This window comes from Nocardiopsis sp. FR4 (assembly GCF_009830945.1).
Lineage (GTDB): Bacteria > Actinomycetota > Actinomycetes > Streptosporangiales > Streptosporangiaceae > Nocardiopsis.
In genome coordinates this window covers 56633-112765 of record NZ_VWVV01000023.1, presented here as the reverse complement: position 1 = coordinate 112765, position 56133 = coordinate 56633, and the positions used below count along the sequence as shown (strand labels likewise).

Annotated in this window: 50 protein-coding genes, 1 tRNA gene and 1 pseudogene (1 of these 52 running past the window's edge); 32 read left to right on the top strand and 20 right to left on the bottom strand. The window is 73.3% G+C overall.

What is annotated here, in order from left to right; genetic code table 11:
• Positions 1 to 94 precede the first annotated feature (94 nt).
• Entirely contained in the window at positions 95 to 1678 is a 1584-nt protein-coding gene (gene cysC, locus FYW95_RS19685; RefSeq protein WP_159941764.1) for an adenylyl-sulfate kinase, read from the top strand.
• A gap of 82 nt (positions 1679 to 1760) precedes the next feature.
• Positions 1761 to 2459, top strand: coding sequence for a nucleoside triphosphate pyrophosphohydrolase (locus tag FYW95_RS19680; protein WP_159941935.1), 699 nt, complete (start codon positions 1761 to 1763; stop codon positions 2457 to 2459).
• A 227-nt stretch (positions 2460 to 2686) separates the two neighbouring features.
• On the opposite strand, the gene FYW95_RS19675 is transcribed toward FYW95_RS19680, so the two are convergent.
• Together FYW95_RS19675 and FYW95_RS19670 are read right to left on the bottom strand one after the other, a co-directional pair.
• Positions 2687 to 4144: an FtsW/RodA/SpoVE family cell cycle protein gene (locus tag FYW95_RS19675; protein WP_159941765.1), complete on the bottom strand. Its 1458-nt coding sequence runs from the start codon at positions 4142 to 4144 to the stop codon at positions 2687 to 2689.
• Between the two features lie 150 nt (positions 4145 to 4294).
• Entirely contained in the window at positions 4295 to 5497 is a 1203-nt protein-coding gene (locus FYW95_RS19670; protein WP_159941766.1) for an FAD-dependent monooxygenase, read from the bottom strand.
• 159 nt (positions 5498 to 5656) lie between these two features.
• Here FYW95_RS19670 and FYW95_RS19665 point away from each other — a divergent pair, with 159 nt between their 5' ends.
• The 10 genes from FYW95_RS19665 to FYW95_RS19620 all read left to right on the top strand — a co-directional run bounded on the left by FYW95_RS19665 (position 5657) and on the right by FYW95_RS19620 (position 12862).
• Positions 5657 to 6223 carry a TetR/AcrR family transcriptional regulator gene (locus FYW95_RS19665; protein WP_159941767.1) on the top strand — a complete coding sequence of 189 codons (567 nt, stop codon included), beginning with the start codon at positions 5657 to 5659 and terminating at the stop codon, positions 6221 to 6223.
• 104 nt (positions 6224 to 6327) lie between these two features.
• A complete protein-coding gene (gene eno, locus FYW95_RS19660) occupies positions 6328 to 7611 on the top strand; it encodes a phosphopyruvate hydratase (protein ID WP_159941768.1) in 1284 nt (427 codons plus the stop codon).
• 144 nt (positions 7612 to 7755) lie between these two features.
• Entirely contained in the window at positions 7756 to 8127 is a 372-nt protein-coding gene (locus FYW95_RS19655; protein ID WP_160050642.1) for an FtsB family cell division protein, read from the top strand.
• 4 nt (positions 8128 to 8131) lie between these two features.
• Positions 8132 to 8581: a fluoride efflux transporter FluC gene (locus tag FYW95_RS19650; RefSeq protein WP_159941770.1), complete on the top strand. Its 450-nt coding sequence runs from the start codon at positions 8132 to 8134 to the stop codon at positions 8579 to 8581.
• The gene (locus tag FYW95_RS19645; protein WP_159941771.1) at positions 8581 to 8925 is read left to right on the top strand and encodes a DUF190 domain-containing protein; all 345 of its coding nucleotides are present in this window, start codon (positions 8581 to 8583) and stop codon (positions 8923 to 8925) included. Before FYW95_RS19650 ends, FYW95_RS19645 begins: the two co-directional genes overlap by 1 nt.
• Positions 8922 to 9311, top strand: coding sequence for a fluoride efflux transporter CrcB (gene crcB, locus FYW95_RS19640; RefSeq protein ID WP_159941772.1), 390 nt, complete (start codon positions 8922 to 8924; stop codon positions 9309 to 9311). Before FYW95_RS19645 ends, crcB begins: the two co-directional genes overlap by 4 nt.
• 81 nt (positions 9312 to 9392) lie before the next feature.
• Positions 9393 to 9974: a DUF501 domain-containing protein gene (locus FYW95_RS19635; protein ID WP_159941773.1), complete on the top strand. Its 582-nt coding sequence runs from the start codon at positions 9393 to 9395 to the stop codon at positions 9972 to 9974.
• Positions 9971 to 10951, top strand: a complete 981-nt coding sequence (locus tag FYW95_RS19630) for a Ppx/GppA phosphatase family protein (RefSeq protein WP_159941774.1) — start codon at positions 9971 to 9973, stop codon at positions 10949 to 10951. The genes FYW95_RS19635 and FYW95_RS19630 overlap by 4 nt, the downstream gene beginning before the upstream one ends.
• Before the next feature lie 343 nt (positions 10952 to 11294).
• On the top strand, positions 11295 to 12671 hold the full coding sequence (locus tag FYW95_RS19625; protein ID WP_159941775.1) for an NAD(P)/FAD-dependent oxidoreductase: 1377 nt from the start codon (positions 11295 to 11297) through the stop codon (positions 12669 to 12671).
• Between the two features lie 117 nt (positions 12672 to 12788).
• A tRNA-Leu gene (locus FYW95_RS19620) sits at positions 12789 to 12862 on the top strand.
• A 280-nt stretch (positions 12863 to 13142) separates the two neighbouring features.
• On the opposite strand, the gene FYW95_RS19615 is transcribed toward FYW95_RS19620, so the two are convergent.
• Positions 13143 to 14990, bottom strand: coding sequence for a helix-turn-helix domain-containing protein (locus FYW95_RS19615; RefSeq protein WP_159941776.1), 1848 nt, complete (start codon positions 14988 to 14990; stop codon positions 13143 to 13145).
• Between the two features lie 141 nt (positions 14991 to 15131).
• Here FYW95_RS19615 and pruA point away from each other — a divergent pair, with 141 nt between their 5' ends.
• The 3 genes from pruA to FYW95_RS19600 all read left to right on the top strand — a co-directional run bounded on the left by pruA (position 15132) and on the right by FYW95_RS19600 (position 18916).
• Positions 15132 to 16757 (top strand): L-glutamate gamma-semialdehyde dehydrogenase, encoded by a 1626-nt coding sequence (gene pruA, locus FYW95_RS19610; RefSeq protein WP_159941777.1) that lies wholly within the window; start codon positions 15132 to 15134, stop codon positions 16755 to 16757.
• Positions 16758 to 16884: 127 nt separating this feature from the next.
• On the top strand, positions 16885 to 17811 hold the full coding sequence (locus FYW95_RS19605; protein WP_159941778.1) for a proline dehydrogenase family protein: 927 nt from the start codon (positions 16885 to 16887) through the stop codon (positions 17809 to 17811).
• Between the two features lie 169 nt (positions 17812 to 17980).
• Positions 17981 to 18916, top strand: coding sequence for a Bax inhibitor-1/YccA family protein (locus FYW95_RS19600; RefSeq protein WP_159941779.1), 936 nt, complete (start codon positions 17981 to 17983; stop codon positions 18914 to 18916).
• Positions 18917 to 19042: 126 nt separating this feature from the next.
• On the opposite strand, the gene FYW95_RS19595 is transcribed toward FYW95_RS19600, so the two are convergent.
• From FYW95_RS19595 to FYW95_RS19585, 3 genes are all read right to left on the bottom strand, one after another.
• Positions 19043 to 19294: a DUF4287 domain-containing protein gene (locus FYW95_RS19595; protein WP_159941780.1), complete on the bottom strand. Its 252-nt coding sequence runs from the start codon at positions 19292 to 19294 to the stop codon at positions 19043 to 19045.
• A gap of 388 nt (positions 19295 to 19682) precedes the next feature.
• Complete coding sequence (locus FYW95_RS19590) at positions 19683 to 20903, bottom strand: acetyl-CoA C-acetyltransferase (RefSeq protein ID WP_159941781.1); 1221 nt, start codon at positions 20901 to 20903, stop codon at positions 19683 to 19685.
• Between the two features lie 146 nt (positions 20904 to 21049).
• Positions 21050 to 22102: an SGNH/GDSL hydrolase family protein gene (locus FYW95_RS19585; protein ID WP_159941782.1), complete on the bottom strand. Its 1053-nt coding sequence runs from the start codon at positions 22100 to 22102 to the stop codon at positions 21050 to 21052.
• 307 nt (positions 22103 to 22409) lie between these two features.
• Here FYW95_RS19585 and FYW95_RS19580 point away from each other — a divergent pair, with 307 nt between their 5' ends.
• From FYW95_RS19580 to FYW95_RS19570, 3 genes are all read left to right on the top strand, one after another.
• Entirely contained in the window at positions 22410 to 23786 is a 1377-nt protein-coding gene (locus FYW95_RS19580; protein ID WP_159941783.1) for a cystathionine beta-synthase, read from the top strand.
• A gap of 148 nt (positions 23787 to 23934) precedes the next feature.
• Positions 23935 to 24675: an acyltransferase gene (locus FYW95_RS19575; protein WP_159941784.1), complete on the top strand. Its 741-nt coding sequence runs from the start codon at positions 23935 to 23937 to the stop codon at positions 24673 to 24675.
• A gap of 84 nt (positions 24676 to 24759) precedes the next feature.
• Positions 24760 to 25905, top strand: coding sequence for a cystathionine gamma-synthase (locus FYW95_RS19570; protein WP_160050641.1), 1146 nt, complete (start codon positions 24760 to 24762; stop codon positions 25903 to 25905).
• 190 nt (positions 25906 to 26095) lie between these two features.
• Here the strand turns inward: FYW95_RS19570 and FYW95_RS19565 are convergent, their stop codons facing one another.
• Positions 26096 to 26326 (bottom strand): hypothetical protein, encoded by a 231-nt coding sequence (locus FYW95_RS19565; protein WP_159941786.1) that lies wholly within the window; start codon positions 26324 to 26326, stop codon positions 26096 to 26098.
• A gap of 316 nt (positions 26327 to 26642) precedes the next feature.
• Between FYW95_RS19565 and FYW95_RS19560 the strand changes: the two genes are divergently transcribed.
• Positions 26643 to 27368, top strand: coding sequence for a GntR family transcriptional regulator (locus FYW95_RS19560; protein WP_159941787.1), 726 nt, complete (start codon positions 26643 to 26645; stop codon positions 27366 to 27368).
• An 8-nt stretch (positions 27369 to 27376) separates the two neighbouring features.
• Positions 27377 to 28186, top strand: coding sequence for a GntR family transcriptional regulator (locus tag FYW95_RS19555; protein ID WP_160050640.1), 810 nt, complete (start codon positions 27377 to 27379; stop codon positions 28184 to 28186).
• A 61-nt stretch (positions 28187 to 28247) separates the two neighbouring features.
• Here the strand turns inward: FYW95_RS19555 and FYW95_RS19550 are convergent, their stop codons facing one another.
• The 3 genes from FYW95_RS19550 to FYW95_RS19540 all read right to left on the bottom strand — a co-directional run bounded on the left by FYW95_RS19550 (position 28248) and on the right by FYW95_RS19540 (position 31860).
• Positions 28248 to 29393 carry a vWA domain-containing protein gene (locus FYW95_RS19550; protein ID WP_236572252.1) on the bottom strand — a complete coding sequence of 382 codons (1146 nt, stop codon included), beginning with the start codon at positions 29391 to 29393 and terminating at the stop codon, positions 28248 to 28250.
• A gap of 70 nt (positions 29394 to 29463) precedes the next feature.
• Positions 29464 to 30891: a sigma 54-interacting transcriptional regulator gene (locus FYW95_RS19545; protein WP_160050639.1), complete on the bottom strand. Its 1428-nt coding sequence runs from the start codon at positions 30889 to 30891 to the stop codon at positions 29464 to 29466.
• A gap of 9 nt (positions 30892 to 30900) precedes the next feature.
• Complete coding sequence (locus FYW95_RS19540) at positions 30901 to 31860, bottom strand: DMT family transporter (protein ID WP_160050638.1); 960 nt, start codon at positions 31858 to 31860, stop codon at positions 30901 to 30903.
• Between FYW95_RS19540 and FYW95_RS19535 the strand changes: the two genes are divergently transcribed.
• From FYW95_RS19535 to FYW95_RS19520, 4 genes are all read left to right on the top strand, one after another.
• A complete protein-coding gene (locus FYW95_RS19535) occupies positions 31859 to 33304 on the top strand; it encodes an aminotransferase-like domain-containing protein (RefSeq protein WP_160050637.1) in 1446 nt (481 codons plus the stop codon). The genes FYW95_RS19540 and FYW95_RS19535 overlap by 2 nt on opposite strands.
• 54 nt (positions 33305 to 33358) lie before the next feature.
• Positions 33359 to 34510: an FIST signal transduction protein gene (locus FYW95_RS19530; protein ID WP_160050636.1), complete on the top strand. Its 1152-nt coding sequence runs from the start codon at positions 33359 to 33361 to the stop codon at positions 34508 to 34510.
• Positions 34511 to 34595: 85 nt separating this feature from the next.
• Entirely contained in the window at positions 34596 to 35006 is a 411-nt protein-coding gene (locus FYW95_RS28975; protein ID WP_370463007.1) for a MerR family DNA-binding transcriptional regulator, read from the top strand.
• Between the two features lie 74 nt (positions 35007 to 35080).
• Positions 35081 to 36466: a hypothetical protein gene (locus FYW95_RS19520; RefSeq protein ID WP_236567702.1), complete on the top strand. Its 1386-nt coding sequence runs from the start codon at positions 35081 to 35083 to the stop codon at positions 36464 to 36466.
• Positions 36467 to 36483: 17 nt separating this feature from the next.
• Here FYW95_RS19520 and FYW95_RS19515 read toward each other — a convergent pair whose 3' ends face one another.
• The 3 genes from FYW95_RS19515 to FYW95_RS19505 form a co-directional block, all read right to left on the bottom strand.
• Positions 36484 to 37110, bottom strand: a complete 627-nt coding sequence (locus FYW95_RS19515) for an RDD family protein (protein ID WP_159941794.1) — start codon at positions 37108 to 37110, stop codon at positions 36484 to 36486.
• Between the two features lie 231 nt (positions 37111 to 37341).
• Complete coding sequence (greA, locus tag FYW95_RS19510; protein WP_159941795.1) at positions 37342 to 37842, bottom strand: transcription elongation factor GreA; 501 nt, start codon at positions 37840 to 37842, stop codon at positions 37342 to 37344.
• A 138-nt stretch (positions 37843 to 37980) separates the two neighbouring features.
• Positions 37981 to 38433 (bottom strand): DUF4307 domain-containing protein, encoded by a 453-nt coding sequence (locus FYW95_RS19505; RefSeq protein ID WP_160050635.1) that lies wholly within the window; start codon positions 38431 to 38433, stop codon positions 37981 to 37983.
• 152 nt (positions 38434 to 38585) lie between these two features.
• Between FYW95_RS19505 and mca the strand changes: the two genes are divergently transcribed.
• The 3 genes from mca (at position 38586) to FYW95_RS19490 (ending at position 41951) form a co-directional block, all read left to right on the top strand.
• Positions 38586 to 39464 carry a mycothiol conjugate amidase Mca gene (gene mca, locus FYW95_RS19500; protein ID WP_159941797.1) on the top strand — a complete coding sequence of 293 codons (879 nt, stop codon included), beginning with the start codon at positions 38586 to 38588 and terminating at the stop codon, positions 39462 to 39464.
• Between the two features lie 5 nt (positions 39465 to 39469).
• Positions 39470 to 39805 carry a hypothetical protein gene (locus tag FYW95_RS19495; RefSeq protein ID WP_159941798.1) on the top strand — a complete coding sequence of 112 codons (336 nt, stop codon included), beginning with the start codon at positions 39470 to 39472 and terminating at the stop codon, positions 39803 to 39805.
• Between the two features lie 112 nt (positions 39806 to 39917).
• Positions 39918 to 41951: a thioredoxin domain-containing protein gene (locus FYW95_RS19490; protein WP_160050634.1), complete on the top strand. Its 2034-nt coding sequence runs from the start codon at positions 39918 to 39920 to the stop codon at positions 41949 to 41951.
• On the opposite strand, the gene FYW95_RS19485 is transcribed toward FYW95_RS19490, so the two are convergent.
• From FYW95_RS19485 to FYW95_RS19475, 3 genes and pseudogenes are all read right to left on the bottom strand, one after another.
• The gene (locus tag FYW95_RS19485; protein ID WP_370463008.1) at positions 41876 to 42262 is read right to left on the bottom strand and encodes an imine reductase family protein; all 387 of its coding nucleotides are present in this window, start codon (positions 42260 to 42262) and stop codon (positions 41876 to 41878) included. The genes FYW95_RS19490 and FYW95_RS19485 overlap by 76 nt on opposite strands.
• Positions 42263 to 42348: 86 nt before the next feature.
• Positions 42349 to 42822 (bottom strand): annotated as a pseudogene (locus FYW95_RS19480) (NAD(P)-binding domain-containing protein); the annotation flags it as partial.
• Positions 42823 to 42866: 44 nt separating this feature from the next.
• Entirely contained in the window at positions 42867 to 44234 is a 1368-nt protein-coding gene (locus FYW95_RS19475) for a serine/threonine-protein kinase (RefSeq protein ID WP_160050632.1), read from the bottom strand.
• A gap of 307 nt (positions 44235 to 44541) precedes the next feature.
• Between FYW95_RS19475 and FYW95_RS19470 the strand changes: the two genes are divergently transcribed.
• The 3 genes from FYW95_RS19470 (at position 44542) to FYW95_RS19460 (ending at position 47626) form a co-directional block, all read left to right on the top strand.
• Positions 44542 to 45153, top strand: coding sequence for an RNA polymerase sigma factor (locus tag FYW95_RS19470; protein ID WP_159941803.1), 612 nt, complete (start codon positions 44542 to 44544; stop codon positions 45151 to 45153).
• Between the two features lie 94 nt (positions 45154 to 45247).
• Positions 45248 to 46009 (top strand): isoprenyl transferase, encoded by a 762-nt coding sequence (locus FYW95_RS19465; protein ID WP_159941804.1) that lies wholly within the window; start codon positions 45248 to 45250, stop codon positions 46007 to 46009.
• Between the two features lie 267 nt (positions 46010 to 46276).
• Complete coding sequence (locus FYW95_RS19460) at positions 46277 to 47626, top strand: PhoH family protein (RefSeq protein WP_159941805.1); 1350 nt, start codon at positions 46277 to 46279, stop codon at positions 47624 to 47626.
• 61 nt (positions 47627 to 47687) lie between these two features.
• On the opposite strand, the gene FYW95_RS19455 is transcribed toward FYW95_RS19460, so the two are convergent.
• Complete coding sequence (locus FYW95_RS19455; protein ID WP_160050631.1) at positions 47688 to 51128, bottom strand: SCO7613 C-terminal domain-containing membrane protein; 3441 nt, start codon at positions 51126 to 51128, stop codon at positions 47688 to 47690.
• A 435-nt stretch (positions 51129 to 51563) separates the two neighbouring features.
• Between FYW95_RS19455 and FYW95_RS19450 the strand changes: the two genes are divergently transcribed.
• Positions 51564 to 52247 carry an aggregation-promoting factor C-terminal-like domain-containing protein gene (locus FYW95_RS19450; RefSeq protein ID WP_159941807.1) on the top strand — a complete coding sequence of 228 codons (684 nt, stop codon included), beginning with the start codon at positions 51564 to 51566 and terminating at the stop codon, positions 52245 to 52247.
• 44 nt (positions 52248 to 52291) lie between these two features.
• The gene (locus FYW95_RS19445) at positions 52292 to 52957 is read left to right on the top strand and encodes an aggregation-promoting factor C-terminal-like domain-containing protein (RefSeq protein WP_160050630.1); all 666 of its coding nucleotides are present in this window, start codon (positions 52292 to 52294) and stop codon (positions 52955 to 52957) included.
• A 222-nt stretch (positions 52958 to 53179) separates the two neighbouring features.
• Here the strand turns inward: FYW95_RS19445 and FYW95_RS19440 are convergent, their stop codons facing one another.
• The 3 genes from FYW95_RS19440 to FYW95_RS19430 form a co-directional block, all read right to left on the bottom strand.
• A complete protein-coding gene (locus FYW95_RS19440; protein WP_201294942.1) occupies positions 53180 to 53713 on the bottom strand; it encodes a DUF4097 family beta strand repeat-containing protein in 534 nt (177 codons plus the stop codon).
• Positions 53714 to 53977: 264 nt separating this feature from the next.
• Positions 53978 to 55882 (bottom strand): serine/threonine-protein kinase, encoded by a 1905-nt coding sequence (locus FYW95_RS19435; protein WP_159941809.1) that lies wholly within the window; start codon positions 55880 to 55882, stop codon positions 53978 to 53980.
• 176 nt (positions 55883 to 56058) lie between these two features.
• Positions 56059 to 56133 carry the end of a class II fumarate hydratase gene (locus FYW95_RS19430; RefSeq protein WP_159941810.1) on the bottom strand. The gene runs 1314 nt beyond the window's last position, so 75 of the gene's 1389 nt are visible here — the last part of the coding sequence; the start codon falls outside the window, past its right edge — the gene reads right to left on this strand; it ends in the stop codon at positions 56059 to 56061.

The window sequence follows — 56133 nt, the reverse complement described above, 5'->3', positions numbered from 1 at the left end:
GCCCCTATTCCGTCCCGGTCGGTGCTGGGCGAGGGCCCTTCGCGGGCCGGGCATACGCTAGGGGCGTTTCCCCGATCCGGAGGAGAGGAACCGCGTGGTAAGTGCCAACAGGCGTGGGAGCGGGACGCTCGGCGGCGTCGGGCGGCCGGAGGCCCCGGTCTTCACCCCGGGGCCGGACGGACTGGCCCACCTGGAACTGATCCTCAACGGCTCCTACCCGCTGCCCGGTTTCATGACCCGGGAGGAGGCGGAGTCCGTGGCCCGGGACGCCCGCCTGCCCGACGGGCGCCCGTGGCCGGTTCCGGTCACCCTGGAGGTGCCCGAGGAGCTCTCCGGCGCCGACCACCTGACCCTCACCGACCCCGAGGGCGCCCCGCTGGCCGGGCTGTCGGTGACCGAGAACTGGCGCGACGAGCGGGGCGGTTACCGCCTGGCCGGCGTGGTCACCCTGCTGCGCCCGCCGACCTACGGGGTGCTGCGCGAGCTGCGCCCCTCTCCGGCGGAGGTGCGCGCCCAGCGCGAGCTGGAGCCCGGCGGTCGGCCGCTGCTCGCGGTGGTCACCGACCGGCCGCTGCACCACCGGGTGCTGCACCAGATCCGCTCGGAGGCCGACGAGCTGGGCGCCAGCCACGGCGACGGGGGCCGCGCCGAGGTGCTGGTGATCATCGACACCGGCCTGGAGGACGAGGGCATGGCCACGGCGGTGCTGGCCGCCGAGCCCCTGCTGCCCGCGCGGACCTCCTTCGCGGTGTGCACGCTGCCCCGGGCGGCACACCGCTCGCGGGGCGCGCTGGGCGGAACCTGGGGGCCGCGCGAGGTGGCCCTGGCCGCGCACGTGGCCGCAGCCTACGGCGCCACCCACATGCTGGCGGTGACCGACGGCGGGGGCCCCGACGTGGAGCGGGTGATGGCCCAGAGGCCGCCGCTGACCGTGCTGGACCCCGAACCCTGGCGCTACTCCTCGGACGAGGGCCTGTGGCTGCCGCTCACCTGGGTGGACCCGGCCCGGGCCCGCGCCGAGCTCACCGACGCCCAGGTGGAGACGGAGCTGGCGCACGGGCGCGAGCTGCCCTCGTGGTTCACCCCCGCCCGGGTGGCCGCGGAGCTGGCCAGGCTGCGCCCGGCCCGGACCCGCCGGGGGCTGACCGTGTTCTTCACGGGCCTGTCGGGATCGGGCAAGTCCACGATCGCCCGGGGCGTGTGCGACGGCATCCGCCGGACGGGCCGGTCGGTGACCCTGCTCGACGGCGACGTGGTGCGGCGCATGCTCTCCAGCGGGCTGACGTTCTCCCGCGCCGACCGGGAGCTGAACATCCGCCGTATCGGATACGTGGCCTCGGAGATCACCCGGCACGGCGGGGTCACGGTGTGCGCGCCGATCGCCCCCTACGCCGCTGGCCGGGCCGAGGTGCGCGCGATGGTGGAGGAGTTCGGCGACCTCTTCCTGGTGTACGTGGCCACACCGCTGGAGGTGTGCGAGGCCCGGGACCGCAAGGGCCTGTACGCCAAGGCGCGGGCGGGTGAGATCCCCGAGTTCACCGGGATCTCCGACCCCTACGAGGAGCCCGACGACGCCGACCTGGTGGTGGACACCGTGGGGATGGCCCCGGAGGAGTCCGTGGCCCGGGTGATGGCGGCCCTGCGCGAGGGCGGCTGGCTGCCCGACAACGAGGGCTGAGACGAAGGACAGGAAGGGGAGAGGTGTGGACGCCACCGGAGACGGCACCCGCGGGCACCGGCTGCTGCGCCTGGTCGAGGTGATGGACACCCTGCGGCGGGAATGCCCGTGGGACCGGTCCCAGACCCACGAGTCGCTGGCCAAGTACCTGCTCCAGGAGGCCTACGAGACCCTGGAGACCATCGAGGGCGGCGACGCCGCGCTGCTGCGCGAGGAACTGGGCGACGTGCTGCTGCAGGTGGTCTTCCACGCGGCGATCGCCGCCGAGCGCCCCGAGGGCGACCCGGCGCGGTTCACGGTGGACGACGTCGCCGACGCCATCATCGACAAGATGACCCGCCGCCACCCGCACGTGTTCGGCGGGACGGAGGTGTCGGGGGCCGACGAGGTGCGCTCCAACTGGGAGGCGATCAAGGCCGCCGAGCGCGCGGAGAAGGCCAGGGCCGCGGGCGGTGACGGCAGCACCTCCGTCCTGGACGGGGTGCCCTTCGCCCAGCCCGCCGTGATGCTCGCCCACGAGTTGCAGAAGCGGGCGGTGCGCAACGGCTTCCCCGCCGACCTGGTGGGCGACGACGGGGCCGAGGGCGGTGAGCTGTTCGCGGCGGTGGCCGCCGAGCAGGAGCGCGGGCGCGACGCCGAGATGGACCTGCGGGCGGCGGCCCGCCGGTTCGACGCCCGCGTGCGCGCGGCCGAGCACGCGGCCCGCTCGGACGGGCGCGAGCCCCGGGAGCTGTCCGAGGAGGAGTGGCGGGCCTACTGGGCCAAGAGTGAGCAGGAGTAGGGGTGTTCCCCGGCGCGGTGGTCTCTTCCGTGCCTGGCTCGTTCCTCGCTGGCGGCACGTGCGAGCCCTGCAGAACCCCGCCGGCGCCCTCACGGCGCCTCGTGTTTTCCCGGCGCGGGTTCGGGCGCCTGGAAGGCGGTGTTCTTCGGTCTCTTCCGTGCCTGGCTCGTTCCTCGCTGGCGGCACGTGCGAGCCCTGCAGAACCCCGCCGGCGCCCTCACGGCGCCTCACCCCTGCCCGGGTCTGCCCCGTCGTCCGGGTGAGGGGCGGACGGGGCGGATCACCTCGGTGGCGGGGTCGTCCGGGGCCAGCCCGGCGCTGAACGTGGCCTGGGGGCGGCGGGCGGTCTCGCTGACGACCAGCCACACCCCCACGATCACCCAGTTGGCGATCAGCGCCGACCCGCCCGCCGACAGGAACGGCGTCGTCATGCCGGTGAGCGGGATGATCAGGGTCGCCCCGCCCAGCACGATGAACACGTCGAAGGCGAGCAGGAACGCGTACCCCAGCGCGGTCAGCTTCAGGAACCAGTCCCGGGCGGCCAGGGCGATCCGGAAGCCCCGCTCGGCCAGCAGGAAGAGCAGGAGCAGCACCGCCATGAGGCCGGTCAGGCCGAGCTTCTCGCCCACCGAGACCAGGATCAGGTCGCTGTCGGCGGCGAACACCTCCTGCACGAACCCGCCGCCGAAACCCGTGCCCGTCAGGCCGCCCTCGGCCAGGGCGAACATTCCCTCCACGATCTGGAAGCTGCCGCCCTGCCGCTCGTAGACCTCCCGGTCGAAGGCGTCGAGCCAGATCTCCACCCGGTTCTGCACGTGCCCGAAGAGCAGGTAGGCCACGTAGGCGCCGACCGCGAACGCCACCAGGCCGATGAGCACCCAGGACTTGCGCGCGGTGGCGGCGTAGAGCACGGCCAGGAACGTGCCGAACAGCAGCAGCGAGGTGCCCAGGTCGCGGGTGCCCACCAGGAGGAGGATGGCCACGCCCCAGCCCACCGCCATCGGCGCCAGGTCGCGGGCGCGCGGCACGCTGAACACCTTGAGCCCGCCGATCCGCAGGGTGCGGGTGACCAGGGACATCACCTCGCGCCGCCGTCCCAGGTAGGAGGCGAGGAAGATCACCAGCAGCACCTTGGCGAACTCCGAGGGCTGCATGGTGGCCGGACCGACCCTGATCCACCGGCGCGCGCCGAGCACCTCGTGTCCCAGCGGGGACAGCGGGAGCAGGAGGAGCAGCAGGGCGGCGGCAGCGATCAGGTACGGGTACATGCTCAGCCGCCGCGGGTGGCGGACGAGCAGCAGCGTGACCGCGCACAGCACCATGCCCGCCACGGTCCACACCAGCTGCCGGTCGGCGTTGGTGTGCTCGCCGCCGGGCTCGCTCATCTGCAGGACCCAGATCATGGTCAGGCCCAGCCCGTTGAGGACGGTGGCCACCGGCAGGACGACCGGGTCGGCGTAGGGGGCGGTCAGGCGCAGGACGACGTGCAGGGTGAGCGCTCCGGCGCAGAGCACGCCCAGGTAGGTCAGCGGGGCGGGGTCCAGTTCCCCGGTGACGGACAGGGAGGCCGACAGCAGGGCCGCGGCGGTGGTCAGCATGGCCGCCGTCAGCAGGAGCAGTTCGGTTCCGCGCCTGGGTGTGGGGGGCAGGGCCCCGTCGACGGTGCCGGCCTCGGGGTCGCCCATGTCGTCAGTCGTTCCGCCGTCCGTGTCGGGGCCCGGAGCCCGGTACGGGTGCTTCGGCCCGGGTTCGGGTCCGCCCCTGCACTATAAGTGGCGGGGGCGGACCTGTCCCCGAACGTGCCCCTGGCCGGTTCCGGCCTCGCGGCGGTGCGGTCAGCGGGGTACGGGGGCGGGGGAGTCCAGGTCCAGGGCCTCGGCCGCGGTGAAGATCCGGGACTCGAACCCTCCCCGGCGCGCGAGCAGGGGCGCGGCCCGCGCGAGGAGGTCGCGCCCGGCGATGCCCAGGCGAGTGCGCGGTGCCAGGAAGCCCAGCCCGGAGTCGGCGATGGCCTGGTTGGCGGTGACGTAGGGGCGCATCCGCCGTTCGTAGGCGGCCAGGGCCCGGGTGTGGTCGTCGTGGCGGGCCAGTTCCTGGGCGAGGACGTAGGCGCCGACCATGGCCATGCTGGTGCCCTGGCCGGACATGGGGGAGGGGCCGTAGGCGGCGTCGCCGACCAGGGTGACGCGTCCGGTGGACCAGCGGTCCATGCGGATCTGGGTGACGGAGTCGAAGTACAGGTCGGGGGCCCGGTCCATCTCGGCCAGGAGGCGGGCGCCCTCCCAGCCCACGCCCCGGAAGCTCTCGCGCAGGAAGCGCCGCTGCTCCTCGGGGGCTGCGCGGTCGACACCGGTCTCCTCGCCGGTGCGCACGAGCAGGAGGGCCTGGGCGTCCTGCGCGCGGGGTGTGTGGTAGGTCCCCACGGCCCGGCGCGGCTCGTTGTACAGGTGCACCGCCCGGTGCAGCCCCAGGTGGTTGGGCACGGTGAAGATGCTGATGTAGCTCTCCAGGAAGCGGCGGTAGGGCTCCTCGGGGCCGAAGGCGATCCTCCGGGTGGTGGAGTGCAGCCCGTCCGCCCCCACGACCAGGTCGAACACGCGCGGTGCGGCGCGTTCGAAGGTGACGCGGACCCCGTCGGGGCCCTGGTCGAGTCCGGTGACGGAGTCGTCGTACAGGTACTCGGTGTGGGTCGCGGTCGGTGCGTGCAGCAGGGCGACCAGGTCGCTGCGCAGGATCTCGTGGGAGCGGTCGGTCGAGAGGGACTGGGTGCTCTGGACGGCGGCCCTGCGGCGTCCGCGCGCGTCCACGAAGCACACGTCGTCGACCCCGGTGGCGGCGGCGCGGACGGCGTCGAGCACGCCCATGCGCTCGGCGACGTCGACGGCCACGCCGCGTACGTCGATCGCGTATCCGCCGGTGCGGAGCGCGGGGGCGCGCTCGACCACGGTGGCCTCGATGCCGTGGTGGTGGAGCCAGTGGGCCAGAGTGGGCCCGGCGACGCTTGCGCCGGAGATCAGGACGGTGCGTACGGCGGTCATGGCGTTCTCCGCTCTTTCGGATGCCGTTGTCCTCGGCGTCCACGCTAGGCGTCTACTTACCGTGCGTCAAGTAACTTACCGATCGACAGGTAGATCACCGGTCGAAAGGTCGGCGTTAGACTCGTCCCGTCCGACGGCGAGGTGACGGGAGTGGCACGGGTGCCCAGAGCGCAAAGCGACACCAAGGCGCAGATCCGGGCCGTGGCCCTGGACCTGTTCGCCCGGAAGGGCTTCGAGAAGACCAGCCTGCGCGAGATCGCCGAACGCCTCGACATCACCAAGGCCGCGCTCTACTACCACTTCCCGTCCAAGAACGACCTGCTCAGGTCGCTGGTCGAACCCCTGGGCGAGGACATCGAGGCTCTCCTGGCCGAGTACGGGGCCGTCGCGGGCGCGGAGGGGGTCGCCGACCGCCGCGCCCTGGTCGGCGCCTACTACGACGTGTGCGTGCGCCACAGCGGTCTGATGACGGCCGTCCTGAGCGATCTGGCCTCGCTTGCCGAGATCGGTCTGGTCGACGCCATCCTGTCCTGGCGCCGCCGCCTGGACTCCCTGCTCGTGGGCCCCGACGCGGGCGTTCCCGCCCACATGGGCGCGGTGATCGCCCTCGGCGGCCTCCAGGACCTCGCGGTCATGTTCTCCCCGAGGGAGGCCGTTGCCCACCGTGAGCGCGCCGTGGACATCGCGATGGCCGCCCTGGAGTCCGGCTTGTCCGATATGGACTAGACCAATTCCGCCGGGTGCGCGCACCCGGTCCCGGGCGGTGTCGCTAGTCTCGTGTCGGGTCCTGAACCAGTGGTCCGAGAAACCCGAAGAGACGGAGAAAGACCGTGGCGTCCATCGAGGCAGTACAGGCGCGGGAGATCCTTGACTCCCGGGGAAACCCGACAGTCGAGGTCGAGGTTCTGCTCGACGACGGAACCATTACGCGCGCGGGCGTCCCCAGCGGCGCCTCCACCGGCCAGTTCGAGGCCGTCGAGCTGCGTGACGGCGGCGACCGCTACGGCGGCAAGGGCGTGACCAAGGCCGTCACGGCCGTCAACGAGGAGATCGCCGACGAGCTGATCGGGTACGCCCCCGACGAGCAGCGCATCATCGACCGCGCGCTCATCGACCTGGACGGCACCCCCGACAAGTCCCGGCTCGGCGCCAACGCCATCCTGGGTGCCTCCCTGGCCGTGGCCAAGGCCGCCGCCACGACGGCCAACCTGCCGTTGTTCCGCTACATCGGCGGCCCCAACGCGCACGTGCTCCCCGTGCCGATGATGAACATCCTCAACGGCGGCGCGCACGCCGACAGCAACGTCGACATCCAGGAGTTCATGATCGCGCCCATCGGCGCGCCGACCTTCGCCGAGGCGGTCCGCTGGGGCGCCGAGATCTACCAGGCCCTCAAGTCGGTCCTCAAGGCGCACGGCCTGGGCACCGGCGTGGGCGACGAGGGCGGCTTCGCCCCCAACCTGGACAGCAACCGCGCCGCCCTCGACCTGATCGTGGAGGCCATCGAGAAGGCGGGCTACACCCCGGGCACCGACATCGCGCTCGCCCTGGACGTGGCCGCCACCGAGCTGTTCAAGGACGGTGTGTACACCTTCGAGGGCAAGACGCGCACCTCCGAGGAGATGGCCGCCTACTACACCGAGCTGGTGGACGCCTACCCGCTGGTCTCGATCGAGGACCCCCTGGACGAGGAGGACTGGGAGGGCTGGAAGAAGCTCACCGACGAGCTCGGCGAGCGGGTCCAGCTCGTGGGCGACGACCTGTTCGTCACCAACCCCGAGCGGCTCCAGCGCGGCATCCTGGCCGACACCGCCAACTCGCTGCTGGTGAAGGTCAACCAGATCGGCACCCTGACCGAGACCCTGGACGCGGTCGCCCTCGCCCAGCGCAGCGGCTACACGGCCATGATCAGCCACCGCTCCGGTGAGACCGAGGACACCACCATCGCCGACATCGCGGTGGCCACCAACGCCGGGCAGATCAAGACCGGCGCCCCGGCGCGCAGCGAGCGGGTCGCCAAGTACAACCAGCTGCTGCGGATCGAGGAGGAACTCGACGACGCCGCCGTGTACGCGGGCGTGTCGGCCTTCCCGCGCTTCGCCAGGCGCGGCTAGTCTGCCCCAGTGCCCCGCGAATCCGAGCAGCAGCGACCAAAGGCTGAGAAGGCGGCCAAAGCCGACAGCCCGCGGCGCCGACCTGCCCGCAGGGCCGCGGGGCCCGCTGGCCCGGGCACGGGCCGCACCCGCCGGGTGCGGCCCGTGCTCACCAGCCGCGCGGCCATCCTCGCGCTCGTGGTGTGCGTGATCGCGCTCAGCCTGGCCTACCCGCTGCGTGAGTACGTCGCCCAGCGCGCCCAGATCGCGGAGCTGCGCCAGGAGCGCGAGCGCATGGAGGAGAGCGTGGGCAGGCTCCGCCAGCGCGAGGAGGAGCTTTCCCGGGACTCCTACGTCGAACGCGAGGCCCGGGCGCGGCTGCACTACCAGTACCCCGACGAGATCGCCTACATCGTCATCCGCCCCGACGCCGAGGGTGACGCCGAGGACGAGGACGGACCCCGCCAGCCCTGGTTCCTCACCCTGTGGCGCTCGGTGCAGGAGGCCGACAGCCCCCCGCCCGGCGACGGGCTCTGAGCCCGTGGGCGGGGTACGGAGACGGCGCGGGAACGCGGACGTCCTGCTCGCGGTGGCCCTGGGCGGCGCGGTGGGCGGGACCGCCCGCCACGCGCTGACGCTGCTGGTGCCGCACGACGGCACCGGCTTCCCGTGGGCGACCTTCACGGAGAACGTCGCCGGCTGCCTGGCCATCGGGGCGCTGATGGTCGTGATCACCGAGATGGTGACCCCGCACCGGCTGCTGCGGCCCTTCCTGGGCGTGGGCGTCCTGGGCGGCTTCACCACCTTCTCCGCCTACGCCGTGGACGCGCTCTCCCTGGTGGAGGGGGGCGCGCCGCTCACCGCCCTGGCCTACCTGGCCGCCACCCTGCTCGCCGCGCTGGCCGCGGTCCGGGCGGGGGCGGTCCTGGCTCGCGCCGCCGCGCGGCACCGCCGTACCCGATCCGACCGCGAGGCGAGGGGGTCGAACTGATGGAGCTGTCCGGACGCGCGCTGCGGCTGACCGTCCACGTCGGCGACGGCGACACGTGGCGGGGCAGGCCGCTGCACACCGAGATCGTGCACCGCGCGCACACCGCGGGGCTGGCCGGGGCCAGCGTCTTCCACGGGCTGGAGGGCTACGGCGCCTCCCGGCACGTCCACACCGCGCGGCTGCTGTCGATGTCGCAGGACCTGCCGGTGATGGTGGTCATCGTGGACGCGCCCGCGCGCGTGCGCGCCTTCCTGCCCCAGCTCGACGAGCTGGTCTCGGAGGGCCTGGTCACCATCGACGAGGTCGAGGTCGTCCGCCACACCGGGCGCGGCGGAGACCGGTGACCGGGGAGTTCGCCGCCGTGGCGGCGGGGGCGGCCGTCGGAGCCGTGCTCCGCTACGCCACCGACCTGTTCCTGCGCGACCGTACCGACATGGTGCTGCCCTGGGGCACCCTGACGGTCAACGCGGTCGGCTCGCTGCTGCTGGGCTTCCTCGCCGCCGGGATGAGCGCCGGGGCGGTTCCGGGCTGGGCCGTGCTGGTCGCGGGTACCGGGCTGTGCGGAGCGCTGACCACCTTCAGCACCTTCGGCTACGAGACGCTGCGCCTGGCCGAGTCGGGCGCGCGGGCCTACGCGCTGGCCAACGTCGCCCTTACGCTGGTGGCCGGGCTGGGCGCGGCGGTGCTGGGGTGGACGGCGGCGCTCGCCGTGTGGCCACCCGGCTCCTGACGCCTCCCGCTCCCCGACCCCGCCGGTCTCCCGCCCCGGCCGCACCCGGGGGTGGGCGCGCGGCCCTATGCTGGGTGCGCCATGACTTCCGCAGATCAGACCGGGCCCGCATCCGGGCCTCCCGGCCCCGTCGCCGAGCGCGACCTCGCGGCCGTCGAACTCCAGCTGGGCCGCCCGCCGCGCGGCGTGCGCGGGATCGCGCACCGCTGCCCCTGCGGCCTTCCCGACGTGGTACGCACCGCACCCCGGCTGGAAAGCGGCGAGCCCTTTCCGACGTTGTACTACCTGACGTGCCCGCGTGCGGCCTCGGCCATCGGCCGGATGGAGAACGAGGGCCGGATGCGCCAGATGCAGGAGCGCCTGGGCGGCGACCCCGAACTCCGGGCCGCCTACACCAGGGCGCACGAGTCCTACATCGCCGAGCGGGCCGAACAGGCCCGGCGCGACGGTGTGGAGCCGCTGCCCGAGGGGATGCAGAGCACGGGGGGCATGCCCACCCGGGTCAAGTGCCTGCACGCGCTGGTCGCCCACGAGCTCGCCGAGCCGGGCACCAACCCCTTCGGCGCCGAGGCGCTGGAGGAGCTTCCGCACTGGTGGGACCGGGGCCCGTGCGTGTGTGTCGACGACAGCGCCCCCGGGGGCGCCGAAGGGAACGGGTCATGAGCGGTGTCGCGGCCATCGACTGCGGAACCAACTCCGTCCGCCTGCTGATCGCCGACGTCGTCCACGTGGGCGACGACGAGGCGCAGGTGGTCGACGTGGACCGGCGCATGGAGATCGTGCGGCTGGGCGAGGGCGTGGACGAGACCGGGGAGTTCGCCCCCCAAGCCCTGGAGCGCACCTTCGCGGCGCTGCGCGGCTACGCCGAGGCCATCGAGGCGCACGGCATCGCGCTGGGCCCGGAGTCGGTGCGCATGGTCGCCACCAGCGCCACCCGTGACGCGCGCAACCGCCAGGAGTTCATCGACGGGGTCCGCGACATCCTGGGCGTGGAGCCCGAGGTGGTCACCGGCCTGGACGAGGCGGAGCTGTCCTTCGTGGGCGCCACGGCCGAGCTGGAGGCCGAGGACGGCGACGGTCCGCTGGCCCCGCCGTTCCTGGTGGTGGACATCGGCGGCGGCTCCACCGAGTTCGTTCTGGGCGGGGACCCGTACCGGGAGGACGGGGAGCTGGTCCGCGCGTCCCTGTCGGTGGACATCGGCTGCGTGCGCATGACCGAGCGCCACCTGCGCAGCGACCCTCCCACGCCCGCGGAGATCGAGGCGGCGACCGCCGACATCGAGGCGGCGCTGGACGAGGTCGAGCGGGTGGTCCCGCTGCGCGAGGCCGGTTCGGTCGTGTGCGTGGCGGGCACCGCCACCACCGTGGCCGGGATCGCGCTGGACCTGCCCGAGTACGACTCCGAGCGCATCCACCACACCCGGGTGGCGGCCAAGGACCTGGACCGCATCGCCGCCGAACTGCTCGGGCAGACCTCGGCGGAGCGGTCGCGGATCGGCGTCATGCACCCCGGCCGGGTGGACGTCATCGGCGCGGGCGCGCTGGTGCTGTCCCGGGTCCTGGCGCGTACGGGGGCGGACTCCTTCACAGCGAGCGAGCACGACATCCTCGACGGCGTGGCCTGGAGCCTCGTCGTCTGACCAGCGCTTGTGCGCGCCCTTGCCCGGGCCCTCCGGGGCCGGGCAAGGGCGCTCCGGGTGAGACGTGTCACCCCGGAAAGGGCTTGTGAATGCTTTCACAACCCATCTGACCTGCGAAAATGCAAGTCGGTCAGGTCGGGAAATGGTCGGAAGGTGAGCCGGTGTGAACCTTCTCCGTCGGTAGGCGCTTGTGAAAGAATGCACAAGCAGCCGCGAACAAGGGCCGAAGGGCCCGACGCGACCGGGCGGTCCCGCCTCAGCGGGCGACCAAAGACCGTGACAACCTCGCGGCCCCTGGGTAAAGGGGGCGCCACACTTCACGAACCGTTAGGGCGGATATGCGATGACCGAGAGCAGGAACTACCGGCTGGTACACGGCGGCGGGGACGAGGCGGAGATCCCGCACATCCTCATCGTCGGCGGCGGTTACCTCGGGATGTACACCGCGAGGCGGCTGGAGAGGAAGCTCGGGGCCGGTGAGGCGCGGATCACCGTCATCGACCCGAACTCCTACATGACCTACCAGCCCTTCCTGCCCGAGACCGCCTCCGGGAACATCTCGCCCCGTCACGTCGTCGTCCCGCTGCGCAAGGTCTTCAAGCGCGTCCGCGTGCTGGGCGGCCGGGTGGTGCGCATCGACCACGCCGAGCGCACCGTCCGCTACGAGCCCAACGCGGGCGAGCCCGAGACCATCGCCTACGACTACCTGGTCATGGCCGCCGGAGCCGTCTCGCGCACCCTGCCCATCCCTGGGCTGGCCGAGTGGGGCATCGGTATCAAGACCGTGGAGGAGGCCGCCTACCTCCGCAACCACGTGCTCAACCAGCTGGCCATCGCCGACTCCACCGACGACGAGGCCACCCGGCGCAAGGCGCTGAACTTCGTCTTCGTCGGCGGCGGATTCGCCGGGGCCGAGGCCATCGCCGAGCTGGAGGACATGGTCCGCGACGCGGTCCGCGTCCACCCCTCGATCGGCCTGGAGGACGTTCGGTTCTACCTCATCGAGGCGGCCGACAAGATCCTGCCCGAGGTCGGCCCCGAGGTCGGTACCAAGGCGCTCAACCAGCTGCGCCGCCGCGGCATCGACGTCCGGCTCAAGACCTTCCTGGAGTCGGCGGTCGACCAGCACATCAAGCTCAGCGACGGCACCGAGTTCGACGCGGGCACCCTGGTGTGGACCGCGGGCGTCAAGCCCAGCCCGGTCGTGGCCGCCAGTGACCTGCCGCTGGGCCCCAAGGGCCACGTGGACACCAGCGAGCACCTCACCGTCAACGGGGCCGAGAACGCCTTCGCGGGCGGTGACAACGCCCAGGTGCCCGACGGCAACGGCGGCTACTACCCGCCCAACGCCCAGAACGCGGTCCGCCAGGCCCCGGTGCTCGCCGACAACGTGATCGCCACCCTGCGCGGCACCGACCTCAAGGCCTACCGCCACAAGAACCTCGGCGCGGTCGCCGGACTCGGCCTGCACAAGGGCGCCGCCCAGCTGTTCGGCAAGATCAAGCTCAACGGCCGCCTGGCCTGGTACGCGCACCGGTCCTACCACCTGTTCGCCGTGCCGACCTTCAACCGCAAGCTGCGCGTGCTCTCGGACTGGACGCTCGGCCTCTTCCTGCGCCGCGACTTCGCCGCGCTGCCGGAGATGGCCGAGCCCCGCCAGGCCTTCGAGGAGGCGAGCCACCCGCAGATCGAGGACGGCCGCCTGCGCCGGGTCAGCTGACCCCGGCCCGAGAACGCACGAAACGACCGGCTTCCCGCGGGATGCCGGTCGTTTCGTGTCCCAATCCGGCCAACTTTGATCAATGGGGCAATCAGCCCCGGCCGGTATGATGGGCTCGCCCTCGTAGCCCAATGGAAGAGGCAGGCCCCCTAAAAGGGTCACAAGTGTCGGTTCGAGTCCGACCGGGGGTACTGTTTCCTGGCTTTTCCCGGCGCGGGCTTGGGCGCCTGGGAAGGCGGTGTTCTTCGCTCTCTTCCGTGCCTGGCTCGTTCCTCGCTGGCGGCACGTGCGGGACCTCCAGAACCCCGCCGGCGCCCTCACCGCGCCTCGTGTTTCCCCGGCGCGGTTCGGGTGCCTTCGGGGCGGGAACCTTCGGCCTCTGCGCGCACCGTCCTCGTTCCTCGGAAGGTGCGCTCCGAGACCTCCAGAACCCCGCCGGCGCCCTCACCGCGCCTCGTGTTTTCCCGCGCCTCAGCCTGGACGGGGGTGCTCCGGGGCCTGCTGCTCCATCAGCAGCTGGAGCTGGGTGAACAGGCGCTCGCCCGGGTCGCCCAGGTCGATGCCGCTCACCTGTGCCGCCCGCCGCACCCGGTACCGCAGCGTGTTCGGGTGGATGTGCAGCCGCTCGGCCGCCGCCCGCGCGTCCCCGAAGGCCTCCAGGTAGGCCAGCAGGGAGTGCACCAGGTCGGCGCCGCCCGCCCGGTCGTGCTCGATCAGGCGGCTCACCCGCGGGTCGCGCAGCGACGGATCCTCCCGCAGGCGGGCCAGGGTCTCGCTGATCAGCACCCGCGAGCGCACGTCGGAGATGGTGGCCACCTCCCAGTCCATGCCCCGGTCCGCGTCGCGTCCCATCGCGTCCAGCACCCGGTCCGCCTCCGCGCGCGAGTCGGTCAGGTCCGCCAGCCGCTCCACCAGCGACCCCACCGCCCCCTGCACCTCCAGGCCCAGGGCCGCGCGCGCGGCCGCCACCGTCCTGCGGGCCAGCGCCAGCACCGACTTCTCCGCCCCGCGCCACCCCTCCCTGCCGCGGGCCAGGTCCGGAAGCAGCACGTACACCCGCCCGCCCAGCTCCGTCACCAGGGCGCTGCGCCGGTAGGCGGCCGTGTGCACCGACACCAGGTCCACCAGCTGGCGGCGGCGCAGCTCGCGCTCGGGCCGGTCGGGGCGCCCGGCGCGCTCCTCGCCCGCCTCCTCGCCGGTCACGGCGAAGGCCACCACCAGCGCGCCCCGCTCGGAGGTGACCTCCACGGTGTCGGCCAGGGCGCTGGCGTCGATGCGCCCCTCCAACAGGCTGGCCAGCAGGTCCTCGCGCAGCCGCAGGTCCGCGCTGGCGTGCGTGCGCTGGCGGATCATCTGCAGCGCGGTGGTGCGGGCCGCGCCCAGCAGCGCCTCCTCGGCGTGCTCGGACAGGGGCTGGGCGCCCTCCTGGACCCAGATCGCGCCCAGGGGCTGGCGCCCGGCGTGGATGCCCACCGCCAGGCGGCGCCGGATGCCCAGCTCGGGATGCTCGTCCACTCGGACCACCTCCTCGCCCGCGCGCAGCTTGGCGAAGACCCCCCACTCGCGCAGCAGAGCCAGGTAGGACTCCGGTCCGCGCCGCCCGAGCACCGAAAGCCGCCGCAGCTCGTCCACCTCCGCGCCGCTGGAGTAGGCCAGCACCCGGCTCGCCGCGTCCTCGATGCTCACCAGGCCGCCGGTGATCCGCGCGATGGTCTGTGCCATCGAGAACAGGTCGCCGCTGGCCTCGCTCAGATCCTCGGACGCGGTCAGGCGGGCGTCGTCCACGATGGACTGGCACACCGACTGCAGCTGGTCCCAGCGCACCTCGGGACGCACCGACAGCAGGGCGATCCCCGACTCCTGGGCCTCGGTGCGCAGCGCCCGGGCCTCCTCGGCCGCCCGGGGGCGCCCCGGCCGGGTCCCGGCGGGCGGGGGCATCAGCTCCTCCCGGGCGGCGCGGCCGCTGGCCTTGACCGCGACCGCCGTGGCGCCCTGCTCGGCCAGGGTCCGGACCAGGCGGCGCGCCGCGGCGCCCCGGGCCCCGATCAGCAGCACCAGGTCGCCCTCGCGCACCTCCGTGCGGTCCTCCGGGTCGAGGATGACGACGTTGTCCACCTGGACATCGAGCCCGCCCGGGGCCGCGGCCACGTCCACCACCGGGTCGCCCAGGGCCAGCAGCAGACGGCGCAGTGGCAGACCCGTCGGCTCCTCCTGGTCGGACCCGCTCTGACCAGGAGTGACACCGCCCTCCCGGGAGGGCTGGTCCGAGCGGTCGCCGACGGCGCGGAACGGGCCCGGGGGCGGGGCTTCATTACTCATATGTGTCTCATTTTGTCCTAGTGAACAAAGAAGGCGGGCAAAGAGTGGCCTGCCCCACAAGGTTCGCACGGTCTTGTTCTGGGAGCGTTGAATCAGCCAGACCCTGCTTGTTTCAGGGACATTCTCACCGGGGAGGTGCCCATGGACGCCGTGACCAACGTCCCTCTGCCGCAGAACGAACCCGTTCTGTCCTACGCGCCTGGCAGCGCCGAGCGCGAGGAGCTCGTCGCCAAGCTGGAGGAGCTCGGCAGCCAGAGCATCGACCTGCCGATGCGCATCGGAGGCGAGAGCCGCATGGGCGGCGGCGAGCCCATCGACGTCGTGCAGCCGCACCGCCACTCCGCCGTCCTGGGCACCATGCGCAACGCCACCCACGACGACGCCCGCGACGCCATCGCCGCGGCCAAGGCCGCCGCCCCCGCCTGGCGCGCGATGTCCTTCGACGACCGCGCCGCCATCCTGCTGCGCGCCGCCGAACTGCTCTCCGGCCCCTGGCGCGCCACCATCAACGCCGCCACCATGCTCGGCCAGTCCAAGACCGTGCAGCAGGCGGAGATCGACTCGGCCTGCGAGCTGATCGACTTCTGGCGCTTCAACGTCTCCTACGCCCGCGAGCTCATCGCCCAGCAGCCGCTGAGCGTCAAGGGCGTGTGGAACCGCATGGAGCAGCGTCCGCTGGAGGGGTTCGTCTACGCGATCACCCCCTTCAACTTCACCGCCATCGCGGGCAACCTGCCCACCGCCCCTGCGCTGATGGGCAACGTGGTCGTGTGGAAGCCCTCCCCGACCCAGCAGTTCGCCGCCGAGCTGACCATGCGCCTGCTGGAGGAGGCGGGCATGCCCCCCGGCGTCATCAACATGGTCACCGGTGACGGCCTGGCCGTCTCCGACATCGCCCTCAACGACCCCGAGCTGGCCGGGGTGCACTTCACCGGTTCGACGAAGACCTTCCAGCACCTGTGGCGCAGCGTCGGCGAGAACATCGCCAACTACCGGGCCTACCCGCGCATCGTCGGCGAGACCGGCGGCAAGGACTTCATCGTCGCCCACTCCTCGGCCGACCCGGAGATCCTGCGCACCGCCATCGTGCGCGGCGCCTTCGAGTACCAGGGCCAGAAGTGCTCCGCCGCCTCGCGCGCCTTCGTGGCCCGCTCGGTGTGGGAGAAGGTCCGCGACGACCTGGTCGCCGAGACCGAGGCCCTGCCCATGGGCGACGTCACCGACCTGTCCAACTTCATCGGCGCGGTCATCGACCGCCGGGCCTTCGACAAACTGGCCGGGGTCCTGGAGGACGCCAAGTCCGACCCGACCCTGACCGTCCTGGCGGGCGGCACCGCCGACGACTCGGTCGGCTACTTCGTGCGCCCCACCATCATCGAGGGCTCCGACCCCTCCCACGACGTGTTCCGCACCGAGTACTTCGGTCCGATCGTCGCCGTGCACGTCTACGAGGACGAGAAGTTCGACGAGATCCTCAAGGTCGTCGACGAGGGCTCGGCCTACGCCCTGACCGGTGCCGTCCTGGCCAACGACCGGGCCGCCGTCGCCAGGGCCACCGAGGCCCTGCGCTTCACCGCGGGCAACTTCTACATCAACGACCGGCCGACCGGCTCCATCGTGGGCCAGCAGCCCTTCGGCGGCGGTCGCGCCTCGGGCACCAACGACAAGGCGGGTTCGGCGCAGAACCTGTCCCGCTGGTCCAGCCCGCGCGCCATCAAGGAGACCTTCGTCGCGCCGACGGTCTCCTCCTACCCCCACCAGGGGTAACACGGCGCCCCTCCCGTCCTGGGGAGGCGCAACCCCCCGAGGAATCCCAGGTGCGGCCGGGACACCGCCCGGCCGCACCCCGTTCGCGCCAGCCGACCGGCTCGCGCACGTCTTCGTCGAGGTCACCATGCTTCGTAAACCCCTGCTGCTCGCGGCGAGGTCACAGGCCTGCCGCACGCTGGTCGAGCGCACTCCCTTCACCCGGGCGATGGTCAAGCGGTTCGTGGCGGGATCCACCCAGGAGGAGGCCCTCCCGGCGGTGGAGGCCCTGACCCGGGACCGCTACGTCACCCTGGACTTCCTGGGTGAGGACACCACCGACGCCGTCCAGGCCGCGGCCACGGTGACCGCCTACCAGGACCTGCTGGCCGCTCTGGGCGAGGCGGGCCTGGCCGGGCGCGCCGAGGTGTCGGTCAAGCTCTCCGCCGTGGGCCAGTTCCTGGACCGCGACGGCGAGAAGATCGCCCTCGACAACGCCCGGCAGATCGCCGAGGCCGCCCAGGCCGTCGGCACCACGGTGACCCTCGACATGGAGGACCACACCACCACCGACTCCACGCTGGGCATCCTGCGCGAGCTGCGCCAGGACTTCCCCTCGGTGGGCGCGGTGCTTCAGGCCTACCTGCGCCGCACCGAGGCCGACTGCCGCGACCTGAGCGGGGCCGGCTCCCGGGTGCGCCTGTGCAAGGGCGCCTACGACGAGCCCGAGTCGGTGGCCTTCCGAGACAAGGCCGAGGTGGACGGGGCGTACGTGCGCGCGCTGCGCGTTCTCATGGAGGGCGAGGGCTACCCGATGGTGGCCTCGCACGACCCGCGCATGGTCGCCATCGCCGGTGAGCTGGCCGCGGCCAACGGCCGGGGAGCGGACGACTACGAGTACCAGATGCTCTACGGCATCCGCGACACCGAGCAGGTGCGCCTGGCCGCCGAGGGCAAGCGGATGCGCGTGTACGTCCCCTACGGCACCGAGTGGTACGGGTACTACATGCGCCGCCTGGCCGAGCGCCCGGCCAACGTGCTGTTCCTGGCCCGTTCGCTCGTCACCCGCGACTGACGCGGCGTTCGGCGGGCCGATCCGTCCCCGTCCCCGGTACGCCGGGGGCGGGGACGCCGCGTACCGGGGGGCCGTGTCCCAACGGTGACCATGCCCGCGGAACCGGGAACGGGGCCCGTACGTTACTTTGTGGGCAGCAAACCACGCGTTGAAAGGGCCTTGACAAGACATGCGGATGCGGAGTTCCAACCCCGTCCTCAAGCGGGCGCTCCAGCAGGCTGGGCCGACTGGGTACTCCCAGCCGGGTTACGGTCAGCCGGGCTACGGTCAGCAGCAGGGTTACGGCCAGCCGGGTTACGGACAGCCGTACCCGCAGCAGGGTTACGGCCAGCCCTATCCCCAGCAGGGTTACCCCCAGCAGGGCTACCCCGGCGGTCCGGTGCAGAGCGCCGACAACCAGCCGATGACCATCGACGACGTGGTCGTGCGCACCGGCATGACGCTCGGTGTGGTCGCGGCCTTCGGCGCCGTCAACTACTTCCTGTTCGGCTCGGCCCCCGGCATCGCCCTGATGCTCACCTTGGTGGGCGCCATCGGCGGTCTGATCCTGGGCCTGGTGATCGCCTTCAAGCAGATCACCAACCCGGCGGCCATCCTGACCTACGGGGCCCTGGAGGGTTTGCTGGTCGGCGGCCTGTCCGCGTTCCTGGCCTACACGCTGGAGGCCAGCACCGGCCAGGCCGGTGCGGGCGGCACCCTCGTCACCCAGGCGGTGGTGGGCACCGTCCTGGTGTTCGGCGTCATGCTCGCCATGTACAAGTTCCGCATCATCAAGGTGACCGACGGCTTCGTCAAGGCCGTCACGTACGCGGTGATCGGCGCCGCCGCCCTGATGCTGGTCAACTTCGTCCTGAGCTTCTTCATCTCCGGGGGCCTGGGCCTCCGTGAGCCGAGCCCGCTGGGCCTGCTCGTGGGCATCGTGTTCGTCGTCCTGGCCGCGCTGACCCTGGCCGTGGAGTTCCGCGGTATCGAGGAGGGCCTCAGCGCCGGGGTCCCCAACAAGCTGGCCTGGCAGTTCGCCTTCGGCCTGACCGTCTCCCTGGTGTGGCTCTACATCGAGATCCTGCGCCTGCTCTGGATCATCAAGATGATGTTCTCCGAGTAGCGGTCACCGCCTGAACGAGGCCGCCGCGGCGCCCGCCGCGCAGCGGCCGCATGCGAGGGGCCGCCGCCCGGACCGTATCCGGGGGCGGCCCCTTCGCCGTGTCGTACGCGGCCGCGGGCGGCCGGGTCAGACCTTCCCGCGACGGGGAGCGGGGATGGAGCGGTTCCTGCGGCGGCGGTCGTACTCCGTCACCAGGGCCTGCGCGTACCACTGGGGCAGCTCGTACTCGTCGGCGAGCCAGTTCGACCGGTCCTGGCAGCGGACCAGGCCCGGTCCCTTGTCGAGGGCGTCGAACCACTCGTGGAGTCCTCGGCCGGTGACGGCCGGGATGCGTTCGATGAGCTTGGCGTGGATCTCCGGCGAGTGGGTTACCGACATAGGCACCTCCGGCAGTGCGTTTGGCGTGTGGCACTTATCTGCGACACTGCATCAGCATCACGTTTTGGACAAGCCCTGGTCACCAGCTTTTACCTTGCCGGTGTGGGAACGTTTGTCTGAGTGTGCTTCCTAGTCGAACACGGAAGTGAAATCCGGGGTTGCGCGCGTGTTCCGGCCATGGTCGGGGTGTCCTGGGGGCCAGGTGCAAAGTGTCCGAAACGGAGGACTCCGCGCCGGGGGAGCACGATCGGTGCCAGGCGGGCCCGACCGCTCCGAAGCGCCACCGAACAGGGCGAAGGGCCCGGAACGCGGGAGGTTCCGGGCCCTTCGGGCGTCCGCCGGTCCGCGCCGGGTGCGACCGGGCGGCGGACGGTGCGGCTCAGGCGGTTCAGCTCAGGCGCTCGAAGACGGCCGCCATGCCCTGGCCGCCGCCGACGCACATGGTCTCCAGGCCGAACGTGCGGTCGTGGAACCGGAGCCCGTTGAGCAGGGTGCCGGTGATGCGGGCGCCGGTGGAGCCGAAGGGGTGGCCCACCGCGATGGCGCCGCCGTTGACGTTGAGCTGGGAGTCGATGTCGATGCCCAGCTGGTCGGCGGAGGGCAGCACCTGCGCGGCGAAGGCCTCGTTGATCTCGACCAGGTCGATGTCGCCGATGGCCATGTTGGCGCGGGCCAGCGCCTGCTTGGAGGCCTCGACCGGGCCCAGGCCCATGATCTCCGGGCTCAGACCGCTCACACCGGTGGAGACGATGCGGGCCAGCGGGGTGATGCCCAGCTGCGCGGCCTTGGTGTCGCTCATGATGACCACGGCCGAGGCGCCGTCGTTGAGCGGGCAGGCGTTGCCCGCGGTCACGGTGCCGTCGGGGCGGAACACCGGCTTGAGCTCGGAGACCTTCTCGTAGGTGGTGCCGCGGCGGATGCCGTCGTCGGTGCTGACCACGGTGCCGTCGGGCAGGGTCACCGGGGTGATCTCGCGCTCCCAGAAGCCGTTGTCCAGGGACTTCTCGGCCAGGTTCTGCGAGCGCACGGCGAACTCGTCCTGGCGCTGCCGGGAGACGCCGGTGAGCTGGGCGACGTTCTCGGCGGTCTGGCCCATCGCGATGTAGGCGTCGGGGAGCTTGCCGTCCTCGCGCGGGTCGGTCCAGGTCCCGGCCCCGCCCTCGGCGCGCTTGGCGGTGCGTTCCTTGGCCTCGTCGAAGATCGGGTTCTCGTTCTTGCCGTCGTCGCTGCTGCCGTTGACGAACCGGCTGACGGTCTCCACCCCGGCGGAGACGAACACGTCTCCCTCGCCCGCCCTGATGGCGTGGAAGGCCATGCGGGTGGTCTGCAGGGAGGAGGAGCAGTAACGGGTGACGGTGGTGCCCGGAACGGTGTCCAGGCCCAGCTGCACGGCCACGATGCGGGCCATGTTGAATCCCTGTTCGCCGCCGGGCAGACCGCAGCCGAGCATCAGGTCGTCGATGCTCCGGGGGTCCAGTTCGGGGACCTTGGCCAGGGCGGCGCGCACGATCTGGGTGGTCAGGTCATCCGGGCGGATGTCCTTGAGCGAGCCCTTGAAGGCGCGGCCGATCGGGGAGCGGGCGGTTGCGACGATGACTGCTTCGGGCATGGCTGCGTCCCTAACGGTTGAGGTGCTGCGGGTCAGGCTCGGCGCCGGAGGCCGCGCGGCGGTCGGCGCGCCCGCCACCTCCAGCATCGCTTGTTACCGACCAGTAAACCCGTCGGCGCCCCCCGCACGCCACCCGGGGTCGGCGTTCAGTCCTCCCCGCCGGAGCGCTCGCCGCCCCCGGCCGTGCCCACGTCGGCGGTCCGCGCGCGGTCGGAGTCCTGTCCGCGGAGCCGGAACGGGCCCCGGACGAGGGCGGCCCAGCGTCCGCGCCCGCTCGGCATAAGCCCTCTGAACTGGGAATCCGCCCGGGACACCTCCGTTCCGGGGGTGTCGGCGGCGACCACGGCCGCGCGGTCCACCGGGAGGATGCCGCTGGTGCGCTCGGCCTCGTCCAGCTCCGGGAGCAGGCCCAGCGCGGCGCAGGCCGAGGGCAGCACGGCGAAGGCGGCCTGGGAGTACCCGAGGGCTGACGGATGAAAACGGTCAGGCCCAAACATGCTTAGTGGGTTGGTCCGAAAATCGTCGGACAGGAGGTCGCTCATCGAGACCGTGCGCCCGCCGACCTCGGTGACCGCGATGGTCTGCGCGGCGGCGAGCTGGCGGGAGGCGCGGCGGGCCAGCGAGCGCAGCGGCCAGCCGATCGGGCGGACGGTCCCCAGGTCGGGGCAGGTGGCCACGACCACCGCCGTGCCGTGGTCGACCAGCCGGCGGACGGTCTCGCGCAGCTGCGCCACCGCGTCGTTGGGCCGGACCCTCCGGATGACGTCGTTGGCGCCGATGAAGACGACCGCCAGGTCGTAGCGCGAGTCCGGATCCAGCGCGCCCGAGCGCTCGACCTGGGCGGCCAGTCCGGCGGAGGTGGCGCCGGGGGAGGCGGTGCAGCGCAGCCGCACGGGGCGGTCGGCGGCGGCCGCCAGCCCCGAGGCCAGCAGGACGCCGGGGGTCTCGGCGGCCCGCTCCACCGCGAAACCGGCGGCGGTGGAGTCGCCCATCATGAGCATCCGGATCGGCGGCCCCTCGCCGTCACCGTAGACGCCGTCGACCCTCGGTCTGTTCCACGAGGTGACGCCGACCGCGCGGCGGGCGAGCTTGGCCTGCAGGTACAGGAGTACGACGGTGCCGCCGCCGACGAGTGTGAGTCCGCCGCCGCCGAACGCCGTGGCGGCCGCGATCCGCCGTGCGCGTACGGCTCGCAGCATCGGACACCCCCTGGCCTCGCGAGTGCCTGCCCCGGCAGGCCGGACACGAGTGAGGTTACCGGCGGGCAACCCCCGAATCACGTACCTGCGCGGCACACAATCCGAGCCCCCGGGTGAGGTGTTTGCCGCCGCCGGGGACAGGAGGCGCGCGGCCGGCCCACGGCCGTGTGATCCGGCGGAAACCGCTGGTGGAGAACGATTAGAGTCGGAGGGAGACGGGCCGGACCGGCCCAGGGCCCCGGACTCGCCACCGGGGCGAGGAAACGGCGGGCCGCGACCCGGTCGCCACAATGCTGAGGGAGCACACGTGCGGGTATACGACTCACTGATCGACCTGGTCGGGGACACCCCCCTCGTCCGGCTGAACAAGGTCACCCAGGCCCTCGGCCCGAACGCCCCGACGGTCCTGGCCAAGGTCGAGTACTTCAACCCGGGCGGCTCGGTCAAGGACCGCATCGCGCTGCGCATGGTCGAGGCGGCCGAGAAGAGCGGCGAGCTCGCACCGGGCGGCACCATCGTCGAGCCGACCTCCGGCAACACCGGCATCGGCCTGGCCATCGTCGCCCAGGAGAAGGGCTACCGCTGCGTCTTCGTCTGCCCGGACAAGGTCGGTGCGGACAAGCTCTCGGTCCTGCGCGCCTACGGCGCCGAGGTGGTCGTGTGCCCGACCACCGTGGCCCCCGACCACCCCGAGTCCTACTACTCGGTCTCCGACCGGCTGGCCGCCGAGATCCCCGGCGCCTGGAAGCCCAACCAGTACGAGAACCGGAACAACCCCGAGTCGCACTACCACGCCACCGGCCCCGAGATCTGGGAGCAGACCGAGGGCCGCATCACCCACTTCGTGGCGGGCATCGGCACCGGCGGCACCATCAGCGGCACCGGCCGCTACCTCAAGGAGGTCTCGGGCGGCCGGGTCAGGATCGTGGGCGCCGACCCCGAGGGCTCGGTCTACTCCGGCGGCTCCGGGCGCCCCTACCTGGTCGAGGGCGTGGGCGAGGACATCTGGCCGGGCACCTACGACACGTCCGTGTGCGACGAGATCGTGGCCGTCAGCGACAAGGACTCCTTCCTCATGACCCGCCGCCTGGCCCGTGAGGAGGCCCTGCTGGTCGGCGGCTCCTGCGGCCTGGCCGTCGAGGCGGCCCTGCGCGTGGCCCGCGACGCCGGGCCCGACGACGTCATCGTGGTCCTGCTGCCCGACGGCGGCCGGGGCTACCTCGGCAAGATCTTCAACGACGAGTGGATGGCCGACTACGGGTTCCTGTCCGCCCAGACCGAGGAGGCCACCGCGGGCGACGTCCTGGCCGCCAAGGGCGGGGAGATGCCCGACTTCGTGCACACCCACCCGGACGAGACCGTCGGCACCGCCGTGGCGATCATGCGCGAGTACGGCGTCTCCCAGCTCCCGGTGATGAAGGAGGAGCCCCCGGTCATGGCCGCCGAGGTGGTCGGCGCCATCGCCGAGCGCGACCTGCTCGACGCCCTCTTCGACGGCCGCGCCCAGCTGGACGACATGGTCGAGGCCCACATGGGCAGGCCCCTGGCCACCGTCGGCACGGGCACCCCGGTCAGCGACTGCGTGCGCCTGCTGCGCGCCTCCGGCGCCCTGGTCGTGCTGCGCGACGGCAAGCCGGCGGGCATCCTCACCCGCCAGGACCTGCTCGCCCACCTGTCCGGCTGAGCACCGGCCGCACAGCCCGCGGAGGCCCGCACGGGGCCCGGACCGCGCTCCGACCGAGCGCGGTTCGGGCCCCGCTGTGTAGGGTCCGGACAGTTCGCCGCATACTCGGACACTGCTAATGTTCGCGACAGTTACTGGTAGGTAATAAATGGGGGCACGCGTGTCGCGGCTGTTGTCCTGGATCATCCGCTCCGTCTGGTCGTACGCCCGCCGCAAGGCCGAGATCCGCTCCGACTCCCGGGCGGCCCGCCGGTTCGCGCGCTTCGGCGCGGGCTCGGCGATCGCCTTTCCCACGGCCACCCTCTACGGGGAGCCCTGGATCGAGATCGGCGTGCACACCGTCCTGGGCGGGGACATGACCCTCGCCGCGGGCATGGGCCCCGACTACGACCTCGGGCCGGGCACGGTCGTGCGCATCGGCTCGGGCTGCGCGATCGGCCGCGGCTCGCACATCGTCGCCCACAAGTCCGTCGACATCGGCGACCACGTCTACACGGGCCCCTACGTCTACATCACCGACCAGAACCACGCCTACGCCAACACCGAGATGCCGGTGGGCCTGCAGTGGCCGGTGGACGACCCGGTCAGCATCGGCGACGGCAGCTGGATCGGCGCGAACGCGGTGATCCTGCCCGGCGTGCACCTGGGCCGCAACTCCGTCGTGGCCGCGGGGACCGTGGTGCGGCCGGGCACCTACCCCGACCACGCCGTCATCGCGGGCGTGCCGGGCAAGGTCGTGCGCACCCACGACCCCGAAGTGGGCTGGGAGCCGCCGCTGCGCGAGAGCGGCACCCCCACCCGCGTGCCCACCCCCGTCACCGGCCTGCCCCCCGAGGCGCCCGCCGAGCCGCCCGGCCCCGGGTCGGCCACCCGCTTCCCGCCCGCCTGAGCCTCCGCCCGCCCTCCCGGGGCCGCGGCCCGGCTCCCTGTGGAGAACGGGAGGCCACTGGTCGTGGGGCACTATTGTGAGCCCATGACGTTCGACGGGTTTGAAACGCTGGCCATCCACGCGGGACAGGAGCCGGACGCCGGTACCGGGTCCGTGGTGGTGCCCATCTACCAGACCAGCACCTACGCCCAGGACGGGGTGGGCGGTCTGCGCCAGGGCTACGAGTACTCGCGCACCGGCAACCCCACGCGCGCGGCCCTGGAGGAGTGCCTGGCCGCCCTGGAGTCCGGTGTGCGCGGCCTGGCCTTCGCCTCCGGCATGGCCGCCGAGGACACCCTGCTGCGCACCGTCCTGTCGCCGGGCGACCACATGATCATCCCCGGCGACGCCTACGGCGGCACCTTCCGGCTGGTCTCCAAGGTGGTCGAGCGCTGGGGCGTGCAGTGGGACGCCGTCGACCAGTCCGACCCCGAGGCCGTGCGCGCGGCCGTGCGGCCCAACACCCGGGTGGTGTGGACCGAGACCCCCACCAACCCGCTGCTCAACATCACCGACATCGAGGCGGTCGCCGGGATCGCTCACGACGCGGGCGCCCTGCACGTGGTCGACAACACCTTCGCCTCGCCCTACCTGCAGCGTCCGCTGACCCTGGGCGCGGACGTGGTCGTGCACTCCACCACCAAGTACCTGGGCGGCCACTCCGACGTGGTCGGGGGAGCGCTGGTGGTCTCCGACGCCGAACTCGGCGAGCGGCTGGCCTTCCACCAGAACACCATGGGCGCCATCCCCGGGCCCTTCGACTCCTGGCTCACCCTGCGCGGGATCAAGACCCTGGGCGTGCGGATGGACCGGCACAGCGCCAACGCCGAGCAGGTGGTGGCGGTGCTGGAGGGCCACCCCGCGGTGCGCCGGGTGTTCTACCCCGGGTTGGACGGCCACCCCGGTCACCGGACCGCCGAGAAGCAGATGAAGTCCTTCGGGGGGATGGTCTCCTTCGCCCTGCGCGACGGGGAGAAGGCCGCGCTGACCCTGTGCGAGCGGACCGAGGTGTTCACCCTCGGCGAGTCGCTGGGCGGGGTGGAGTCCCTGATCGAGCACCCCGGCCGGATGACGCACGCGTCCACCGCGGGCTCCGCGCTGGAGGTCCCGGCCGACCTGGTGCGGATCTCCGTGGGCATCGAGTCCGCCGACGACCTGGTCGCCGACCTCCTCCAGGCCCTGGGGGGCTGACCCGCCATACGGAGGATTCCTCCGGACACCGGTGGCCGGAGGAGGGGGAGAGGTCTCGGGCCCCGGGCCTGTGCGCCCGTCCGGCCCCGCCGCGCGGGTCCACCGGCTGTGCGCCGGGCCCGTCGCGGCTCGTGCTTCCTGTGGGGGCGGGACCACCGTCAGACGTGGTTCCGCTCCCGGTTCCTACGGTTCAGACCGCGGTGGGCGTGCGGTCCCGGGAGCCGGCTCCTTTGCCGGGGAAGCGCAGTCCCACCACGAGGCTGCCGGTGCGGGAGAGGGGGGTGCTGCCCTGGCCGCCGCGCAGCGAGCGGTAGGTTCCCCGGTCGTCCTGGCGGCGGATGCCGATGCAGACGGCGAGGAAGAACCCCGCTGCCAGGCCCAGCAACACGACTCCGACGAGCGCGATGATGTTGGGGATCATGCTGTTCTCCTAGGGGGGAAGTTCTCGGTGCTCCGGTCGCCCCCCGACGGCGGGAGGGGGCGTTGTGCGGTGTTCCACGGTTCCGGTTCTCTGTTCTGGGAAGTCGCGCTCGGGGCAGGCGCCTGGTCGAAGGTGCGGGGCCGTCGATTCTCGTCCTCGCCGGTGTCCTGGCGGCGTCGAAGCCGTATACCTGGAGTGGCGTTCCTCTACTATGGGCTCATGTTGGCCGGATGGCCCCGTTCATCTGGTGTCCTGCTTAGCTTGTTGGTACAAGATAAGCAGTTGGTTGGTCTTTTACCCCGGCAAGGACTGATGTATGCGGGCAGAGAGCAGATACCGGCAGATCGCGCGCGCCCTGCGGCGCGAGATCCAGGAGGGAGGCCTGCCCCGCGGCGGTCAGCTGCCCTCCGAGAAACAGCTGGAGGAGCGCTTCGAGGCCTCCCGCAACACCATCCGCCTGGCCCTGGGCATGCTGCGCAACCAGGGGCTCATCGTCAGCCGCCCCGGGCGCGGGCACTTCGTCCAGGACGTGGTCCCCGAGACCTTCCACGCCAACCGGAACGGGCCCAACGGCCTGAATGAGTCGGGGATGACCGGGCAGAACCTGGAGGAGCTCCAACTCCTCAGCGCCACCCCCGACATCGCCAGCCGACTACGGGTCCCCGAGGGCGACATGACGGTCGTCCGCCGCATGTACCGGTTCTCCGGAGAGGTCTCGGCCTCCGTCAGCGCCGCCTACTACCCCATGGACCTGGTCCAGGACACCCCGCTCATGCTGCCCGAGGACGTGGAGAGCGCCCTGGCGGTCCTGGCCGAGCACGGCCAGCGCCAGGTCGGCTTCGTCGACGAGCTGGAGACCCGTATGCCCACCCCGCAGGAGGCCAACCAGCTCGAACTCCCGCCCGGCGTCCCGGTGCTGACGGTCCACCGCACCGACCTGTCCGAGGAGCGCCCGATCCGGCTGGTGCAGACGGTCTACGCGGGGCACAGCATCCGCTACCAGTACGAACACGGCAACATGAACGCCTACCACCGGGACTGAGCACACCCATGAACACGTCGAGGAAGACGGTTGTCGCCGACCACCTGCGCGAGGCGCTCGCCAGGGGCGACTACAAACCGGGCGAGCGGCTGCCGGGGGAGGAGGAGCTCGCCGAGCAGCTCGACGTCTCCCGCGCCACCGCCCGCCTGGGCATGCGCATCCTGCAGGACGAGGGACGGATCGCCATCCGCGCCGGGCGCGGGGCCTTCGTCGCCGACCACCGGCCGATCGTCCACCTGGCCACCCCCGTCACGGGCGGCGGGGACTCCGAGCGCTTCCAAGCGGGTTACCAGCCCCACCTGCGCGAGGCCGGGTACGACCAGGTCCGGCAGGAGACCAAGGTCAGCCTGGACACCATGCGGCCCAAGGTCGCCAAGCGGCTGCGCCACGGGGTCGAGGGGGGCGCCCAGGGCGACCTGGTCGTGGTCCGCTCCTCCTCCCGGTTCGTCGAGGGCGGGCTGTGGCAGTCCCAGGTCACCTACTTCCCCTACGACATCGCGGGCAACACCCCGCTCATGTCCCCGGAGAGCCTGGAGGAGGGGGTGACCGCGGTCCTGCGGTCGCTGGGGTACCGCGAGGAGTGGAACTGGGACATCGTCGGCGCCCGGATGCCCTCCCCCGACGAGGCCGAGTCCTTCGGCCTGGGGCCGGGCATCCCGCTGCTGGTCCAGGAGCGGGTGACCTACGAGGGCGAGCGCCCGCTGCGGTTCACCGAGACGGTCATGCCCGCCAACCGCCACCAGCTGCTCTACTCCGGGGGGGAGGCCCCCGAGGAGCTGCTGGTCCTGGCCTCCGACGTCAACATCTTCGAGCGCTGACCCGTCCCGGCCCAGGGCGTGTGGTGGGTGCCGTCCGTCGCGCGGCAGGGCGGGTATCCGCCTACACGCCCTGGTTCCGGCGGCCCAGGTAGCTGTCCACCACCAGCGGGCCCAGCGCCTCGGAGTCGGCGTGCACCACCCGCACGCCGCGCCGCCGCTCCACCAGCGCCTGGAACCCGCGCAGCCGGGGGTCGTCCGCGAGCAGGAAGAAGGTCACCTCCGCGCCCTGGCGCAGGGTCGCGTCCAGCTCGGCGACGGTCAGCTCCACCGTGCGCGGGGAGGCGGGCCAGGCGAACCGGGCGTCTCCGTCCTCGCCCAGATGGGCGGTGGGCTCGCCGTCGGTGACCACCAGCACCTGCGGGCGCAGCCCGCCGTGCCGCCGCAGGTGGGCGCGGGCCAGCCGCAGGGCGTGGTACAGGTTCGTGCCCGGGACCCGGCGCCAGTCGTGGGCCACGAGCGCGCCCACGGACAGCTCCCGGGCCCGCTCCCCGAAGCCGACCAGGTGCAGCCGGTCCTGCGGTCGGCGCGTCGCCACCAGGGTGTGCAGGGCCAGTGCCGTGCGGGTGGCGGCCTCGTGCAGGGAGCGCGTCACCATCGAGTGGGACAGGTCCACGAGCAGGGAGACCGCGGCGGCCTCCACGGGTTCGGTCCCGGCCGCCCGCAGGTCCTCGGTGCGCAGCACCGCGTCCCGCTCACCGGGCCGGGACCGGCGCAGCGCCGCCTCCCGCACGGTCGCGACCGCGTCCAGGTCCCGGTCCCCGTCGAAGGGCAGCGGAACCCCGGTGGGCTCGCCGCCGGGCGCGCCGCCTCCCCGGTGGGAGCCGTCCCGGCCGCCGCGTCCGAGCCGCGCGGCCTCCACGTCGCGCAGCGCCACCTCGCCCAGGCGGCGCAGTTCGCGCGGGCTCAGCCCGTGGTCGGCCTCGTCCAGCCGTCCCAGGGCCAGGCCCGCCTCGCGGCCCAGCTCCCGCTCCAGCAGGCGGCCCAGTCCGACGGCGTCCAGCGCGCCGAGGGCGCCGCGGTCGCCGTCGGCGTAGCGGGTCAGGGCACGCTCCAGGGCGACCAGCTCGGGGGTGCCCGCGGGTCCGTCCAGGGCCGGGGCGATCAGCCCCAGCAGCTCGCGGGCCGCGGCCACGGCCTCCTCCGGGGGCGGGTCGGGTTCGGCCAGGGGGTCGGGCCCGCCCATGTACGCCCGGTACCGGAACCTCACACGCACCCGCCTTCCCGAATCGCGCGCCTACGCACCAGTGCCTTCCCGGATCGCCGGGGTGGTAGACCTCTCAGAAGCGGTACACCCCTCCGTCGGGCAGGGCGTCCTTGGACAGGCGCCGCTCCAGGTACAGGCCCTCCAGCGCGAACTCCACCACGGCGGCGGCCAGCCCCGGTGTGGGCGGGCCGTCCTCGGCCTCCGGCGCGGCGCGGCCGATCATCGCGGCCAGCCCCGGCACGGCACCCACCCGGCGCAGCAGTTCGGCGGCGCCGACCAGGTCTCCGGTCTCCACCGTTCCGCCGCCCGAGAAGCGGTCGCTGAGCGCGGACAGGTCCGCCTCCCCAAGGCGGGCGCGGAAGGTCTCCGCCACGGCCCGGCGCAGCAGCGCGTGCAGGACCTCCGCCTCGCGCCCCTCCGCCTCCAGCTCGAACTCGACCTTGCCCAGCAGGGGCTCCACCGCCGCGGGCAGGTCGCACACCCGGGCCACCGGGACCTCCTCGCCCGACAGCGCGGCCCGGCGCAGCGCCGAGGCCGCCACCGTCTCGGCCGCCGCGATCGCGAAGCGCACCGAGACCCCCGACCGCGCGTCCACCTTCTTGGATGCGCGCACCAGCCGGGTGAAGCGCGCCACCGCCTCCAGCAGGTGCGCGGGCACGACCGTGCCCTCGGGCAGGGCCGCTTCCTGCCGGACGAGCGCCAGCTCGTCGGCCAGGGTCAGCGGGTAGTGCGTGCGCACCTGCGCGCCGAAGCGGTCCTTGAGCGGGGTGACGATGCGCCCCCGGCTGGTGTAGTCCTCGGGGTTGGCGCTCGCCACGAGCAGCAGGTCCAGGGGCAGCCGCAGGCTGTAGCCGCGCACCTGCAGGTCCCGTTCCTCCAGCACGTTGAACAGCGCCACCTGGGCCCGGGCGGGCAGGTCGGGCAGCTCGTTGACGCAGAACACGCCCCGGTTCGCGCGCGGCACCAGGCCGTAGTGGATGGTGTCCGGGTCGCCCAGCGACAGACCCTGGGCCAGCCGCGCCGGGTCCACGTCGCCCACCAGCTCGCCCACCCCGGTGTCGGGTGTGCCCAGCTTCTCGCCGTAGCGCTGCCCGCGGTGCCGCCACACCACGGGCAGCGCGTCGCCCTCCCGGGCGGCGCGGCGCACACAGGAGGGGCAGACCGGGGCATAGGGGTGGTCGTTGACCGGGCACCCGGCCACGGCGGGCGACCACTCGTCGAGCAGGGCCGCCAGGGTGCGGATCAGCCGGGTCTTGCCCTGGCCGCGCTCGCCCAGGAGCACGATGTCGTGCCCGGCGAGCAGGGCCCGCTCCACCTGCGGCAGCACGGTGGAGTCGAACCCGTGCACGCCGGGGAAGCGGGGTTGCCCCGAACCCATCCGCCGGAGCAGGTTCTCGCGCACCTCGGCGGCGACCGGGCGGTGCGTGTGTCCGGACTCGCGCAGCTCCGCGAGGGTGCGCGGGAGCGGCGGCGGGGGCGGGGGTTCGGGGAGGGCGCTCACACCCCGAACCTATCCGCAACCGCCGGGGCCCGTCCGACGCGCGGGGGCCGCACCGGATCCGAGCCGGACCCGTACGGCCGCGCCCGCGCACAGCACCACGGCGGCCCCGCCGAGGACGGTGGGCCAGGTGAGCGGCTCGCCCAGGAACAGCGCGGCCCAGCACACGCTCAGCACGGGCTGGACGAGCTGCACCTGGCTGACCCGGGACATCGGTCCGACCGCCAGGCCGCGGTACCAGGCGAAGAAGCCGAGGAACATGCTCACCACGCCGAGGTAGGCGAAGGCGGTCCACTCCGCAGCGGTGGCGGCCGGGGGGTGCCGCACCGCCGTGACGGCGGTGAGGGCGCACATCAGCGGGACGGAGAGCACGAGCGCCCAGGAGATGGTCTGCCAGGCGCCGAGCTCACGGGCCAGGAGCCCGCCCTCGGCGTAGCCGATCCCGGCCGCCGCGACCGCGCCGAGCAGGAGCAGGTCGGACCAGTGCGGGCCGCCGAACCCGCCCCGCGCCGAGGCGAACGCGACCGCGGCGAGCGCGCCGACGGCGGCCACGGCCCAGAACCGGCCCGGGGGCCGTTCGCGTTCGCGCAGCACGGCCGTCACCGCGGTCGCGGCCGGAAGGAGCGCGACCACGACGGCGCCGTGGCTGGCCGGGACCGCGGTCATCGCGAAGGAGGTCAGCACGGGGAAGCCCACGACCACGCCAGCGGCGACGACCGCCAGGCGCGCCCACTGGCTCCCGCGGGGCAAGCGCTGCCGGGTGAGCGCCAGCGCCGCGGCGGCGAGCAGGGCGGCGACCACCGCGCGGCCGGAGCCGACGAACAGCGGTGACATCCCGCCGTCGTCGACGGCGGCCCGGGTGAGGGGGAGGGTGAACGAGAAGGCGGTGATCCCGAGCAGACCCCACCACAGCCCGGCCCGCTGGGATAGCGCCTGCGGTCGCGGACGAGTAGCGCTACTGTTGTCTGTCATGAATAACGATAGCAGTGCGCGGATCGTGCGGGACCTGCGGGAGTGGATCGCCACCGCCGCGCCGGGGGCCCGGCTGCCGTCCACCCGGGCCCTGGTCGCGCGGTACGGCGCCAGCCCGGTCACCGTACAGAAGGCGCTGCGCGTCCTGGCGGCCCAGGGGATGGTGGAGAGCCGACCCGGCGTGGGGACCTTCGTCCGCGCGGTCCGCGTGGCCCGACCCCACGACTACGGGTGGCAGACCGCGGCCCTCGGATCGCCGCGCGACCGCGCCCCCGGCCGGCCCGCGGCGCTGCGCACCGTCCCCAACGACGTCATCGCGCTGCACTCGGGCTACCCGGACCGGGAACTGCTGCCCGGGCGCCTGGTGCGGGCCGCCTTCGCCCGCGCCTCGCGCGGCGACGCCGCCGTGGCGCGTCCGCCCTCGGCCGGTCTGCCCGAACTCCAGGCGTGGTTCGCGGCCGAGCTCGCCGCCGCCACCCCGGTCGGCGTCACGCCGCCGGCGCCCGGCGACGTCGTCGTCTTCCCCGGCAGCCAGAGCGGGCTCAGCACCGCCTTCCGCGCCCTGGTCGGCGCGGGCCGACCGCTCCTGCTGGAGTCGCCGACCTACTGGGGGGCGATCCTGGCCGCCGCGCGGGCGGGGGTGCGGGTCGTGCCCGTGCCCAGCGGCGCCCGCGGCCCCGACCCCGAGGAGCTGGCGCGGGCCTTCGAGCGGACCGGGGCGCGCGCGTTCTACGCCCAGCCCACCTTCGCCAACCCCACCGGCGCCCGGTGGCCGTCCGACCTGGCCGACCGGGTCCTGGACGTGGTCCGCGCGCACGGCGCTTTCCTGGTCGAGGACGACTGGGCGCACGACTTCGCCATCACCGGGGAGGCGGTCCCCGTCGCGGCCCGCGACGACGGCGGCCACGTCGTCTACCTGCGCTCGCTGACCAAGAGCGTCTCCCCGTCCGTGCGCGTGGCCGGGGTCCTCGCCCGCGGACCGGCCCGCGAACGCCTGCTCGCCGACGCCCAGGCCGAGGCCATGTACGTCAGCGGGCTCCTCCAGGCCGTCGCGCTCGACGTCGTCACCCAGCCCGCCTGGCGCACCCACCTGCGGGGCCTGCGCCAGCAGCTGGCCGCGCGCCGGGACCTGCTCCTCGGCGCGCTGCGCGAGCACGCCCCCGACCTGCGGCCGGAGTCCGTGCCGGAGGGAGGGCTCAACCTCTGGTGCCGGATGCCGGACACCACCGACGTGGCCCGGCTGGTCCGGGACTGCGAGCGGGCCGGGGTGGTGGTCTCCCAGGGCGAGGAGTGGTTCCCCGCCGAACCGGCCGGGGCCTACCTCCGACTCAACTACTCCGGGCCCCGCCCCGGCGCCTTCCCCGACGGAGCGCGCGCCATCGGGCGGGCACTCGCGCGCCAGCGGGGGTCCCTGGGCGGCACCGAGGTGGAAGAATGGGCGTGACGGTGGAGTCCTGCGTCCGGCCGTGAGGGCCGGTGAGACCGGGGGTGGCAGCTGGTGGCGCGTTTCGGCGATGCACTGACGACGGGAGCCGACCTCGTGAACGCGGCCGAGCGGGCCGTGACGGACGCGCTGGAACAGGTGGACGGCCCCGCCGACCTGGTGTGCTTCTTCGTCTGCGGCGCCGACACCGAGGAGGTCACCCTCGCGGGCAGGCGCGTCATGGAGCTGGCCGGGGACGCCGCCACCCTGGGGTGCAGCTCCACCGGCGTCATCGGCGGCGGCCGGGGCGTGGAGGGCCAGGGCTCGGTGAGCGTGTGGTGCGCGAGCCTGCCCGGCGTGGAGATCACCCCGTTCCGTCTGGACACCATCATCGAGGGCGACCACCTGGCCGTCGTCGGGATGCACGAGCCCGGGCCGCGCGACCGCGCCGCCATCCTGCTCACCAACCCCTACGAGTTCCCCACCCAGGCCTTCGTGCGCGAGTCCACCGAGGCCCTCGGCGGCCTGCCCATCGTCGGCGGCATGGCCGACGGGATGCGCGGTGAGGAGTCCGTGCGGCTCTTCTGCGAGGGCGAGGTGGCCGAGAACGGAGCGGTCGGCGTCCTCGTCGGCGGTGAGAACGTCCTGGGCGCCGTGGTCAGCCAGGGCTGCCGCCCCGTCGGGCCGCCCATGACCGTCACCAAGTCCGAGGGCAACCTCCTGCTGGAACTCGCGGGCACCAACGCCTACCAGAAGCTGGAGGAGCTGGTCGAGGAGCTCTCCGAGGAGGACCGCGCGCTGGCCGAACAGGGCCTGCACATCGGCATCGCCATGGACGAGTACGCCGACCACCACGACCAGGGCGACTTCCTCATCCGCACCCTCGCCGGGGCCGACCCCGAACTCGGCGCCCTCACCGTCGGCGACATGGTCGAGGTCGGCCAGACCGTCCGCTTCCAGGTCCGCGACGCCGGGACCGCCGACGAGGACCTCGCCCGGCGGCTCTCCGACTTCGGCGCCCAGCACCCCGTCGGCGCCGGGCTGCTCTTCTCCTGCAACGGCCGCGGAGCCTCGCTCTTCCCGCACGCCGACCACGACGTCCTCGCCGTGCACCGGGTCCTGGGCGTCGACGCCGTCGCCGGGTTCTTCGCCGCTGGGGAGATCGGGCCCGTCGGCGGCGTGAACCACGTGCACGGGTTCACCGCCTGCCTGCTGGCCTTCTCCTAGCACGGCGGAACGGGGTGCCCACGCCTGCGCGCGTCCTCGGCTTCCGCCGCGGTCCAGCGCGCCGGTAAGCCCGCGAAGCGCCCCGGTGCCGTCCCCGCACGTGGAGATCGGTGAAGCCTCCAGGGCCAGCGGGGTCAGTGCCAGGTCGTTGCGGTACTACGGGGATGAGGGTCTGATCGTCCCCGGGCTCTGCCGCAACGGGTACCGCGACTACTGCCGGTCCACCCCCGACCGGGCCCGCGTCATCCGCTCGCCGCTGGAGTCCGGGCTGCCCGTGCGGTGGTCCTGCCCCACCCCGCCTCCGGGTCCGGCGCTGACGCAGACGCGGCGTGCGCGGAGTTCCCGCACGAGGTGCCGCGGCGACCCGAGGCGGGCCGGACCCGCGGCGAGCACGCCCTCGATCCCCGGCGCCAGGAGCCGGACGGGCGGACCGTGCGCCCGCCACCAGGGCGGACCTTTACCCTCCCCGTACCGACACCCGAGACGCCCTGCTTGAGCACGCACCGTCCAGAATGCTTACTGAGTGTGATCAATTCTGCCGCTCCACGTGTTCAGCGAGGCCAGACCAGCATGTCCGATCCCAGGCGCGCACGCGCCACCGCCACCGTTTCCGGTCCTCCCGGGGCCTTCACCGCCCGCACCCCCGCCGCCCGCACCGCGGCGGCGGGGGTGCGGGCCCTGGCGTCCCTGGGCGCCGCGGCCCTCCTCCTGACGCTGGCCCCGGCGCCGGCCCTCGCGCACGGGGAGTGGCTCCGCCAGGACCTGGCCGCCGCCGACCGCGTCGGCCTGGTCCTGGAGTCCGGGGCGCTGCGCCTGGACGAGGAGAGCGCCGGGGACACCGGGGTGCGCACCTACCGGTCGCCGGGGGCCGAACCGCGCTACGCCGGTCTGGCGATCCTGCCCGAGCAGCCCCTGGACGCCCCCACCGACACGGTCGACGTGCGGGTGCGTACCGACGGGCGGGCGGAGGACGTGCTCACCGAGCTGCGCGGCGTCCGCTCCGACGGCATGTGGACCGAGTGGCATCCCACCGGGGAGGAGGGCGGCCGGGTGGCGCTCCCGCGCGACGTCTCCCGGGTGCAGCTGCGGGTGGAGGTCGACGGGAACCGCACCGCCGTCACCGGTCTCTACCTGCGCCGGTTGGAGAGCAGCGGCGGCGAGCCCGGCGGCTCCGGGGCGGACGCCCCGGAGGAGGGTGAGACCGCCGAACCCGCCGCGCCGTTCTCGGCGAGGCTGTTCGCCACCCGGATCGGCCTGGTCGGCAGCAGCACCGCCAACGGCCACCGGGTGCGGGAGAACGACTACTTCGCGGCGCTGCCCTCCCGCCGGGGGCTGGCCTCCCGGGGCGAGGGCGAGTACACGGTGCGGGTGTGCACCACCGGCGCGCTGGGCCCCCAGGGCACGGGCGACACCGAGGGCCACCGGCCGCGCTGCGCCTACCTGCCGGTGTGGGACGTGGGCCCGTGGAACATCCGGGACGACCACTGGAACGCCCGGCGCGAGTCCTGGCGCGACCTGGACCGGGGGCGCCCCCAGGCCCAGGCGGCCTACGCCGAGGGGCACAACGGCGGCCTGGACGGGTTCGGCCGGCGCGTGCGCAACCCCGCCGGGATCGACCTGGCCGACGGCGCCTTCCGGGACGGGCTGCGCCTGCCCACCAACGGGTGGGTGCGGGTCGACTACCTCTGGACCGGGGAGTACCTGCGGCACGCCCGGATCGGCACCGACAGCCGGTACGACCCGGTGACCGTGCGCCGGGGCCCGGGCACGCAGTACGCCGAGGTGGGCCTGGCCGCGCACAGCGCCCACGTCGACGTGGCCTGCCAGACCTCCGGCGAGCAGGTGCGGGGGCCGGGGGGAAGCGCGAACACCTGGTACCGCATCGGCGAGGAGCACTACGTTCCGGCGGTGTTCGCCGAGGGCGGCGCCGACGCCCCCGACTGCGCGGAGCTGTAGGGGGCGCCGGCGCCGGTTCAGGCGCGGATGACCACGGTCCCGGCGACCCGGTCGTGCAGGGTGCGAGCGCGCCGGTCGCTGAGGGCGGCCAGGGACTCGGCCAGGGTGAAGACGTGGCCCACGCAGGGCAGCGACTGGGGCAGGCCGAAGAACGCGGCCCGGCCCATCGCCTGACCCTGGCTGAGCCTGCCGCCGTCGGCGGCGCTGACCACCTTGACCCCGACCATCATCTTGCCGAGCGTGCGTCCCCAGGTGACCAGGTACAGCCAGTCGTAGAAGAACAGCAGCAGGCCCCAGCCGAACACGAACAGCAGGGCCCACAGGTTGGCCTCGGCGTCGCTGGTCTCCTCGTTCCCGGTGAGGGCCACCGTCACGAGGATCATGACGACGAAGAAGGCCGCGGCGGCCACGACCGCGAGCACGTAGTCGATGAGCCGGGCGGCGAGGCGGCGGCCCAGGGTGGCCGGTTCGGGGGCGGCGCCCCGCCCCGGGGCCGCTCCGTGTCCGGGAACCGGGCCGGGGACGGGCGGACCCCAGCCGGGCGGGGGAGCGCCCTGTCCGGGCACGGGGCCGCCGGGGGCCCAACCCGGGGGCCGGTACGGGCCGGGGCGTGGTTCCTTGGGGTTCCAGTAGGGCGAGGACATGGCGACGGGGGTCCCTCAGTTCCGTTGGCGGGTGCTCCTGCGGGGGCTGCGCGCGTGCGGGCCCGCGCGCGCTCCGAGCCTATGACGTGCGAGGCCCCCGAGGGGATCCCTCGGGGGCCTCATCCGCCGGAGGGGCGCCGCGGCCGCCCCGGGACGGAGCGGACCGCGCACCCCGGAAAAGCGGTGGGGGCGGCCGGTGCCGCCCCCCAACCTGATCCGCCGCGTGTGGTGTCACATACCGCTGTAGGGGACGGCGTCGATGATCTCGACCCCCAGACTCTTGCCGTTGGGGAGCTGGTAGCTCACCTTCTCGCCCACCCTCTTGCCGTTGATGGCGGAGCCGAGCGGCGACCGCGGAGAGTACACGTCGATCGGGGAACCGCTCTCCTCGCGGGAGGCGAGCAGGAAGGTGACCTCGTCGTCGTCCCCGTCGAACTTGACGGTGACGGTCATGCCGGGGCCGACCACGCCCTCGGTGCGGGGCGCCTCGCCGACCCGCGCGTTGCGCAGGATCTCGGTGAGCTGGAGGATCCGTGCCTCCATCTTGCCCTGCTCCTCCTTGGCGGCGTGGTAGCCGCCGTTCTCCTTCAGGTCACCCTCTTCCCGGGCCGCCTCGATCTTCTCCGCGATCTCGATGCGCCCCCTCCCCGACAGGTGGTCCAGCTCGGACTTGAGCCGGTCATACGCCTCCTGGGTGAGCCAGGTGACGTTGTCATCGCGGGTCTGGGTCACGGGAACTCCTTGTGTACTAGTAGCAAAGGCCACCAAGCGGCCAGAGCTGAACTTACGAGAATATCACCGTGCGTCGTCACACACGGGTACCCGCGGTTCGGCCCGGTCGCCGGGACCGGCTGGGAGGGGCTCGGTGGATCAGTCCTGCGAACCTTGTTCCCTGCACGAGGCCACTTCTACCGTGGCTGCCTGACGAACCGTTTCAACGGTCGTGGTGACCATGCGGTTCCCGGCCTCGGCGGTGCTGCGGGTCTGTCCGACCTCCACCAGCTGCTCGTCCCGGGCCACGATCAGGCACTCGGCCCCGCCCCTGCTGTTCACCTCGTAACTGATGGTGGCCTGGTCGGGCGCGGGGGCCGAGAAGGTCACCACCTGGTGGTAAACGCCACCGCCCAGACCGCTGTAGTTCATCACCGAATAGCCCCAGCCCACCGCGCACAGCAGGGCGAACAGGGTGCCGAGCACGAAGAAGACCGGGCCGTTGCCGTGGCGCTTGCGCAGCGCGGGCGCGGTAGCGGCCGGGGCGTCGGCCGTCGTCTGGGCCGCGGTGTCGGCACTGGTCACGGCGTCTTCTTCCGGGGTCGGCTGCATCGGGAATCTCCGAACAAGGGGACGGTGTTGTCTAAGATATCCCCGACCTGACAGCCTCCCCACGCGGCCCGTGCGTGAGCCGTTCGACCGGGCCCGGGGGAGCCGGGCGGCCGCGCCCCCGCGCCCGCCACCTAGTCAAGGAGAACTCTTCGTTGTCCGAGCGCCTGCGGCTTATGGCCGTTCATGCCCACCCCGATGACGAGTCCAGCAAGGGCGCGGCCACCATGGCGCGCTACGTGGACGAGGGCGTCGACGTGCTGGTCGTCACCATGACCGGTGGCGAACGCGGTGACATCCTCAACCCCGCCATGGAGCGTCCCGACATCCGCGAGAACATCGCCCGGGTCCGCCGCGAGGAGATGGCGCGGGCCAGGGAGATCCTGGGCATCCAGCAGGAGTTCGCCGGTTTCGTCGACTCCGGCCTTCCCGAGGGCGACCCGCTGCCGCCGCTGCCCGAGGGCAGTTTCGCGACGCTGCCGGTGGAGGAGGGCGCCGCCCCCCTGGTGGCGTCCATGCGCCGCTTCCGCCCGCACGTCGTCCTCACCTACGACGAGAACGGCGGCTACCCGCACCCCGACCACATCATGACGCACAAGGTGTCGATGCACGCCTTCGACGCCGCGGGCGACCCCGACGCCTACCCGGAGGCGGGCGACCCCTGGCAGCCCCTGAAGCTGTACTACTTCGTGTCCTTCCCGCCCGAGCGGTTCGAGGCCCTGGCGGACGTGCTCGCCGCGCGCGGCATGGCCAACCCCTTCGAGGAGTGGATGAAGCGGATCAACGACCGCGACCGCCCCCGCTGGGAGATCACCACGAGCGTGCACTGCAGCGAGTACTTCGACGTCGCCGACGAGGCCCTCAAGGCGCACGCCACCCAGGTCGACCCCAACGGCTTCTGGTTCGCCGTGCCCAACGAGATCGTCGCGGAGGCCTGGCCGACCGAGGACTACCACCTGGTGCGCTCGCTGGTGGACACCGAGGTCCCGGAGAAGGACCTCTTCGACGGTGTCCGAGAAGCAGTGAGAGTATGAGGGGTATGAACACCCTTCTCACGCCCGCGACGGTGCTGGCGAGTGACTTCGAGCTGGACAGCAACTCGGTCACCCCGGGCGTCCTGGGCTTCCTGGTCGTCTTCGCGATCGGCGTCGGACTCTACTTCCTCATGCGCAACCTCACGCGCAGGCTCCGCGCGCTGCCCAAGGACGAGGAGTTCGCCGCCCGGGTCGAGGCGGCCGGCGGGGAGCGGGCCGAGGAGCCCGGCACCGAGGGGGCCGGGGGCGACGACACCGGGCACGCCGAGGACGCCAGCCCCGCCGCCGTACCCGCCGAGGGCTCCGAGCCCGGCACCGGTGACTCCGCGACGCGGACCTGAAGTACCCTCCCCCGCCCTGAACCAGCGGGGGAGCGGTCCCTTCCCCGGCACGCCCGGACCTCCCCGCGAGCGGTACCGGGCGCGACCCGGCCCCGGGTGGCACAGTGGGGGCATGTCCAACCGCCTGAGCGACGCGACCAGTCCGTACCTGCTGCAGCACGCCGACAACCCCGTGGAGTGGTGGCCGTGGGGTGAGGAGGCCTTCGCCGAGGCTCGCCGCCGCGACGTGCCCGTGCTCATCTCCGTCGGCTACGCCGCCTGCCACTGGTGCCACGTCATGGCCCACGAGTCCTTCGAGGACGAGGCGACCGCGGCCCGCATGAACTCCCTGTACGTCAACGTCAAGGTGGACCGGGAGGAACGCCCCGACGTCGACGCCGTCTACATGGAGGCCACCCAGGCCATGACCGGCCAGGGCGGGTGGCCCATGACCGTGTTCGCCACCCCCGACGGCGCCCCCTTCTACTGCGGGACCTACTTCCCGCGCGACCACTTCCAGCGCCTGCTGGAGGGCGTGGCGACCGCCTGGCGGGACCAGCGCGCGGAGCTGCTCGACCAGGGCAGGCGGGTGGTGGAGGCGCTCAGCGGTCCGCGCACGCTGGCCGCCGCGTCCCCGCCCTCCGCCGCCCAGCTCGACCTGGCCGTGCGCGCGCTGGTGCGCGACTACGACAGCGCGCACGGCGGCTTCGGCACCGCGCCGAAGTTCCCGCCGTCGATGCTGCTGTCCTTCCTCACCGCGCAGGACGAGCGCACCCGCCCCCTCCAGAGCGCCGACGAGTCCACGCCCGCCTGGCTCATGGCCGTCGGAACCGCCCAGGCGATGGCCCAGGGCGGTATGTACGACCAGCTCGGCGGCGGCTTCGCCCGTTACTCGGTGGACCGCGAGTGGGTCGTGCCGCACTTCGAGAAGATGCTCTACGACAACGCCCAGCTCCTGCGCGCCTACGTGCGCATGGGTCGCCGCCCCGTCGAGCCGGGCGGCGTCGACGCCCGCACCCGGACCCTGCTGCTCCGGGTGGCCGGGGAGACGGCCGACTGGATGCTGCGCGACCTGCGCACGCCCGAGGGCGGCTTCGCCTCCGCGCTGGACGCCGACAGCGAGGGCGAGGAGGGCACCTACTACGTGTGGACGCCCGGGCAGCTGCGCGAGGTCCTGGGCGAGGAGGACGCCGCCTTCGCCGCCGAGACCTTCCGCGTGACCGAGGAGGGCACCTTCGAGCGCGGCGCGTCCGTGCTCCAGCTGCCCGCGCCGCCCGCGGACACCTGGCGCTTCGAGCGGGTCCGCCGGGCCCTGCTGGCCGCGCGCGGCGAGCGCGTCCCCCCCGCGCGCGACGACAAGGTGGTGGCCGCCTGGAACGGTCTGGCGATCGCCGGGCTGGCCGAGGCCGGGGTGCTGCTGGAGCGGCCCGAACTGGTGGAGGCCGCGTGCGGGGCCGCCGAGCTGCTGCTGGACGTGCACCTGCGCGAGGGGCGCCTGGTGCGCACCTCCCGGGACGGCCGGCCGGGAACCAGCGCCGGGGTCCTGGAGGACTACGCCGACGTCGCCGAGGGACTGCTGGTCCTGCACGGCGTGACGGGCCGGGCCCGGTACGCGCACGAGGCCGGACGCCTGCTGGACACCGTCCTGGAGCACTTCGGCGACGGCTCCGGGGGGTTCTACGACACCGCCGACGACGCCGAGCGGTTGTTCAACCGCCCGCAGGACCCCACCGACAACGTCACGCCGTCCGGCCGGTCGGCGGCGGCGTCCGCGCTGCTGTCCTACGCCGCGCTGACCGGTTCCGAGCGCCACCGCGCCGCCGCCGAGGGGGCCCTGTCCCCGGTGGCGGTGCTGGCCGAGAAGGCCGCCCGGTTCGCCGGGTGGGGGCTGGCCACCGCCGAGGCGCTCCTGACCGGTCCGCGCGCCGTCGCCGTGGTGGGCGATCCCGGTGACCCCCGTACGGGCGAGCTGGTGCGCACCGCGCTGACCTGGGCCCCGCTGGGCACCGTGCTGTCGCGGGGGGACGGACGAAAGGACGGCGGGGTCCCGCTGCTGCGCGACCGGGTGCCGGTGGAGGGGCGGCCCACCGCCTACGTGTGCGAGGGCTTCGTGTGCAAGCTGCCGGTCACCTCGGCCGAGGACCTGCGGGAGCAGCTGCTGGGCTGAGGGCCGGGCGGGGCCGCCGCGGTCAGCCCCTCGCTCCCGCGGCCCTCGGCGACGAGCTCCTCGATCCTGGCCGCCACCGCCGGGAGGCCCCCGTCTCCCAGGCGCCGGCCGGCCCGGAGGTCGATGATGTGGCGCACGACCGGGAGGTGTTCGGTGAGGTCGGCGGGACCGGCGGGGTGGTCGCCGCTCAGCAGCTCGGTGACGGTGGCGGGAACCCCGGCGACCACGTGGCCGAGCTGGTCGGCCGCCGTGCGGGAGAACTCGGCGACGCCCACCCCGGCCGACCGCACCGTGTCCAGGGCGCGCAGCAGGCCGAGCTGGGCGTCGTACCAGACGCCGAAGAGGGCGAGGTCCCAGACCGCGGCCGCCTCGGGGCCTCCCCGACGAACCGGGAGCGGCCCAGTGCGCCGAGGGTCTCCCGGTGCCGCTCGAACGCGGACCGCGAGCCGCTGTAGAGGAGGTTCGCCGCCTCGGTGCCGATCGTCTCGGGGGCGGCCTGGACGCCCGCGTTGAGGTACCGCGCTCCCGCGGCCTCGACCCGCTCCGCGGTCCGGCGCGCCCCGTCCGGGGTTCCGGTGCCCAGCACCGCGACCGTGCGCCCGGACAGGTCCGCGTCCGCCTCGGAGGGCACCTGCCGCGCCGCCGCGTGGTCGGTGAGGGTGAGCGGTACCAGGGCGGCGGAGGAGAGGGCCTCCGCGGCTGATCCCGCCGTGCGCGCCCCCGCGTCCGCGAGGGCCTCCGCGCGGCCCCGGGTCCTGTTCCACACCGTCACGTCGTGTCCGTCGGAGAGGAGGCGCCGGGCCACGACACCGCCGAGCGAACCCGTGCCGATCACCGCCACCCGCTCCGTCGTGTTCCTGGTGTTCGTCATGCGGAGATCCTTGAACATCGACCGATGTTGAGGTCAAGGGGTGCTCAGTCCAGGCGCACGCCTCCGATGATCTCGTTCACCAGGTCGGGACGGTACTGAGGCTGGCGTATCTCCAGGTACACGGTCTCCGGTGCGTCCGCGCGGCGCACGGCGGCGCCGCTCAGCGCGCCGTTGCCGTTGCAGTCCGGCCACTCCCACACCGTGCCCTCCCAGCCCCCGGCGTCCAGGCTCCGCTCGTTCGGGGCTGTGCCGCAGGGTTCGGTGTCGGCGACACCGGACGGCGCGCCGCCCTCGGGCACGACCGTCGCGTACACCCCGTAGGAGTGCGCGTCGGCGGAGTGCCAGGCGTCGGCGTGCGTGGCCGCCAGCACCCCGGGCCGCGAGGCGTGGTCGGCCGCGGCCGGAAGCACCTCCCGGCCGGTGGCGAACTCGCGCGCCCACGTCGCGGGGACCTCCACCCGGAGCCGCTGGGTGGCGTAGCGCACCGGGGTGAGGGACACCCCCGGGTCTCCAGCGGAGGCCGTGGCGCTCACCACCACCAACCCCAGGGACACCAGAAGCGCCGCCGTCCGCTGCCAGGGCATCCGGTACCGCTGCCACCACGGCACCGCCTTGGGCAGGTCGGGCGCCATACGGATGGCCCTGACCCGGTCGGTGAAGGTTTTGGCGTCCGCTGGACGGCTTTCCCGGTCGACCGAAAGTGCGGAGAGAATGAGCTCGTCGAGCGCCGGGGGCAGCCCTGGCCGGATCCGGCCAGGGGGAACCCGCACCGGCGGGCGCGACGGCGGCCGGCCGGTGATGAGCTCGTAGGCGACCGCGCCCAGCGAGTACACGTCGGAGCGCACGTCCAGGTCACCGCCGGGAATGCTCTGCTCCGGCGACATGTACCCCGGCGTTCCGGCGGCCGCGGTGAACCCCGAGGCCTCGTCGATGGACTTGGCGAACCCCAGATCCGCCACCAGTACCCGCTGACCCACCGGTGACGACTGCAACAGCACGTTCGACGGCTTGATGTCGCGGTGGATCGTGCCGTGGTTGTGCAGCACCGTGATGCCCTGGCCGATCTCGGTCAGCAGCCGCAGCGCCTCGTCCAGGGGCAGCTGGCCCCGGCGGATGAGGTCGGCCACACTGCCCTGGTCGGCGTAGGTCATCACCATGTACGGCCGCCCGTCGGGCAGCACGTCCACGTCGTGCACCGCCACCAGCCACGTGGAGTCGGTCTGGCGCAGGATGCGCGCCTCCTCCAGGAAGCGGTGCTGGATGTCCATCTGGTGCGCCCAGTTCTCGGCGAGTACCTTGATGGCCACCGGATAGTTCAGCAGGTCGTCCTGAGCCAGCCAGACCGTGGCGAAGGAACCGGACCCCAGGCGCCGGATGACGCGGTAACGTCCGAAGGCCTCCGGTTGGCTCATGTCCGCCTCGGGTCTGTCGGGGGTGGATACGCGGTCGTTGCCCACTAATACACCATCTGTACCCCCACGTTGCCTCCCGCCGATATGATCCCCTCTCCGGGTGGCGCGGGGACCCCGAATCCAGGGAAACTGGAGGGATCCGAAGGGTTGCGCGCCGAGAGGCGGCGGCCGCGGGTGCACGCGGGCCGTCACCGACGGCGGAGCCCGGACCGTAGGCGTCCCGAGCACGTGTGACCCTCGAATACGGGCGCGCACGCGTCCGCAGCGGACGGCCGGATGCCTGCCGTCAGTCAGGGAGAGACCAGCCATGCGTACTAGTGACCACGCAGACCACGAGGAGACCCCCGCCCCCCGGCGCCGGGTGGCCAGCAACGTCGACGAGGAGCTGGAGGAACTCGCGCGCCGGGCCAAGGCGGGCGACGCCGTCGCCCTGGACGACCTGCTCCGCCGGATCCAGCCCGAGGTGCTGCGCCGCTGTGCGCGCTTCCTGCCCTACCGGCAGGACGCCGAGGAGGCCTGCCAGGACGCGCTGCTGCGCGTGGCCCGCAAGATCGACAGCTTCAAGGGCGACTCCCTGTTCACCACCTGGCTCTACACCGTGGTGTCCAACTCCGCCCGGCAGACCTACCGCTCGATGAAGCGGCGCTCGGCCGAGTTCCCCACCGAGGCCGAGCGGATGCCGCACCAGCGCGACCCCCGCACCACCAGCGTCATCGCCGGTTCCCGCATCGACCTGCTGGAGGCCCTCGACCAGTTGGAGAAGGACCGGCCCAACCTCGTGGCCCCCCTGGTCCTGCGCGACCTGTGCCAGATGGACTACAACGAGATCGCCGCCGAGCTGAACCTGGCCCTGGGCACCGTCAAGTCCCGTATCCACCAGGGGCGCAAGCACGTCCGCAAGTCCCTGGCCGTGACGTAGCCCCCCGCGGGCGAACTACGCTGGAGGCATCCCCGTCGGCACATCCCTTCCGTGGTGTGCTGTCCTTCCGTTCCAGCTCTGAGAGGTTTCGCCAATGGGGCTTCGTGACCCCCTGTATTGGCTGTACGAGCGGCGCCTGGAGCGCAGGCTGACCAGCCAGGAGATCCCCCGCCACGTCGGTGTGGCCATGGACGGCAACCGGCGCTGGGCCAGGAGCAGCGGCCTGCAGGGGGCCGAACACGGCCACCAGGCGGGCGCGAACAAGATCTTCGAGCTGCTGCGCTGGTGCGACGAGGTCGGCGTCCAGGTGGTCACCCTCTGGATGCTGTCCACCGACAACCTCACCCGGGACGAGTCCGAGCTGGGCCCCCTGGTCCGCATCATCGAGCAGACCATCGCCCGGCTGCGCGAGGAGGGATGGAACACCCGCCCCGTCGGAGCGCTCGACGTCCTGCCCGCGTCCACCGCCCAGGCGCTCAAGGAGGCGGAGGCGGCCACATCCGGCAACCCGGGCCTGGTTGTCAACGTCGCCGTCGGGTATGGAGGTAGACGTGAGATCGCTGATGCGGTGCGGTCCCTCCTCCACGAGGAGGCGGCGAAGGGCACCGGTATCCAGGAGCTGGCCGAGCGCCTGGACATCGAGGACATCGCACGGCATCTCTACACGCGCGGCCAGCCCGACCCCGACCTGCTCATCCGCACGTCGGGAGAGCAGCGTCTGTCGGGTTTCATGCTGTGGCAGAGCGTGCACTCGGAGTTCTACTTCTGCGAGGTCTACTGGCCTGCCTTCCGCAGGGTGGACTTCCTGCGCGCACTGCGCTCCTACGGCGCGCGTAACCGCCGTTACGGGTCCTGACCCCCGCACCTCCCTCGGGTCGCCTCCCTTCACGCGGAGTTCACCGCGCGGAGGGAGAGGTCCCTTGGAAACGGGAGCACGGACGCGTAGCGTCGGACCTAGCGGGTGGCGTTCGTCCACCCGTTCGGGAGGCCCCGGCTCATTGATCTCCTCCGCCATCGCGGAACGTCAACGAGGAGGGCCGGACCCGGCCCTCGGGGGCCAGGTCCCGGTCCTCCATGATCCCGTGACAGTAGGGCGCCCCAGCGGTGCCCAAGGGGAGAACGAGTGGCTAGTTCCTCGACCGATCGCCGTGACACCCAGTCCCACGCCGACCCCCACGCGGAGTTGGCGGAGGGCGGGCGCGTCTACGTGCTCGACACCAGTGTCCTGCTCGCCGACCCGATGGCCATGAGCCGGTTCGCCGAGCACGAGGTCGTCATCCCCGTGGTGGTGATCACCGAGCTGGAGAGCAAGCGCCACCATCCGGAGCTCGGTTACTTCGCCCGCAACGCGCTGCGCCGCCTGGACGACCTGAGGGTCTCCCACGGCCGCCTGGACGTTCCCGTGCCGGTCAACGACCAGGGCGGCACGCTGCGTGTGGAGCTCAACCACAGCGATCCGCAGATCCTGCCGGCGGGCTTCCGGCTCGGCGACAACGACACCCGGATCCTCACGGTGGCCCGCAACCTCCAGGAGGAGGGCGGGGACGTCGTGCTGGTGAGCAAGGACCTCCCGATGCGGATCAAGGCCTCCTCGATCGGCCTGGCCGCGGACGAGTACCGCGCCGAGCTGGCCATCGAGCACGGCTGGACGGGCATGGCCGAGCTGGACGTGCCCGCCCACCAGATCGGAGAGCTCTTCGAGGGCGGCAGCTGCGACATCGAGGAGGCCCGCGAACTCCCCTGCCACACGGGACTGGTCCTGGTGTCCGAGCGCGGCAAGGCCCTGGGCCGGGTCCAGCCGGACAAGTCGGTGCGCCTGGTGCGCGGCGACCGGGACGTGTTCGGCCTGCACGGGCGCAGCGCCGAGCAGCGCATAGCCCTGGACCTGCTCACCGACCCCGAGTTGGGCATCGTGTCGCTGGGCGGGCGCGCGGGCACCGGCAAGTCGGCCCTGGCGCTGTGCGCCGGACTGGAGGCCGTGCTGGAGCGGCGCCAGCACCGCAAGGTGATGGTGTTCCGCCCGCTGTACGCGGTCGGCGGCCAGGAGCTGGGCTACCTGCCCGGGACCGAGAACGACAAGATGACCCCCTGGGGCCAGGCGGTGCACGACACCCTGTCCGCGGTGACCAGCGAGGACGTCATCGAGGAGATCGTGGACCGGGGGATGCTGGAGGTCCTGCCGCTCACGCACATCCGCGGCCGCTCGCTGCACGACGCGTTCGTGATCGTAGACGAGGCGCAGTCCCTGGAGCGCAACGTGCTGCTCACGGTGCTCTCCCGTCTGGGCGAGAACTCGCGGGTGGTGCTCACCCACGACATCGCCCAGCGCGACAACCTGCGCGTGGGCCGCCACGACGGCGTGGTCGCGGTGATCGAGAAGCTCAAGGGGCACCCCCTGTTCGCGCACGTCACCCTGACCCGGTCCGAGCGATCGCCGATCGCCGCCCTGGTCACCGAGATGCTGGAGAACTGACCCGGGAGCCGCGGCGGTCCCACCCCACGGGGGCGGGGCCGCCGCGGTGCGGTCCCGGTGTTCAGCGCATCCCGGAGAGCAGGCGGCCCAGGCGCCGCAGCCGTTCCAGGTTCGCCTCGTAGCGGGCGCCGACCGCCAGCAGCAGCACCCCCGCCGCGGCGAACGGCACCCAGTTCGGCACCAGCCGGGTCAGGTCCCACAGCGGCGGACCGAAGGCCCGCAGCGAGGTCGCCACCAGCACCAGCCCGCCCGTCACCAGCACCGCCTGGAGCCGCCGGGCCAGACCCCACACGGCCGCGGCCAGCCCCAGCACCAGCACGGCGGGAACCCGCCACACCAGGTCCTCGCCGGAGAGCACCAGCGCCACCGTGGGCAGGAACAGCAGGGCCAGCGCGCCGCCGTAGGCGGACCAGCTCGACGGCGCCCGCACCGCCCTGCGGCTCCACTCCCAGCCGATGACCAGCGCGGCGAGCGCGGGCGGCACCGTGTACGCCTCGGGTACCGCCACGCTCCACGCGGCGAGCACCGTCCACAGCGCGGCGAACATCAGCAGCCCGCCCACCGGGGCCGCCCAGCGCCGACCCGGACGGACCGCGGTCGCCAGGGCGATCACCCCGACCACCGCCAGGGCCACCGCGACCACCTGCGCCCGGGCCCCCGCCGACACGCTGACCACCAGGGAGGCCACCGCCCACAGGCCCGCCGGGACCTCCACCGCGGGCACCAGGGGTCCGCGCAGCCTCGGCGCCGCCACGGCCACCGCGGCGACCATGGCGATCGGGGCCAGGGCCGCGTACTCCGCGGGCACCGTCAGGACGAGCGGCAGTGCCAGTGCGAAGGCGCCGGTGGCGGCCACGGCCGCGGCCGTGGCGCCGACCGCGACGGCGGTGCTCCGGGCCAGCGCGGCGGCCGCCGCCGCGACCACGGCGACCGTCATCAGCGCGCCGACGTTGGCGTACTCCTGGGGCAGGGTCCACACCACACCGAGCAGCAGGGTGAGGAGTCCGGCGATGCCCGCGGTCCAGCCGGTCCGCGGGTCCCCGGGCGGGGCCGACCACCGCCGGAGCCCGGTCCGGTCCTCGCCGGGACCCGCCCAGGACTCCCGGGGGCGGGCCGACCGGCCCGGGGACCGCGCGGACCACACGGCCAGCGCCGCGCCGACGGCTCCCAGCCACGCCAGCGCGACGGCGAACGGCAGCCCGAGGACCAGCGGAAGCGGGACCAGCGCGGGCGCGGCGGCGAGCGCCGCGGCGACCCCGGTCCGGCGCCCGTCGAGCCGGGCCGCCAGCGTCACCGCCACGGCACCGGCCAGGAGCACCCCCGCCGCCGTGGCGGCCGCCGCGCCGCCGCCCGGCCCGGCGGACAGCCCCAGGGCCGGGAGGGCCGGGTCCAGCAGCACCGAGGCGGGCTGGGACCAGACCCCGTCCCGGGGCAGCAGGGGCAGCCCGGGACTCTGCGCGCGGCCCGCCAGCAGGGGTGCGGCCGGCAGCAGGAGCAGGCCCCCCGCGGTCAGCGCGGACGGGAACCCGGTGGCCGCGTCGCGGAGGGCGGGCGGAGCGCCCGCGCGGCCGGAGGCCAGGGCGGTGGCCCCGGTCAGCAGGCAGGCGGCGGTCAGCAGCCACCAGGCCGTGGCCGGGACCGTCTCGGAGACCACCAGTCCCAGCAGGAAGAACCCTCCGGTGAGCAGGGTCAGCGCGGCCAGGACCAGGCCCGTCGCGTACAGCGTGACCGCCGGGCCGTACGGAGCGGCGGCGCGCCGGTACAGCAGCACGGCGGCGAGCGCCGTCGCACCCACGGCCACCAGCGCGGCCAGGGACGCGTTCTGGCTCGGGAGCGACCACAGCAGGCCGGTCGCCAGGGTCAGGGTCCCGGTGGTCGCACAGGTCCGCGCCGGGGCCCGGCGCCCGGTCAGCGAGGCGCCCAGGACCAGGGCGGTGCCTACGGCCAGCGCCCACGCCACCGCCGCCGCGCCCGGCGCCCCCAGCAGCAGCGGAACCGCCAGGAGCGTCGGCGGCGCGACCAGGGCCGCGGCGGTGACCAGGGCGTCGCGGCGCAGGAGGGCCGCCGCGCCCAGGGCCAGGACGGCCGCGACCAGGACGGCGGCCAGGTAGAGCGGGCCGGGCACGGGAGCCGACGGCGCCTCGGACAGGTACAGGGCCTCCGCCACCGTCTTGGTCCCGGGTGCGCCCGTCCACACGGACAGGGGGACCCGGGGCAGCACGGGTAGACGCGGGGGACCGGCGGCCAGGGGTGCCGCGCCCAGGGACAGCAGCGCGACGACCGTATACACCGCCGGGCGGGGGTCGCGGAGGGGCTGTCCGGGAGCACTCGGGGCGGGTGCACCCGGGGCGGGTGCGTTCGCGGGGGGCGCGGCCGGGGACGGGGCCCGGTCCGGCGGGCGGCGGGCGAGCAGGAGGCCGGTCGCGCCCGACAGCAGCAGGGTGGCGGCCAGGGCCCACCAGCGCACCGGATCGGAGGTCTCGGAGACCACGAGGAGCAGGACCGCCGTCAGGAGCAGCGCGAACACCCACAGCACCGTGCCCGTGGCCCGCAGGGTGCGCACGGGGCGGCCCGGGCGGGAGGCGTCGAGCCACCGGGCGGCGGCCAGGTCCGCGAGAGCGGTCGCGGCGAGGGCGGGCAGTATCCAGGCCCAGGCCCCGTCGGAGGGGAGCGAGGCCACCACCAGCACCGGCACCGGCTGGCACAGCAGGGCGGTGAGGATCCGGGGCGAGCGGAGCGGCGCCGCCAGGGGGTACAGGGCCAGCAGCGCGCCGATCGCCGCGAGCACCGTCGCGGTGTACCCGGGGCCGCTGCCGAACCGCTCCGACATCAGCAGCCACAGGGCGAGGGCGTCGATGCACAGCAGCGCGGCGGCCAGGCAGGCGAAGGTCTCGGCGGTCGCCCGGAGCCCGCGCCGGTACAGGACCGGGGCCGCGGCGGCGAAGGCCGCGGTGGTGAGCCCGAGGACCCCGGCCCGGGTGCCGGTGCCCATGTCGCTCCAGGTCCAGACGGCGAAGACCAGGGCGGCGATGCCGACGAGCAGCCCGCCCAGACCGAGGATGACGTTCTGCGCGGAGCGGCGGGTGACCTCTCCGGCCGCCCGGGGGAGCCGCCCGAGGCCGACCGCGCTCCCGGGAGTGGGACCGGGGACGGTGCCGGGAGCGGGGGCCGCGGCGAACCCGGCCCCGTGCCCGCCCGGGGATCCGGGGGCGCTGGGGGCCCCGAGCCCGGCGGAGGGGGCGGGGAGGGCACTGGCACCGGCCCGGGCCGACTCCTCACGCAGCCGTTCCACCAGGGCGCGGCGTTCCCCGGCCAGCCGCTGCTCCCGTTCGCGCAACCGAGCGAGCTCCGTGTCGATCCACCACAGGCGCTGGGCGCCGTCGCCGACGAGCAGGAGCCCGCACCGTCCGCACGCGCGGGGCTGGTCGGGCAGCGGAGCGCGGCAGTCCGGGCAGGTGATCCGGTGCCCGGCGGGGGGTGGTGGGGAGCCGTGGGTGTCCATGCGCACATCCTGTCCCCCGCGCGGGCCCCGTACATCCGTACAGGTACTCAGACGCGCCCCGCGCGGTGACGCGCGTCTCGCCGTCGGAGGGGCTTCCGAGCTGTCGAGACGTGGGCCTTACCTGGTTTTACCTTGAAACCCTGTTTACTCTTCGTGCATAAGTGCAGGTCAGAAGTCCGCAAAGTGGGCGCATTCCGTGATGTGATCCAAGCCATAGTAAAAGTGGCGTTACTTCGTCGTGACGATGATGCAGGCTGAAGCCGCTGCACAGAACATCCCCTCCCACGTGATGTGACCCGAGTCGCGGTCGGTCGAACGGTAGATCCGTCCCACCGCGCACCCCGATACCAGGGCCACGTGGTCGGCAGCGGCGAAGCACAACACACGAACGCCCATGGGGGGCACGTGTGCGTCTACGCGAAAGGGCGATTTCCCTTGCCAATCCACCTGATCTCGCTGCGCCATGCGGGCGCCGTCGGAGCCGCGACCCTCGTTGCCGGGGGCACGTTCTCCGTCGCCGCGTTCGCCGAGAACGTCGCGGTCGACCCCTCCCAGTTCGCCTCCGCGGCGGTGGTGCCCGAGCAGCCCGCCCCTGATGAGGGCGGGGCCGCGGTCGACGACTTCTTCGCCGCGCGGTCCGACCAGGACGAGCAGGAGCAGCAGGCCCGGCGCGACAGCAGCCGCGAGCAGGCCGGCGCGGCGGCCGAGGACGCCCTCCGTTCCGCCAGCGCCACGGGTGAGGAGGCCGCCGAGCCGGAGCCCGAGCCGGAGCCCGACACCTCCGGCACCGCCGCCGCTGCCGCCTCGGTTCCCTCCGGTTCTCCCAAGGAGATCGCCCTGGACATGGTCCTGGCCGAGGGGTGGGGCGCCGACCAGTTCCACGACTGCCTCGAGCCCCTGTGGGAGAAGGAGAGCAACTGGAACCACACCGCGCAGAACCCCAGTTCGGGCGCCTACGGGATCCCGCAGTCCCTCCCCGGCGACAAGATGGCCTCGCACGGCTCCGACTGGCGGACCAACCCCGCCACGCAGATCGCCTGGGGCATCGACTACATCAAGGGCCGCTACGGCAACCCCTGCGGCGCTTGGTCCCACTCCCAGGCCAATAACTGGTATTAATAGGGCTTTCCCTGCCATTGACCCCCTTTTGGGAAAGGCAATCCGTGCTACTCAACCGAATGTCGCTGCGCAGTACGGCGGCGGTCGGTGCGGCGACCCTCGCGGCGGGTGCGACCTTCGCCGTCTCCGCCTTCGCGGACGAAGGCGTCGACCCGGAGGCCGCGGCCAGCGCCGCCCTGCCGGACACCGAGGAAACCGCGGCCGACACCGAGACCGGGGAGGACCAGTTCTTCTCCGAGCAGTTGAGCCAGGAAGAGCTCCAGAGCCTGCGCGCGCAGGCCGCTGAGGAGCGTGAAGCCGCCCGCGCCAACGGGACCGTGACGGCCCAGGCTGACGGGAGCGACATCAAGGAGGAGGAAGAGGAAGAGGAAGAGGAGGGGGTCGAGGAGGAAACCCCCGTCTTCTCCGGGGACCCCAAGGGCATCGCCTTGCAGATGGTGCTGGCCGAGGGGTGGGGCGCCGACCAGTTCCACGGTTGCCTCGAGCCCCTGTGGGAGAAGGAGAGCAACTGGAACCACACCGCGCAGAACCCCAGTTCGGGCGCCTACGGGATTCCGCAGGCCCTGCCCGGCAGCAAGATGGCCTCGCACGGTTCTGACTGGCAGAGCAACCCGGCCACGCAGATCGCCTGGGGCATCGACTACATCAAGGGCCGCTACGGCACCCCGTGTGACGCCTGGTCCCACTCCCAGTCGGTCGGCTGGTACTAGCACCGGCCACCGGCCCGGTACGAGCGGGCACCCCGGCCCGCCCCGGAGGCGAGGAACCGCGAACCCGCTCCGGCGCCCGGCCCGTTGTCCGGGCATCCCCCGTCCCCCGCCCGCGCACCGCACGGCCCCCGCACTCCACCGACCTGTCGGAGTGCGGGGGCTCTTCCCGTTCCGGACCCCGTGCGGCCGCTGTCCCAGCGCTCCTCCGGGTCGGGGTGCCGCTCAGAGGCCGCGGGCGGTGACGTCGCCCGTTCGGGTGGTCAACACCAGCGCGCCGGCGGTGGCCTCGGTGACGCGGATGTCGCCCCGCGCGGTGGTGATCTCGGCGGGGCCGGTGAGGCGGCCGACCTCGACGTCGCCGTCCACGGCGGTGAGGCGGAGGCCGGCGGCCTCGTCGATCTTGGTCCGGCGGTAGGCACCGTCGAAGACGACGTCGCCGAGGCGCCCGACGCCGCGCAGTTCGCAGCCGGCGGCCGTGCCCCGGACGCTCGAACCGGACGGGAGCTGGACGGTGACCTCCACCGCTCCGGAGGGGCCCAGGTGCTGGTTCCCGGCCTCGGGGGCCTGGATCCGCAGCACACCGTCGGCGTAGGCGACGGCGGTCTGCTCGGCAGCCTTGGCGTCGCGCCCCCTGGCGGGGTCGGCGGGCCGGATCTCCACGGCTGTGTCGGTGCGGTCGGCGGCGATGAGCTGGACGCGTCCGGCGGGGACGTCCAGGGCCGCCGAGATCGGAGTGGGGGTGTCGAACCTCTGCATCGCGCTCTCCTTCGCCCTTTTGTTTCTTATAAAGGAAACGCTATGTTGCCTTCTAAGTTGTGGCAACATACTTGTTGCATTGGATTCTTGTTTATGCAGGTTATAGCCTTCTAATCATTGCAATGGTTGTGAAGTCAACGCAATGAAGGCAGTCGGTTCGTTGCAATGGTCAAGGGTGAACGCTATAGCGGGGCATCGGGGCGCGCGAGAAGGGGCCGTTCCCGGAGAGGAACGGCCCCCGTCCGGATCCGTTGGGAACCGGGCTCAGATGTGCGGGGTGAACGTCTCCATGACCTCCTCGGGCAGGTCGTCGTAGTAGTCGGCGTCCTCGCGCGGAACGTTCACGCTGAGCAGGTAGAACACCCGTGTGCCCTCGTGGTCCAGGCTGACCGCGTACGACCAGAAGCGCCGCTCCGGGGTGCTCCAGGTGTCGTTGGTGAAGTCCGCCTCCATCAGCGCGACGTCCCAGCCCTCACCGAACTCGCCCTCGTCGAACTCCTCCAGGTCCAGCTCGGTGAAGCCGGTCGTGACGTCGTCGGGCTGGTCGGTGCCGCCCTTGGTCTCCCGCAGGTACTCCGCGCTCGTCCCGGTGAACTCCTCCTCCGTCCACCCCGTCACCCACACCTGGTGGTCGCTCCCGGGCGCGATGAAGACCGCCAGCGTGCTGTCGATCTGGCTGTCGTCCACCCGCCACCCCGCCGGGTGGTCCAGGGTGAACCACTGCGACCGGAAGGTCTCCATGTCGTCGTAGGAGGGCGGCTCCCCGTCGTCCCGGTCCTCCTCGTCCCCGTGTCCGGCCTGGCCGCCGTAGCCGTTCCCGGCGTTGGCCTCCTCACCGACAGCGGAGGGGGAGGGCTCCACCGGGGGAGCGCTGCTCTCGGGGGGTACGCCCAGCGTCGCGGTCTCGTCCGTGCCCCGCCCGTCCTCGCGCAGGGCGGCCCCGATCGAGGCCACGGCGATCAGCAGCGCCACCACCGCTCCGGCGCCCACGCCCAGGAGCACCTTCGACGCGCCCGAGCCCGACGGGCGGCCGCCGTGGCCGCCCGAGTGGAGCGGAGCCGTGGAGGAACCGGGCCCGCCCGGCCCGCCGGGAAAGCCCCGGCCGCCCCCGCCGCCGGGCCCCGGGTAGGGGAGGGTCCGGTGCTGGTGGGGCGGGGTCGGGTGCTGCCCCCGGCCGGGCGGGAAGGGGGTCACCGGACCGGTCGGCCCGACCGGCCCGGTGGGGCCGCTGTGTCCCGGGGGAACGGGGGAGGGTCCCTGCGGCGGCGGGGGCGGCGTGCCGGGGTGGACGCTGGCCGGACCGGTGCCGTATCCCGGGTACCCGCCGGAGGCGGCACCCCCGTGGGCGCCGCCGCGCTCGCGCAGCAGCGCCAGCGCCCGGTCGGCGCTCAGCCGCCGGTCCGGATCGCGCTCCAGGAGTCCGCTGATCACGGGCTCCAGCCACCCGGCGCGCGTCATCGGCGGCAGCGGCGCGGAGATCACCGCCGCGATCGCCGCCGTGAGGCTGTCCCGGCGGAACGGGGAGAGGCCCTCCACCGCCGCGAACAGGGTCACCCCGATACTCCACAGGTCGCCCCGGTGGTCGGCGGGATCCCCCTGCAACCGCTCCGGCGGCATGTACTCGGGGGAGCCGATCAGGGCGCCCGTGCGGGTGATGCTGGGCCCGCCCTCCATCGTGGCGATGCCGAAGTCGGTGAGGACCACCCGGCCGTCCAGCGACAGCATGATGTTCCCCGGCTTGATGTCCCGGTGCAGGACCCCGGCCGCCTCCGCCGCCTGGACCGCTCTGAGCAGGGACTCCGCGATCCCGGCGACCGTCTCCACCGGCAGGGCGCCCTGTGCGTTGAGCCGCTCCTGGAGGGATCCGCCCTCGATCAGTTCCATGACCACCCACGGGTCGCCCTCGTACTCGAAGACGTCGTGGACGGTGACCACGGTGGGGTGGCTGATCCGCGCGGCCGACCGCGCCTCGCGCCTGACCCGGTCATGGGCGTCCCGGCGCTCGGCGTCGGTGAAGTGGTCGGGGAGAAGCACCTGCTTGATCGCCACGACCCGGTCCAGGGACGGGTCGAAGGCCTCCCAGACCACCCCCATGCCACCGCGCCCGAGTTCGCGCCGCAGGAGGTAGCGGTCCGCGACGATGCGCTCGTGGTCGCTGTTACTCGACATGTACTGCCCTCTCGGAGGCGGGCTTTCGGGGTGCTCTGTTCAAGAATGTCGGACGCCTCCGGGGCGCGGAAGGTTCCTGGAGGCCACAACAGGCGGGCACCCCGCGCGTGGCGGGGTGCCCGTGGTCCCTCCCGGCGTGCGGTCGGCCGCCGGCGCCGGGGCGTCGCGCCCGGCGGCTACTGGGAGTTGGTCATCTTCAGGACGTCGAGGGCCTCGTCCAGCTGCGCCTCGGTGAGCTTGCCGTCCGCGAC

Excerpts from the sequence above, each read along its gene's own strand:
- FYW95_RS19635 (WP_159941773.1), top strand. The coding sequence starts at position 9,393 with ATGACTTCCGCAGATCAGACCGGGCCCGCATCCGGGCCTCCCGGCCCC.
- FYW95_RS19600 (WP_159941779.1), top strand. The coding sequence starts at position 17,981 with ATGCGGATGCGGAGTTCCAACCCCGTCCTCAAGCGGGCGCTCCAGCAG.
- FYW95_RS19645 (WP_159941771.1), top strand. The coding sequence starts at position 8,581 with ATGGAGCTGTCCGGACGCGCGCTGCGGCTGACCGTCCACGTCGGCGAC.
- FYW95_RS19465 (WP_159941804.1), top strand. The coding sequence starts at position 45,248 with ATGGGGCTTCGTGACCCCCTGTATTGGCTGTACGAGCGGCGCCTGGAG.
- FYW95_RS19555 (WP_160050640.1), top strand. The coding sequence starts at position 27,377 with ATGAACACGTCGAGGAAGACGGTTGTCGCCGACCACCTGCGCGAGGCG.
- FYW95_RS19455 (WP_160050631.1), bottom strand. The coding sequence starts at position 51,128 with ATGGACACCCACGGCTCCCCACCACCCCCCGCCGGGCACCGGATCACC.
- FYW95_RS19605 (WP_159941778.1), top strand. The coding sequence starts at position 16,885 with ATGCTTCGTAAACCCCTGCTGCTCGCGGCGAGGTCACAGGCCTGCCGC.
- FYW95_RS19535 (WP_160050637.1), top strand. The coding sequence starts at position 31,859 with ATGAATAACGATAGCAGTGCGCGGATCGTGCGGGACCTGCGGGAGTGG.
- FYW95_RS19670 (WP_159941766.1), bottom strand. The coding sequence starts at position 5,497 with ATGACCGCCGTACGCACCGTCCTGATCTCCGGCGCAAGCGTCGCCGGG.
- FYW95_RS19625 (WP_159941775.1), top strand. The coding sequence starts at position 11,295 with ATGACCGAGAGCAGGAACTACCGGCTGGTACACGGCGGCGGGGACGAG.
- pruA (WP_159941777.1), top strand. The coding sequence starts at position 15,132 with ATGGACGCCGTGACCAACGTCCCTCTGCCGCAGAACGAACCCGTTCTG.
- FYW95_RS19565 (WP_159941786.1), bottom strand. The coding sequence starts at position 26,326 with ATGATCCCCAACATCATCGCGCTCGTCGGAGTCGTGTTGCTGGGCCTG.
- FYW95_RS19570 (WP_160050641.1), top strand. The coding sequence starts at position 24,760 with ATGACGTTCGACGGGTTTGAAACGCTGGCCATCCACGCGGGACAGGAG.
- FYW95_RS19490 (WP_160050634.1), top strand. The coding sequence starts at position 39,918 with ATGTCCAACCGCCTGAGCGACGCGACCAGTCCGTACCTGCTGCAGCAC.
- FYW95_RS19540 (WP_160050638.1), bottom strand. The coding sequence starts at position 31,860 with ATGACAGACAACAGTAGCGCTACTCGTCCGCGACCGCAGGCGCTATCC.
- FYW95_RS19675 (WP_159941765.1), bottom strand. The coding sequence starts at position 4,144 with ATGGGCGACCCCGAGGCCGGCACCGTCGACGGGGCCCTGCCCCCCACA.
- FYW95_RS19470 (WP_159941803.1), top strand. The coding sequence starts at position 44,542 with ATGCGTACTAGTGACCACGCAGACCACGAGGAGACCCCCGCCCCCCGG.
- FYW95_RS19590 (WP_159941781.1), bottom strand. The coding sequence starts at position 20,903 with ATGCCCGAAGCAGTCATCGTCGCAACCGCCCGCTCCCCGATCGGCCGC.
- FYW95_RS19585 (WP_159941782.1), bottom strand. The coding sequence starts at position 22,102 with ATGCTGCGAGCCGTACGCGCACGGCGGATCGCGGCCGCCACGGCGTTC.
- FYW95_RS19495 (WP_159941798.1), top strand. The coding sequence starts at position 39,470 with ATGAACACCCTTCTCACGCCCGCGACGGTGCTGGCGAGTGACTTCGAG.
- FYW95_RS19520 (WP_236567702.1), top strand. The coding sequence starts at position 35,081 with ATGTCCGATCCCAGGCGCGCACGCGCCACCGCCACCGTTTCCGGTCCT.
- FYW95_RS19575 (WP_159941784.1), top strand. The coding sequence starts at position 23,935 with ATGGGGGCACGCGTGTCGCGGCTGTTGTCCTGGATCATCCGCTCCGTC.
- FYW95_RS19440 (WP_201294942.1), bottom strand. The coding sequence starts at position 53,713 with ATGCAGAGGTTCGACACCCCCACTCCGATCTCGGCGGCCCTGGACGTC.
- FYW95_RS19505 (WP_160050635.1), bottom strand. The coding sequence starts at position 38,433 with ATGCAGCCGACCCCGGAAGAAGACGCCGTGACCAGTGCCGACACCGCG.
- FYW95_RS19595 (WP_159941780.1), bottom strand. The coding sequence starts at position 19,294 with ATGTCGGTAACCCACTCGCCGGAGATCCACGCCAAGCTCATCGAACGC.
- FYW95_RS19630 (WP_159941774.1), top strand. The coding sequence starts at position 9,971 with ATGAGCGGTGTCGCGGCCATCGACTGCGGAACCAACTCCGTCCGCCTG.
- FYW95_RS19560 (WP_159941787.1), top strand. The coding sequence starts at position 26,643 with ATGCGGGCAGAGAGCAGATACCGGCAGATCGCGCGCGCCCTGCGGCGC.
- FYW95_RS19515 (WP_159941794.1), bottom strand. The coding sequence starts at position 37,110 with ATGTCCTCGCCCTACTGGAACCCCAAGGAACCACGCCCCGGCCCGTAC.
- FYW95_RS19435 (WP_159941809.1), bottom strand. The coding sequence starts at position 55,882 with ATGTCGAGTAACAGCGACCACGAGCGCATCGTCGCGGACCGCTACCTC.
- FYW95_RS19615 (WP_159941776.1), bottom strand. The coding sequence starts at position 14,990 with ATGAGTAATGAAGCCCCGCCCCCGGGCCCGTTCCGCGCCGTCGGCGAC.
- FYW95_RS19680 (WP_159941935.1), top strand. The coding sequence starts at position 1,761 with ATGGACACCCTGCGGCGGGAATGCCCGTGGGACCGGTCCCAGACCCAC.
- FYW95_RS19475 (WP_160050632.1), bottom strand. The coding sequence starts at position 44,234 with ATGAGCCAACCGGAGGCCTTCGGACGTTACCGCGTCATCCGGCGCCTG.